Genomic DNA, 55,972 nt, shown 5'->3' with positions numbered 1-55,972 from the left:
CTCACCGATCTACTGAAGGCCGCAGACCTGCCACGGTCGACGTTTTTCTATCATCAAGCTCGCCTGGATGTGCCTGACAAGCATGCGATGCTCAAGGCAGAGATCCGACGGATCTTCGACCGGTACACGGGCCGTTACGGGCATCGCCGCATCAACGACGAGCTTCGCAAGCTCGGCTGGGTGGTATCGAAGAAGACCGTGTTGAAGCTTATGAACCAGCTCAAATTGCGCTGTCAGATCCGCCGCCGCAAGCGATACAACTCCTTCAAGGGTCAGGTCAGCAAGACCGCTCCGGACCTCCTCAAGCGCGACTTCACAGTGACGGGTCCGAACCAGAAATGGGTTACCGACGTGACCGAGTTCCGTGTCAGGGACCGGCGCGTCTACCTGTCCACGGTGATGGACCTGTTCGGTCGGGAGATCATCGGTCATACCGCTGGGATCTCCCCGAACCTGGACCTGACCAATAGCTCGCTGCGATCAGCGTTGACGCGGGTACGGCACGGCGATGCGCCGATCGTTCACTCGGACCAGGGATTCCAGTATCAGCACGATTCCTGGCAGCGACTACTCCGTGAGTCAGGAGCAAAGCAGTCCATGTCCCGCAAGGGCAACTGTCTGGACAACGCCGTGATGGAGAGCTTTTTCGGACACCTGAAGGACGAACTCTACTGCAACACTACGTTCTTCACCGTTGATGCACTTACCACCGCGATCGACGCCTATATCGACTGGTTCAACACCGAACGGGCTCACTCAACACTCAAGGGGCTCTTCGGACATCCGGTGGGGACTGTCAGGAAAACGGTGGATCTGGGACTGGCCTGACCGAAAGGAAGGGCTATGAGCCAGACCATCGAGATGATCGATCCTGTGACGGGAGAGATCATCGATCAGCAACAGATCGCCGAGCAGTTGCTCGCGCAGGCGAGGGAACAGGGCGTCAGCCTCGTCGGGCCGGGAGGCCTGCTCGGCGGGTTGACGAAGACGGTGCTCGAGACCGCGCTCGAAGCGGAAATGACTGAGCACCTCGGTTATGAGAAGCACGCGGTCACCACGGGCGAGAATGCCCGGAACGGGACACGGTCGAAGACGGTGCTGACCGAGATTGGCCCGGTCGAGATCGAGGTCCCCCGGGATCGCGACGGGTCATTCGAGCCGAAGATGGTCCGCAAGCGGCAGCGCCGCCTGGACGGAATCGACGAGATCGTTCTCTCCCTGACCGCACGCGGGCTGACCACGGGTGAAGTCGCCGCGCACTTCGACGACGTCTATGGTGCCAGCGTCAGCAAGGACACGATCTCAAAGATCACCGACAAGGTGATCGAGGAGATGACCGAGTGGCAGAACCGTCCGCTGGACCGGGTCTACCCGGTCGTGTTCATCGACGCGATCGTCGTGAAGGTCCGGGACGGGCAGGTGCGCAACAAGCCGTTCTACGTCGCTGTGGGCGTCACTACGGCCGGAGAACGCGACATCCTGGGCATCTGGGCCGGCGACGGCGGTGAGGGCGCGAAGTTCTGGCTCGGGGTGCTCACCGAGATCAAGAACCGCGGTGTCGAGGACGTCTGCATCGTCGTCTGCGACGGCCTGAAGGGGCTGCCGGAGTCGATCAACACGACGTGGGAGCTCGCGGTCGTGCAAACGTGCATCATCCACCTGATTCGCAACACGTTCAAGTTCGCGTCACGGAAGTACTGGGACCAGATCGCCCGCGACCTCAAGCCTGTCTACACGGCCCCGACCGAGGCCGCCGCGAGGGCGAGGTTCGAGGAGTTCGCGGAGAAGTGGTGCACGATGTATCCGGCGATCCGGCAGCTGTGGGAGAACGCGTGGAGCGAGTTCATCCCGTTCCTGGACTACGACGTCGAGATCCGCCGGATCATCTGCTCGACGAACGCGATCGAGTCCCTCAACGCGCGGTACCGGCGCGCGGTCAGAGCGCGCGGGCACTTCCCGAACGACGCGGCCGCACTGAAGTGCCTCTACCTCGTGACCCGGTCGCTTGACCCCACCGGCCGGGGTCGGGCACGCTGGGTGACGAGGTGGAAGCCCGCACTCAACGCCTTCGCGATCACCTTCGAAGGCCGAATCAACTGAAATGCGCCAGACCAGATCCACCGTTAATCTGACACACCCAATGGCGGTGCTGGCCACCAGCGCCGCAGCAGTGCTCGCCCTATCGGCTTGCAGTGGGGCTCCTAGCGGCGAGACGCCCACGGGCGACTCCGACCAGCAAGAGATCGTGGACATCACCGTCGGTGTGATGCCTGCGTCGGAAATCGCAGGCCTGCAGGTCGGCATCGATGAAGGCTTCTTCGAAGAAGAGGGCCTGAATGTGACCACACAGTTTGCGGCCGGAGGCAGCGCACTGGTGCCTGCCCTGATCGCAGGCGACGTTCAGTTCAGTTTCGCGAGCGCGGCACAGACCGTGCCGGCCCTGTCCGAGGGACTCCCGATCCGGGTCGTCGCTCCCGCCGCCACGAGCGGCGAGAACCAGTCCCTGATCGTTTCGGCGGATAGTCCGTTCACGTCGGTCGAGGATCTGGCGGGTAAGCGTATCGGGGTCGTCTTGGTGAACAGCCTCGCCGACTTTCTAACTCGCGGGACGTTCGAGGAGGCAGGCCTTGCGGCGACTGACTTTGAGCCGCTCGAGATCGCATACCCTGACGCCTTCGCTGCGCTGGAAGCGGGGCGTACTGACGCTGCCTTCATCAGTGAGCCCTTCCAGACCACGGCGGTCCAGGCAGGTGCCAGGATCATCGCCTACCCGTTCCTCGAGGTGAACGGCGGAGACCCGCTCGTGTCGACCGAGTGGATCACCACGAATCAATATGCGGAGAGCAACCCGGATGTCGTGGAGCGATTCGAGCGCGCCATCCTCAAGGCCAATGCGTATGCCTCGGAGAACGAGCAGGCCGCTCGCGATGCAGTGCGCACACTGCTCCCCGATGTCGACCCTGATGTGCTCGCCGATATGGTGCTCCCCACGTGGCCGACCGAGTTCGATCCCGACTCGTACGAGGTGATCATCGGGCTGCTGACAAACTATGGGACGCTCACGGATCCGCCCAGCATCGAGGACATCCTGCCTGCGGAGGGATGACTCCAGCGCCCGGGCTGCCTAGGGAGCCCGGGCGCGGAGGCTCCCCATCGGGAGCGGTCGTGACCCGGGCTGCCCTGGTCGGAATCGCGAGAGAAGCGAGCTGCTCAGTCAGACGACATCATCGACGATCGCTTGGCTCGCTTGCATGGTCAAAGGAGAACCACATGTCAGTTGCCGCAGTCAAGGACCGAGCGCCGGTCACCGGCAGTCGTCGGAAACCTCTCCTGCCGTTGCCAACGAATTTCCGGTCCCGCCTGATCTACGGGATCGTCGGCACGTTGCTCACGCTGGGCGCAGCCCAGCTGCTCGTCAGCACTCAGATCATCGATGAGCGCTTCGTACCGCTTCCGACGACGGCGTTGGCACGGCTCCTAGAACTCGCCTGGACACCGGTCTTCTGGGCGGGTGTGGGCGGAACGATGCAGGGCTGGGCGATGGGGCTGTTCCTCGCCATCGTGATCGCATTGCCCTTGGGGTTCCTCATCGGCACCAACGACTATCTCTTCGCCGCAACGCGACCCGTTGTGGAGTTCCTCCGTCCGATACCGTCCGTTGCTCTGATTCCGGTTGCCATACTGATGTTGGGAATCGGCATGGAATCGAAGGTCTTCCTTGTCACGTTGGCCTGTTTGTGGCCGCTTCTCATTCAAACGATCTATGGGCTTCGCGCAATCGATCCCACACTCACGGCGACCGCGCAGTCATTCCGCATTCCGCGTCGCCTTCAGCTTCGCTCCATCGTGCTGCCTGCGATACTGCCGTATCTCGCGACGGGGTTTCGGATCGCTGCCACGGTTGCGCTAATCGTGGCCGTGACCGCAGAACTGGTGATCGGCTCACCAGGTATCGGGGGAGACATCCTGCTCGCCCAATCCAGTGGCGCTGTCGTCACGCTGTACGCGTTGGTCTTCGCCGCGGGGCTTATCGGCGTCATCCTCAACGTCCTGCTCCAGATCGTCGAACGCCGCCTTCTCCGGTGGCACCCCACCTATCGAGAGGCTGCACCATGACCGCCATGGATGTTGCGACGACCGAGGCGCTGGCAGACAAGTCAAGAGCCATCCGTCGTCGGCGCTATCGACTGCTGTCCGTCGAGGTCGCATTCCCGGTACTCGTGGTCGTCGCAGTGGGTGTCTGGACGGCCTCCGCCGGTCTATATTTCATCCCGCCGCTCACAGGTGTTCTAGTCGCTTTCCAGGAGAACTGGCTCTTCGCGCGGATGGCGAGCGACGTCTTGCCGAGTCTTTCCAGGATGATGATCGGGTTCATCGGCGCTGTGGTCATCGGCGTGGTCGTGGGGTTCGTTCTCGGTCAGGCGCACCGCCTCCAGGCGATGTTCGCACCCGTGCTCGAGTTCCTGCGCGCGATCCCTGCGGTCGCGTTGATTCCCCTCGTCATCATCGTGCTGGGCCTCGACGACACCGCGAAGGTGATTCTGATCACCTTCATCTGCCTCTGGCCCGTGCTCCTCAATACCGAAGCTGCAATCAGAGGAATGGACCCCGGACTGCGCGAGACCGCCCGGGTGTACGGCATCCACTGGTTCCGCTACGAGTTGCAGGTCGCACTTCCCGCGGCAGCTCCGCAGATCTTTGCCGGAATGCGCACGAGTCTTTCGCTCGCGCTCATCATGGTCGTCGTGAGCGAGATGATGGCGGGAGGCAACGGGATCGGCGTCTTCGTTCTTCAGTCGCAGAGGTCGTTCGCGATCACGGACATGTGGTCGGGCATCGTGCTCATCGGGATCTTCGGGTACGTGTTCAACCTGCTGCTCATCGTCGTCGAGAACCGGGTGCTCGCGTGGCACCACGGCGCGAACACCGCCGTGGAGTGACACCGCGGTCGAGAGGACGCCCTCACACCTCGATGCCGCCGCACCACACACGCAGAACGCGACGCGCGGCAGCGATGTCGGTGAGCGGATCGCCGTCCACCAGCACGAGGTCGGCTCGCAATCCGGGGGTGATCGCCCCCCGATCGTCGAGTGAGAACGCGTGCGCGGCCGTCGAGGTGGCAGCGCGCAGCGCTTCGGCTGTTGACAGGCCGGCGTCCACGAGCAGAGCGAGTTCGTCGTGCATGCTCTCGCCGTATGGCGGCGATGCCCGTGTCAAGGACCCGATGTAGGCGTCTTCGTCGTGCATGCTCTCGCCGTATGGCGGCGATGCCCGTGTGAAGGACCCGATGTAGGCGTCGGTGCCGGCCAGGACCGGAACGCCCGCGGCATGCATCGCGCGCGTGCTCTCGTGGGCGGGTGCATAGCTCACACCGGGAACGCCCGCTGCGGTGAGATTCGCGGCGATGCCTTTCATCATCGTCAAGGTCGGGATGAACACCGTGCCCTGGGCGAGCATCGTCTCAGCCGTCGCATCGTCGAGCGCGCGGTCGAGTGGAGCATGGGTGATCATGTCGGCCCCCGCAGCGAGGCTCATACGCACAGCTTCGTACAGGGCTGCGTGCGCGATGACCTTGAGCCCCCGCGCGTGCGCAGCAGCCACGAGTGCATCGAGCACGTCCTGGGTGGGACCGGGCAGATCGGCGACGATCTTGATGTAATCCACCCCGTCTGCCACCTGCACCTCTACGAACCGCTCCGCCTTGTCGGGGGAATCGACCAGCGCGACGTCCGGATAGGTCGGAATGCGGCTGTGCGTGCTGCCCTGAGATGTCGCCGCCATGCCGGCGGTGCGGAAGTCAGCGACTCCCCTCAGTCCCCGCAACGACTGGAACTGTGATGCGGGCCATGTCGCCATGTCCAGGCCGGTGGTGACACCGTACGTGGCGAGCGTCTCGAGGGACTCGCGCCCCTTCAGGTGCATGTGACAGTCGATCAGGCCAGGAAGGAGCACCGTACCTTCCGCGTTGACGACAGCGGCACCGACGACGACCGCATCCGCTGATCCGTCACCGATGCGCCCGTCGGGCTGGACGACGACCGTCGTGGGGGCGCTCAGACTGTGTCCGTCGAAGACCCTGGTGTTCGTGATCGCGGTCGCAGAGACTGCGCCGAGCGTGGAATCCGTCATGAACTGCTCCGTTCGAGGAGATGTAGATACGAGACATTATTGTTCACTATCGCGGCCAACGTACCACGACTCGGCTCCCCGTAGGCAAGAATCGTTGGATGACGACGCGGCGACGAGGTGCCCTGCTGACGCGCGCGATCTATCGGGCGACGCTGGAGGAGCTCGCCGAGTCGAATCTCGACAAACTGGCGTTCGACAGGATCGCGGCGCGTGCCAGCGCCGGCAAGGCATCGCTGTACCGGGCGCTGGTCGACCACCGGTGAACTCGTGCTCGCGGCGCTCACCGATCCGGAGGCGGGTTTCGAGCCACCGACGGCTCCCACGACGGGGACGGTCGCGGGCGATCTGCGAGCGGTGCTCACGGCGTTCGCCGCAGCACTCGATGAACCGCGTGGGCGCGCGCTCGAGCCCATCATGACGCGAAGGCGCGACCACCCGGAGCTATTCTGGACCGTTCAGCAGCGCGTGATCGAGCCGCTGATGGATGTTATCCTCGGGGTACTGCGCGCAGGAGTGGAGCGGGGCGAGGTCGACCGCGACGCGCTCACGCCCCGGGTCGCGGCCGTCGGTCTGCAGCTGCTCGTGCTGGAACACATGGCCGGACGCACAGATCCCGGCAACATCGCCGCGATGGTCGACGAAATCCTCCTACCGCTGACCCGACCCCGCACATATCGATGACGGGTCGTTCGGCGAGCGCAGGCGGATCAGACGTCGAGGAGCAGCCGGCGTCCGGCGCAGCGCGAGACGCACACCATCATCGTCGCGTTCGACTCCCGCTCCTCGGCCGTGAGGAACGAGTCGCGATGCTCCGGCGTGCCTTCCAGCACGTCGGTCTCGCATGTGCCGCAGACCCCAGACCGACAGGATGAGAGCACGGGGATCCCATTGTCTTCCAGGATCTCGAGGATCGACTTGTGCGGGGGCACGGTCAATGTTAGGCCGCTCTGGGCGAGTTCTACCTCGAACACCTCGTTGTGCGCTGAACGATCCGAGTCGCGCGGGGTGAACCGCTCCAGCTGGAGGGATCCCGGCCACCAGACGCTGCACTTGTTCTCGACGGCATCCAGAAGCGGTCCTGGACCGCAGCAGTACACCAGCGCCCCTTCGACGGGCGCTCCGAGCAACGAATCCAGATCGATCCTGCCCAGCTCGTCTTCGGGCACGTACGTCACGTGATCGCCGTACCGCGCGAGGTCAGCGCGAAGCGCCATCGTCGACAGCGAACGGCCCCCGTACACGAGGTTCCACTTCGCGCCGGCTGCCGCGACCTGATCGATCATGGGCTTGAGCGGCGTGATGCCGATTCCTCCCGCGATGAAGAGGTACTGTTCAGCATCCTTCAGCGCGAAATGGTTGCGAGGACCGCGCACCTGGATCTGCGCTCCCAGCTCCAGGGAGTCATGGATGTACTGGGATCCGCCGCGCCCCCTCGGCGGCGGCTCGCGCAACACGGCGATCTGCCACACGTCCTGGTCCGCCGGGTCCCCGCACAGCGAATACTGGCGGGTGAGCGCCGGAGTCACGATGACGTCGATGTGCGCACCGGGCGTCCATGCCGGAAAGGGATTGCCGTCTGGGCGGCGCAACGTCAGGACGGCAACGGAGTCACCGTCCATATGCTTGCTTGCCACCACCACCGGAATAGTGGTCTCTTCGACAGACACGACGTTGGCCTCCTTGCGAACTGCGTCTTCAACGATCGCCATTACCTAGCGCTCCGATAGGTGCCGACGGCTCCCGGGCTACCGGCTGGAGTCGTCCAGGATCACATTCAGCTGCGGCGGGCCGTGGAACGGCCAGCCGATGGCTTCGGCCGGCTGCTCGGGATCGATCGCGATGTTCGGGAACGCGGAGAAGAGCTCTTCCAGGCCGACGCGGCCGATCTGCGGGGCGATGGCGCTGCCGAGGCAACTGTGTCGACCATTGCCGAATGCAAGGTGCGCGTGGCTGTCGCGATCGATGTCGTAGAGCTCGGGATGCTCGAACGTGTTGCTGTCATGATTCGCGGAGCCGTAGACGAGACGAATCGTGTCGCCCTTCTTGAGCGGAACTCCATGGACCACCATGTCGTGCTTGGCGCTGCGCGTCGGTCCGGCCCACAGCGGAGCAATCCAGCGGAGCCCTTCGGCGATGGCCTTGGGCACCAGGCTCTTGTCGGCGATCACACGCTTGAGTTGGTCCGGATTGGTCGTGAGACCGAGGAAAGTGTTGCCGAGGGCATGACCCGGCTCCTGCAGCCCGCCCAGCAGCACCACGAGCATCGAGGGGAGGATGTCGTCGATGGTCCACGGTGTGCCATCCGGCGCGTCCACCTTCACCCATCGGGCGATGACACTGTCGGGCTCTTCGGGGTCATCCTTGGACCGCAGCTCGAGATACTCGCGGATCTCGTCGCGGGTCTGGTTCGCGGCATCGAAGCCCGCAGGGTTCGCGAATGAACCGTCCTCGTTCGTCGCCGTGTTGATGGCGCCGGACTTGAGCGAGTGGAACCAATGACGAAGCGTTTCCGTAGGAACATCGAAGAACCCGTAGGAGTCCGCGACGCATCGCACGCCGATCGGCTCGAAGTAGTCCGCCATCAGTTCGGCGCGACCATTCTGGCCGCGCAGCTGCTCGATCAGCTCCTTCGCGGTCGGCCGCATGCGTGACTCGATCTGGCTCCGGATCGCGCGCGCACTCACCGGCGCACCCATCCGGTGGGGGGGGTCATGGGGTGAGTCCGCCGGCGGTGAGGAGCATGCGGAGGCGGTAGTTCTCGCGGTTGCGATAGCCGCGGGCGAGGCGGCGGTGGAGCTCGATGATCCCGTTGATCGCCTCGGTGCCGCCGTTGTTCGCGCGGCTCGTGGTGAAGTACGCCAGGAACGCTGAACGCCAGCGGCGGAGGGTGCGGCCGAGGCGGGCGATCTCGGGGATCGGGCAGGTGTGGAACGTGTCGACCACCCTCTCGGCGATCCGCCGCCCCTCGGTCAGGTCCTTCGCGTGGTAGGCAGAGCGCAGCTGCTGTGCGCACTGCCACGCGACGAACACCTCGTCGTGCGCAGGATCGGCCTCGATTGCCGCGGTCAGCCGGATCCGCTGCTTGTCGGTGAGGTTCTCGGCCCCGGCACGGAGGATGGTCTGAATCCCGTAGAGCGGGTCGCCCTTCCGACCGCGATGCCCGAGGGTGTCTTGCTGGACGCGGCGGCGGACCTCGTCGACGGCGGCGGTGCCGAGCTTGACGACATGGAACGCGTCCAGCACAGCGACCGCGTCTTCGAGCGTGCCATCGATCGCAGTCTTGTAGCCCGCGAACGGGTCCAGCGCCGCCACCTTCACGTTCTTTCGGAACGCTTCGCCCCGCTCGCTGAGCCAGGACGCGTATGCCTTCCCCGATCTGCCCGGCACGAGGTCGAGCAGCCTGGCCCGCGTCTTCCCGGTGCTGTCGCGGCTGAGGTCGACCATGCCGGTCAGTTCCTTCGGGCCCCGCTTGCGGTGGTCGACGTGATGCCAGATGTGCTCGTCGACGCCGAGCGTGGTCACGTTCTCGAACCGGGACTCGTCGGCTGCCAACCGCACCAGTTCAGGCTCAACAGCCCGCCACACCGTCTTCCACGATGTCCCGAGCTGACGACGTAGTCCTTCGATCGTGGCGTGCTCGCGGCGCAGCTGCCCGATCGCCCAGTCGACGGCTCGCCTTGTGAGCGACCCGCGCCGAGCGACCAGCGAGGGAAGCTGCTCCACGAACGTCTTCTTGGCACAGCCCACGTCGCCGCATCGCCAGACCCGTTGCCGCCAGACGATCCGCACCCGCGTCACGCCCGGCACGTCATGCAACACTCGACGGCGGCGCCCTCGACCGATCGCCACGACCCCGCACAACGGGCACCCGGTCGGCGCCGCCGGTGTCGAAACGGTGACGATCAGCAGCCCGTCGCGGCGGTCAACGTGCTCGACATGGACGCCGTCGAGACCGACCAGCAGATCGCAGCGGTAACACGGATCAGCGGCAGAGCGCGCGTCAGCGCACCCCGAAGTAGGGTGAAGCACGTCGAGGTCCTCGTGATGGATCAGCAGTTGGCGCTACTGATCCTCGGGGACCTCGACCCCTACCCGCCGACCATCACCCGGCGAGCCTCACCCCCACCGCATGTCCGAAGAGCCCCCAATTCCCTTGGTCACCCCGGTGTGAACCATGCACCCCGGGCGGGCCATCCCCGTATCGGTGCACACCGTGCGTAGCGAGCTTTCCCGGAATCTCCTTGTGTCCTGGCGTTAACACGGGTGTCGTAGCATCGCATTAGCACCGCGACCACTCCTGAGAGTTGCACCCGGGATGAGGTGAATGCATCGTGACGGCACCGGGGTATGAGTTCAGCGTCTGGGAGCGCTACGCCACCGAGTTCACACTGGCTTTCGGTGACAATCCGTCGCGCATCCGGGCGGTGCGGGTGGCCTACTTCGAGCACGAGTTCGATGTGGACTTGATTGCGCAGCTCAGCGGTTTTCCTGTTTGGAGAATCCGACAGGCGTTGTCCCAGGGACTTCCACAGGCGAGCTGAAGAATCGTCGACCAGAGTCCCAGAACTGCTCGCCCATCTACCATCCCCTTGCGGGCACTGCGCGGTGAGGGGACGTCAGCGTGCGACGGTTCGGCCCGGGCGCGATGTCTCCCCTTTCACGTCTGAGTGGCCATCGGTCTGATCGGGCCATGAGCAGGATCAGTTTCGCGCGTCGCCCCCGCCCTCTGGTTCCGCGCTGCGGGCGTCATCGTCGTGGCAGGCTTCTTCGCGTCGTTGGTTACCGGTGTCTGCTGCCCCGGCGCCCCCGCCAGCGGAACATCGACGTGCGGAACGTTCGAGCGCTTGACCGCCGGGATCGACAGATCACGTGGCTCTGGCTCGCACGGACGGTCATCGTAGGCGCCATCGCGGCGCTCGAGGTGGGCGTCTTCGGTCGAGTCACCCTTGGCCGACTTCCTTGCGGGCATGGCACTGTTCGGGAGCTCGAGCGGACGCAGGGAGGTCATGAAATTGCCTTTCGCGGATAGCGGAGGCGATGAACGCTGCGTTCACCTATGGTTGGGGTCGTGGTCGCATTGCGCCCATACGATGTGCGGCGAACCCGAAAGGTGATCACCGGCTACATGAACTCGCCCCTCAACGAGCCGCCGCTCGGCGGAACCATCGACCACATCCTCTCGATCCTGCCGTCGCTCGTACCGAGCGCGCAGCGCGTCGCCCGCATCTGCGCCGAGCGACCCCACGACGTGGTCGACATGTCGGGCGCCGACCTCGCCGAAGCCGCCAACACGTCGCCGGCCACCGTCAGCCGCACCGCCCAGGCGCTGGGGCTGCGCAGCTTTCAGCACCTGCGCATGCTGCTCGTGCGTGACCTCGCCGCCGACGCCACCGCCGCGCCCGACGCACCCGCCGGCACCGAGGGCTTTCTGCGGTGGCTGGCCGAGGGGCGGGTGGGATGCTGCAGACCGCGCTCGCCTCGATCGACCCGGTCGCGTTCGACGCCGCTGCCGACGCCATCGCCCGCGCGCCGCGCCTGCTGATCTCGGGCACCGGCGCCTCGCACGCCGCCGCCCAGGCGTCGGCCGTCGCGTTCGCCGTCAACGGCCGGCCCTGCGAAGCGCCCGCTGACGGCGTGGTCGCCCACCTCACCGCCCGCGTGCTCGCCCCCGGTGATGTGTGCCTCATCGTCAGCTCGAGTGGCGCCAACTCGGTGACCCTCGCGGTTGCGGACGCCGCCGTCGACGCCGGCGCCACCGTGATCGGGGTCACGAGCTTCGCCCGTACCCCGCTCACCACCCGCGCCGACCACCTGCTCGTCGCCGGTGCGCGCTTCCAGGCGTGGGATCAAGGCATTCTCGGCAGCGGGCTCGTACAGCTGCTCGTGCTCAACGCCCTGCAGATCGCCGTCGCCGACCGCATGAGCGACGCCGCCGACCGCGCGCGCCTCGCGGTGCGCGAAGAGGTGCTCGACATCGTCGCCGACGACGGCTCCGACGCCGAGGCATCCGACGTGCCAGACGTTAACGACCACGGCGATGGGCGTTGACACTCCGTTTGCAGGAAATTCACTTTCCTCGATTGCAATAGCTCTGCAAGCGGATTTCGCGGGAAGGCCCCGGTTCGTCAGGTCGCTTGCAGAAGGCGACTCATGGGAACGATCCAGCTCTCTGGTGTCGGTCGCTCCTTCAAGAGCACCGCCGCCGTCAGTGATATCGACCTGATCATCGAAGACGGCGGGTTCGTCGTCTTGCTCGGCCCCTCGGGCTGCGGCAAGACCACCCTGCTGCGCATGATCGCCGGCCTGCTCGAGCCCACGGCCGGCCGCATCCACCTCGACGGCGACGACATCACCGACCTCCCGTCGAAGAAGCGCGACCTCGCGATGGTCTTCCAGAGCTACGCGCTCTACCCGCACCTGAGCGTGCGCAAGAACCTCGCGTTCCCGCTCAAGACGCAGCGCCTCGGCGCCGCCGAGATCGCGACCCGCGTGCAGGAGGTCGCCGACAGCCTCGAGATCGGCCACCTGCTCGACCGCAAGCCCAAAGAGCTCTCGGGCGGGCAGCGCCAGCGCGTCGCCGTCGGCCGCGCCCTCGTGCGCAACCCCAAGGCGTTCCTGATGGACGAGCCGCTGTCGAACCTCGACGCGAAGCTGCGCACCCAGACCCGCCACGAGCTCACCGCCCTGCACCGGCGCCTCGGCGCCACGTTCGTCTACGTCACCCACGACCAGGTCGAAGCCATGACCATGGCGACGAAAATCGTGGTGCTCAACGCCGGCCGCATCGAGCAGTACGGCACCCCCGAGCAGGTGTACGACCGGCCCGAGTCGGTGTTCGTCGCCGGCTTCCTCGGCAGCCCGGCCATGAACCTCGTCGACGCCCGCATCGTCACGATCGACGGCAGCATCGCCGTCACCGCCGACGGCATCGCCGGCGGCCTGTGGCCGGGAGACGTGCCCGACCTCGATGTCGTGCTCGGCGTGCGGCCCGAGAAGCTCACGATCGCGTCTGCGCACGCGGCATCCGACACCCGGGGCGTGCGCATCGCCGGCCGCATCGACCTGGTCGAGAACCTCGGCGGTGAGCAGATCGTCACGTGCCTCGTCGCCGGGCGCGAGGTCTACGTGCGCACCTCGCGCGAGGTCATCGCCACCCCCGGCGACGACATCGTGCTCACCGCCGCGCCCGAGAACGTGCACCTGTTCGACCGGGCCTCGGGCCGCCGGCTCGAGTGGGTCGCCGATGCACCCGTGGCCGACCCGGCCGCGCACGAGCTCGTCACCGCCTGAGCCGCCTTCCCTCCCTTCGTTCTGCCCCTCACCCCTACCCAGGAGAAATCATGAACACCCGTGCCCGTCGCGCCGTCTTCGCCACCGCGGCGATCGTCGGCGCCGCCGCCCTCGCCGGATGCGCCGGCTCTGCCGCAGGCAGCGCGCCCGCGGCATCCGGCTCGCTCACCGAGCTGACCGACGACCAGCAGGTCGAGATCGTCTTCGAGTCGTACAACCTCGCGAACGTCGGCACCTGGTCGGATGCCATCAACCAGCTGCTGGACGAGTTCATGGACGAGAACCCGAACATTACCGTCGTCGGCCAGCCCAGCCCGTCGACCAGCACCGCCGCGAGCGTGCAGCAGCAGCTGCTCGCCGGGCAAGCGCCCGACATCGCGCAGCTGACCTTCAACGAGCTCGACTTCGCCGCCACCACCCTCGGCGCGCAGAACCTCAGCACCCTCGTGGGCGACGAGGGCCTCGCCGATCAGTTCGGGGGCGACTACCCCTACCACGAGCGCGCCGCCGTGCTCGCCGACTGGGACGACGCCACCTACGGCCTGCCCTACGTCTTCTCGACTCCCATCCTGTGGATCAACGAAGACCAGTTCACCGCCGCAGGCCTCGACCCCGAGACCGTCGATCTGTCGACGTGGGATGCTGTCGCCGACGCCGCCGCGCAGATCACCGAGTCCACCGGTGCCCCCTCGATGAGCGCGTCGTGCGTGATCACCGGCGGCAGCTGGTGCATGCAGGGCCTCTTCCTCTCGAACGGCGCCCAGGTGCTGAGCGATGACCGCACGACGATCGAGTTCGGCTCGGACGCCGCGATCGATACGGTCGCGACCTTCACCGAGATGTACGAGGACGGCGTGCTCACCAACGAGGACTTCACCAGCCAGTACGAGGCGTTCGCGCAGGGGAAGACCGCGATCCACGTCAACAGCTCGGCCGTGCAGGGCGCGTTCATGATGGGCGCCGAGGCCGGTGGCTGGACCCTCGACGCTCACACCCTGCCCGCGTTCGGAGACCAGGCGGTCGTGCCCACCAACTCGGGCTCGTTCCTCGCGATGTTCGCCACCGACCCCGCCAAGCAGGCCGCCGCGTGGGAGCTCATGCAGTTCATGACCAGCCCCCGCGCCTACGAGATCATCTCGACCCAGATCGGGTACCTACCGCTGCGCAGCAGCATGGCCGACGAGGGCGGACCGCTCTATGACTGGGTCGAAGCCAACCCGCTCGTGAAGCCCAACCTCGAGCAGCTCGACGCGCTCGAGCCGTGGGTGTCGTACCCCGGCGACAGCTACGCCCAGGTCGACCAGGTGCTCGCCACCGCCATCGAAGACGCGGTCTTCTACGGCGCCGACCCGGCCGCCACTATGACCGAGGCCGCCGAGCGCGCGCAGGGGCTGATCGAATGACCATCGACCTCGACCTGACGCCTTCGGCGACGGATGCCGCGGCCGCTTCGTCGCCGGATGCCGCGACCGCGGCGCCTCGTGAGCGTCGCCACGCCGTGGCCGGCCTCTACAACCTGCGCGACACCGGCGGCTACCGTGCAGCCGGCGGCACCAGCCGGTGGGGCAAGCTGCTGCGGTCAGATGCTCTGCACCGCATCGACGCGACCGGTCGCGACCGGCTGGCCGAGATCGGCGTCGCCCACATCATCGACCTGCGCGGCGGCGACGAGCGCGCCACAGCGCCGAGCGCGGTCGACGGGCTCGAGGTCACCGTGCACCACCTGCCCGTGTTCGACGACGCCGACCCGGCCGCGCAGGCCACCACGCACGTCGGACTCGTGCCCGTCTACGACCACATCGTCGACGAGCGCGGGGCGCAGCTGGTCGACGCGATCCGGGTGATCATCGCGGCTGACGACGACGACGCGGTGCTCGTGCACTGCACCGCCGGCAAAGACCGCACCGGTCTCGTCGTGGCCTTCGCGCTCGCCGCCGCCGGGGTCGACCGCGACGACGTCGTGGCCGACTACGCCGCCACCGCCGAGAACCTGCGCGGCGAGTGGTCAGACGCGATGACCGCCGTCTTCGAACAGCGCGGCATCGAACTGACCGCGGGAATGGTCGAACTCATCACCGAGAGCCCCGCCGAGGTGCTCGAGGCGCTGCTCGAGCGCATCGACCGCGAGCACGGGTCGATCAGCGCCTACCTCCTCGCCCACGGACTCACCCCCACCGAGCTCGAGCGTCTCACCGCCGTGATCATCGACCCCGCCGCCACCGCGGTCTGATCGGAAGGAACACACACCATGTCGCACATCGCGAGCCAGCATCCCGCTCCCGAGCACTTCATCCTGCATGTCTCTGACACCCACTTCGTGGGCGACGGCGACCTGCTGCACGAGCGCATCGACAGTGACAAGAACCTCGCAGAGCTGTTCGACGGCTTCACCAAGGCCAACGCCCGCCCCGAAGCGATCGTGTTCACCGGCGACCTCGCCGACACCGGCCGCCCCGACGCCTACGAGCGCCTGCGGGCCATCGTCGAGCCCGCCGCCGAGAAGCTCGGTGCCCAGGTGATCTGGGTGATGGGCAATCACGACGAGCGCGTCGCGTTCCGCCGCGGCCTGCTCGACGAGGAGGCCGACCAGTCCGAGCCCGTCGACCGCGTCTACGACGTCAACGGTCTGCGCATCATCGCGCTCGACTCGACGGTGCCCGGGCAGCACCACGGCGAGATCAGCGACGAGCAGTTGGCGTGGCTGCGCCGCGAGCTCGAAGTCCCCGCGCCCGACGGCACCCTCATCGCGCTGCACCACCCGCCCGTGCCGAGCCCGATCGGGCTCATCGCCCTGGTCGAGCTGCGCGACCAGGAGCGCCTCGCCGAGGTCATCCGGGGCACCGACGTGCGCGGCATCCTGGGCGGTCACCTGCACTACTCGACCACCAGCACGTTCGCGGGCGTGCCCGTGTCGGTCGCGTCGGCGACCTGCTACACGCAGGACCTCGCCGTCGCCTACCCCGGTGCCCGCGGCCAGGACGGCGGCCAGTCCTACAACCTCGTGCACGTCTACGGCGACCGGGTGCTGCACTCCGTCGTGCCGATCGGGCAGTTCCCGACCGTCTACGAGATGACTCCCGAGATGCTCGAGGCGTTCATGAACATGACCCCCGACGAGCAGCTCGCCGCCGTCAACGCGTCGGCGGGAGAGTAGTCAGCCCATGTTCGTCACCGTCTCCGCTCCCTCGGCCGCCGCTGCGCCGGCCGAGGGAGCGGGCGCGGCTCCGGCCGAGGCATCCGCGCCCGTCGTGCGCCGCTCGCGCTTTCGGCCCCAGAGCCTGCTGCCCTACCTGTATGTGCTGCCGGGCACCGCGTTCCTCATCCTCTGGACCTACAGTCCCCTCGCCCAGACGTTCGGCCTGTCGTTCTACGACTGGAACCTGCTGCCCACAAGCCCCAAGACGTTCGTCGGCGGGTCGAACTACGCCGAGGTGCTGGCGCTGCCCGAGCTGCACACCGCGCTGCTGAACACCGTCGTCTACATCGCCGCGTTCTTCGTCTTCTCGCTCGTGCTGCCGATCGCGATCGCCGTCATGTCACGGCAGGTGCGGGGGCGAATGCGCACCTTCTATCAGGCGCTGATCTTCGTGCCGTTCCTCATCACCCCCGTCGCCACCAGCGCCGTGTGGCGGTGGCTGTTCGCCGAGCAGGGGGCATTCGCCACCGTGCTCGCGCACTTCGGCGTCGACATGCCGAACGTCTTCCGCGACCCCGACCTCGCCATCTGGGCCGTCATCGTCATCGTCGGGTGGCAGATGCTGGGCTTCGGCGTGCTCGTGATCGCCGCCGGCTTCGCCGGCATCAGCCCCGAATACGGTCAAGCCGCCGCACTCGACGGTGCCGGCGCCGGCCGCATCTTCGGACGCATCACCTTGCCGCTGCTCTCACCGACCCTGGTCTTCCTGTCGCTCATGACGATCCTCCTCGCCGCGCAGTGGACCTACCCGATCATCGACCTGCTCACCCAGGGCGGGCCCACCAACTCAACCACGAACATCTACTACCTGCTGTACCAGTTCGGGTTCCAGAACTTCGACGTGGGCATCTCGTCGGCGGCCGGGGTGATCTTCTTCGTCGGGTTCGGCGTGATCGCACTCATCTTCCTCGAGCTGCAGGAGCGGCTCAGCTTCTACGACAACTAGGACCACCCATGTCATTCGTCACCGTCACCGGGCCGGCGCTCGCCGCCGACACCGTGCTGCACAAGGGCGCTCGCGTGCGGGCGGCTTCCGCTTCGGCGGAAGATGTCGCCGTGGCATCCCGCACCCGCCTCGGCACCATCGCCGGCCACGTCGTGCTGATCATGCTCGCGCTGTTCAGTGTCTTCCCCGTGTACTGGATGTTCGCCACCGCCTTCCGCGCCCCCGAGAACGCGCTCGACCAGACGCTGCTGCCCTGGCCGCTCAGCCTCGAGAACTTCGCCTACGTGTGGAACACCATCCCCATCGGCAACATGCTGTGGAACACCTTCGCGATGTCGATCATGCTCGCCGTGGCGCAGCTGCTCATCGCCGTGCTCGCCGCCTACGGGTTCGCCATGTGGGACTTCCGCGGGCGCAAGCTGCTCATGTTCCTCTTCATCGGGTCGTGGCTCGTGCCGTTCCAGGTCACGATGATCCCCAACTATGTGCTCGTGTCGCAGATGGGCCTGCTCGGCACCGTCGGGGGCGTCGTGATCCCCCAGCTCGCCGGAGCCTTCGCCGTGCTGCTCATGGTGCAGCACATGCGCGCCTTCCCCCGCGAGCTGATCGAAGCCGCACACCTCGACGGGCGCTCGAGCTGGGCCACGCTCTGGACCGTCGTCGTGCCCAACATGAAGCCGGCGCTCGCCGCGCTCGGGATCATGGCGTTCATCTCGGCGTGGAACGAATACCTCTGGCCGACGCTCATCATGCGCCAGGGCGATGCACTCATCCAGGTCGGCGTGCGCAGCTTCTTGAGCGCCGAGGCAAACAACTGGGGCGCGACGATGGCCGCCGCCGGGCTCGCCTGCGTGCCCGTGCTGCTCATCTACGTGTTCCTCCAGCGATACGTCGTCGACGCCTTCGTGCGATCAGGACTCAAGTGAGGCACCGTCCCTACGGCTGAACTGACCAAGCCACCCAAAGCAGCGACGTCTTGCACCGATCCCCTTGCGGGCGACGAACGCAAGCGGGAGGTCGCGGGCGATCTTCCGGGCGTCGTCAAGCGTGCCCCTACTCGTTGACTTCCCATGGCTGGCCGAAGCTGGCGCCGCGTACGACCGACCAAGCTTCTACCGCGCGCTCGCACGAGTCAATCGTCGCCCCACAGTCCCGTCACGTAGTAGTCCTCTGCGTCGGTGTAGATCGAATCGCCGACCCGCTCTTCAACGTTCGGGAGTCCGGCGAGCTCATCGGATGCGCCGTCGAGAACCAACTCATATACGGAGCACTGCAGAAGGACCGGGACTAGCGTCACCTCATGTACGGCGTACTCGTGCTCCGGAGCACCGTCGTCGTCGTATTCGACGTGCAGGCTTCCCTCGTCGCGCGCCCGGACGTGCGTTAGCCAGGGTCGTTGTCAAGGGGGGATGCAGACGACGGCTGTCAGCGCATTGTTGATCTGGAGGTACTGATGATCACCGCAGATCAACAAAGGCTGGTGTTCGAGCCGCTCGGCCAGGGCGCCTGGCGGCTGTGCGACGCCGGCATCGACGAAGCAAGCGCCGAGCGCTTGATCGCCTACGTGGAGCGCGCGGCGAGCGGCGGGTACGAGGCGATCTGGATGCGGCCGGGTCTGCGAGCCAGCCATCACGCGACGCGCGAAGACGTTCGACTGACTGCCATGGCGCAGCGGAGCGGGAAGGTCGCCTCGACGCGTTCGAAGCCGATCCCGATCCCGCATCTCACACCGCTGCAGTCCCCGCTAGCCCGAGGACTCCCCGGCGCCAACTGACGAGCCGCACCCATCGCAATGGCGCGGGCCTGCGACTGGGCTCGGGGTCGCGCTTCTGAGTTGAAGCCGCCGCCCACTGTTGTGGAGGCGCGGGCACTCGCATTGAACCGATCGCACGGCACCGCGTTAGACCAACACAGCTGTCCGGTTGGCTGTCGGCTCGGGCATCAGGTACATGCCCTCACCCCATGACCCCCACCGAATGTCCGAAGAGCCACTCAAGGGCCTGAGCCCGGTGCAATACCGGACCCAGGCCCTTGCCGCTTAGGACCTAAACTCTCAATTGGCCAGTCCAACTTCTGGGGACCAGTTCAAGGGGCGGGCGCTCAGAAGAAGCCGGAGGGGTCAGAGTTGCTGGCCGATGCCGATCAGCCAGTTCATCCACGCGACACCGGCCCCGGCCAGGACTGCGCCGCCGAGGGAGACCAGCACCCCGACGCGGCCCTTGGAAGCGGCGGCATAGTTGCCGGTGCTCGATGAGACCGCCCAGATGATCGCCGAGACGATCAGCATCAGTACCGCGATCACGAGGGCGAACATCAGCAACGCCCCGACGACCTCTCGTAGATCGCCGATGCCGGCCAGTCCGTCGAAGTCGGGAAACACGTTCATCACGCACCCGCTACTTCACCGTGACGTGGAGATGGTCGTAGTGCCCACCCGTCACGTTGTCGGGGTCGTGCATCCCGCCGCCGTTGTATGGACGCCAGCCCTCGGCGTCGCGCGAGAGCGACCAGATTTTGCCTTGCCAGATCAGGTACTCGACGCCGAGCGTTTCGGCGTGGGTCTGCATCCACTCGGTGACTTGCCCGCCGTAGTCGAGCTGCTCAGCCGTCGGGTACTGGCCGATCGCGTTGCCGAACGTCAGATCGCACGCACGCCCCAGGGGATGCTCCGATTGGGTGCCGGGCCGGGGTGAGTAGCAGCCCCAGCCGGTGTCGGGGAACTGGGCGATGGTCTGCTCGTACAGGTGCAGCATCCGGGCGGTGATCTGCCCGGTCGAAGCCGGGTCGTCGACCAGCCGGTTCGGGTCGTCGCCGTCGAACGGTGCCGGGTCACCGGCCAAGCTGGTCGTGTTCGTGCAGCCGTTCGGCGGCCCGACTGCGGCTTCGGGGAGGTCGGCGGCGTTGTGCTGGTTCAGCCATGCGGCAGGGTCGATGTACTCCCCGTTGGTGCCGCCGTCACGAACCTCGAAATGCAGATGAGGCCCCGTGCTCATGCCCGAGGAACCGACGTCGGCGATGTGCTGCCCGGCACGCACTCGATCGCCCACCGAGACGTGAATGCCGTGCTGCCAGCTGTGCGCGTACGCGGTCGCCACGGTGCGCCCGTCGATGCGGTGCTCGATCACGACCAGGCCGCCGTACCCGCCGGAGAACTCGGCAACGGTGACCGTGCCGGAGGCGGCGGCGAGGATCGGGGTGCCGTCTGGGGCGGCGAAGTCCGCGCCCGTGTGGAAGCTCTGTTCCCCGGTGATCGGGTGGATGCGCGGCCCGAACGGGTCAGTGGCGATCCAGGTGCCCTCCGGGAGCGGGAACACCACGAGTGATGACTCCGCGACCTCAGCGAGCACAACAACAGGCAGGGCCGCCGGTGCCGGGGTGACCGGGCCACCCGCTCCGGTGAGCGTGCCCAGGATGGTGAGCGCGACCGGCTCGTAGTTGTTGTACCTATCGGGGTAGGCCGAGACTTCGACGGCCTGAGCCGCCTCGCCCTTGCCCATCTGCTGCCAGCCGGGAATGTCGAGCAAGCCACGCGGACTCGGGTAGTTGGGGCCGTCCGGCCCGCCGTAGAACGCTCTCGCCTGATAATCGGAGCTCATGAGTTCGGCGACGCTGCCCCACCCGGACTGCGGGCGCATCTGGAACAACCCGAGCGAGTCGTGGTCTGAGCCGTCTCCGTCGTTCGGATAGTCGGCGCTCTCGGGGTACGCCGAGGTGTTCGACAGCATCCGCAGGCTGGATTCGGTCAGGGCTGCCATGAGCGCGATCTGGATGCCGTCGCGCCCCACCCCGTCGATGCCGGAACCGATCTCGATGATGGTGGCCGCGTGCGTGAGTTGCTGCCGGTTGAGCGTGATGGTCTCGCCGTTCGCGGTGGTCGCGGTGAGCGAGTCGGGAATGTTCCCCACGGTGATGCCGGTGCCGTCAATGGTGCATTCGGCGTTCGCGGCGGGGTTCATCAGCACGCCGATCGCCAGCAGGCCGACGAACGGGCCGAGCAGGAGCAGCAGGGTGAGGGCGATGACTGCTTTCTTCATCGTCATGGCCTCCGTCTCAGCGCAGCGGCTGGTCGAGCATCGACAGGCGCAGCAGGTAGCACGACGGCACCGCACCGGTATCCGGTGCGCTGGTCTCGCTCTGGCTGCCGGTCGGTGGGTCGTCGGGCGGGCAGGCGAGGAAGATCGTGAACGCCACCGGGTGCTCAGAAGTCACGGGTTCGTCGTTCCAGATGCCCGTGCGGTGCCGCGTGCCCTCGATCGTGATAGCGGTCGCCCCGACCGGGAGTTGGCCGGGCCGGGCCTGCTCGACCGCTTGCGCCCACTGCTCGGGCACATAAGCATCGGTGATCGTCAGGTGCTGGCTCGTGCTGTATTGCCCCAGCTCGACCCAGGCGTCACGGCTGGGCAGGTAGGAGGCGATGTCGGAGGCCAGCCCTGCCTGCTCGTTTCCGGTCGGGTCACCCACGTCCAGCAGCACGGCGGTGTAGTCCAGCGGCAGGAACCCGCTGGTGGTATCCCAGGTGAACAGCGCGTGCGCGGCCTGGCGTGCGAACTCTTCGGGGTCGGTCGACGGAGTGATGTAGGGCAGGCGCGGAGTCGGCTGATCGGGGTCGATGCGCATCGGGGTCGGTGGCCCGTCGGGTCTCGGGTCGGCGTCGTTCGGGCCGGTCACCAGACCGTAGACGCCGATCGCAGCCAGGACGAGGAACGCGACCCCGGCGCAGACAAGGGAGACCAATCGGCGGCGGGTGCGGGCGGGGTCATCGGGAGTCGTGTTCATGACCCCCAGGTGCGCCGCCCGCGCACCGGGAGCGGGCTAGAGAGCCCGGAGATGCCTGCGCGGGTTGCTCAGCGACTGCCGGGCGGCACGCAGCTCGTCGGCGAACGTGCTGGTGCCGTCAGCGGTCACCAAGAACGAGGTGATCTGCTCGTCGGTGAGATCGCTTGCCAGCACTGCGGCGTCGTAATGCGTCCACCAGTCGGCAAGCTCCGTCCAGGTGGCGACGAACGCGCGCACCGGCCACTGCGCGGGCTCGGTCTCACCCGTGGAAGTGGCTGGGGCGGGCTTCTTCTGCGACGACTGAACGCGAGCGACGGCCTCTCGTGCGAGTGCCTCCAGATCGGCGTCCTCGCTTGTGGCTTCGGCGACAGCGACGCGGACGCGCTCGAAACCGGGATGCACCGGCGCACCGGCGTCGATGCGTTCGAGTTCAGCAGCGGCGTCGCCGCGCACTGTGGCGGGCAGGTCGGGGTCGTCGGCGATCTGCCGCAGGTAGTTGATCTTCTCCAGCGTGGTGTGAGAAGCGCCACCGGGGATCATCGCAGCAGCCTGTTCTCGGGTGTCACCGCGTGATGCTGACGGTGCCGCAAAATTTGCGGCACCGTCCTTTCCGGGCTGATTGTCCGCGCTGAACCGTGTTGCTGCCTGCCTGCGTGAAGCGTCCTCGGCCATGAGGGTCTTCAGCTCGCGGTAGAGCGCAGCAGCCTCGACCGGGGTGAGGTCTTTGTGGAGCATGTTGTCGTCTTGCTCAGCCAGCAGGTGCCCGAGCCTGCCCGAGACGCCCGAGCGCACCCACACGCTCACCGTGCGCCAGCCGAGCAGCTTGATCGCGGCCAGCCGCCGAGCACCGCACACCAGCACCCCGTCGATGGTGACCGTCAACGGTTGCAGGAGTCCGTCGCGGGCGATGGACTCGGCCAGCGCGGTCAGATCGCCCAGGTCGGTGCGGTGGCGGTTGCCGACGATGATCGAGTCGACGGTGCGGTCGAGTTCGATGTGCCCGGTCTGCGCGCCCATCACCGCCTCCCGTGCTTCGGTGCTGCGAGCGAGATCATCAGCACGAGATCGTCGTCGCGCAGCAGCGCGCGCAGGCTCTCGCCGATAAGCAACCGGAGCAGGATGCCACGTCCGGCAGCGGTCGCGGCATAGGCTGGGTTGGGGTGGCCGAGCAGCGCTTTCAGCAGTGTTGTCCAGGCGGTGCTGTTCACGTCCAGTAGGGCGCGGGCGTGCTTGTCGCGGCGCAGCGCTTCATAGGCGCTCTGGCGGCTGCCCGCGCGGGCGAGCGCCTGGCAGATGTGCTCGACTCCGGCGCGGGCGATGTGCGGAGGCCAGCCCAGCAGCGTGAACAGCGCGATGGCATCCTCCACAGCCGAGCCTGCCGAGCAGCACGCCGTCGTACTCGCGGGTTCGTCGGCACCGGTCGGGTCGGGGTCGGTGACGTGGAATGCCGAGTGGTAGTCGGTCAGCGGGTTCTCCCGATCTGACAGCCTTTCCGCGTCGTGAAACGCGGAGATGTGCGGGCGTCGGGCTTGATGCACCGAACACAGCAGGCCCTGTCCGCGTTCCTCGGCGATGCAGGTGATGCGCACCGCATGGGTCACCACGCCCCACGGGTCGTTCGCGGTACGGGCGGCCTTGGTGCGCATCACATCGAACGCGGCTGATGCCGCCTCCCAGGGGTCGAGGCCGTGCTTGCGGGCCAGCGCCCCGTACTTGTCGGCGGCATAGGCCATCAGCTCAGCGGCGACCGGATCGGACTGCCACGCGCCGGGGCCGCCCTCGTGCAGTCGGTTCAGCAGGGCTCGCAGGCCCTCACTGCGGGTGAAGTCTTCCGGCGCTTGTTCGGGTGTGCGGGTCGTCATGGTGAGTACCTCCTGGCGACCAGGTGCACGCCAGCGCCCACCGTGTCGGCGGCGGTCGGGGGCTCGTGGGGGTGTCATCGCTACTCACCGCTTCACGACTTCCCGACCGCAGCCCTCGTCGGTGCGTGGTGGCGGGCACCATGCCCGAACGCCGACAGCGGCGGCAGCCGCTTGGCCCGGTCGCCGAGATTCCTCAGCCCGTCCACCAACGGTTCGCGGGCCTTGCGTGACATCTCGACCTCCATGTCGATGCCTCGCCCGGCCAATGACGCAGTGTTGCGGGCGATCAGATCGGTGGGCCGCACCCACTCGATACCGCGCGCCCGGTGTTCCTCGAGCTTCTGCTCAACCTCCGCCGCCGCAGCTGCATCGGTGATCTCGTCAGTCGGGGCGGTCTCGACCGTGGCGTCCTTGCGCTTAGTGACGTCGGCAGCGGCTACCGCCTCGGGCACCTGCCGCACTTCACTGCGGTCTTCCGGCACGTCCGGTTCGGGCGCATCCTCGAGGCGCGCGTCCTCGTACGCTCGTACCTGTTCTCGCGGGTCGATAGTCATGATGTTGTCTCCATTCCTGTTGTGGTTTCCGGTTCCTCGACCGGCGGGGTAAACCAACGGCCCACCGTCGAGGGATGCACTTGCAGCTCGTCGGCGATCGCCTTGTTCGACCAGCCGGCCTCCCGAAGCCGCGCGGCGCGCTCACGCCGACCAAGCACCAGCTCGGCCTCCGGCTCGGCGTCTGGTTCGGCTTCGGACTCGGGTGCTGCTGGTGCTGGGTCTGCTTCGGCTACGGCTGGTAGCTCGCGCGGTGCCTGAGCCGTGCTGCTCGGCGGCACGGTGGCCGAGCGCGTGAGGACGACGGTGAGGTGCGTGCTGGCAAGCAGCACCAGCGGCGGCACCGCTGCGACCGTCGCGGCGAGCATGGCGGGCACGCTGGCATCGGCAGCCACGATCGCGTGCAGCGCGTTCGCGGCCACCGACACGAGCGCCCCACAGATCAGCAGCGCCCACGGATACCAGGCACCGGGGCGACCATCGAGCGCGACGACCGCGATTGTCGAGACCACGATCAGCCCGTCGACCAGCAGCGGCCAGATCCACGCCTGCCCCGAAGCGATACCCGACCGGGCCGCGAGATCGGCCAGTGCCATGAACGAGAGCCAGAACGCCCCGATGCCGATCAAGACCGTGCCGGTAGCAGCAGTCATCACCGCCCAACCCCATCCAGGTCGTCGCGCGCTCATCACAGCCCCCGACCACTCGCCGAGGCAACAACCAGCGACTCGTCACGAGCGAAACCCGAAGCCGTCTGGCGCACCGGCGCGCGACGACGCGGCCCGTAGGTGCTGACGTGGCGATACGCCGAACCGACCGTCCGGGTGATCTCGCGCTCGCCCAGCCCAGACTGGATCGCGGCCAGGCCGAGCGCATCGAGTGCTTCGCGGGGCGAGTGACCGTGCTCAGCCATGCGGCACGCGGCCTTGAACAGCCCAAGGTTGCGTTCGCCCTCGGGCCTGCTCGCGACCTGCGAGGCAAGCCGGGCAACATCCAGCGGCCAGCCACCCGGCGGCGCGGGCGCGGGGGTGTACTTCGGGCGTGGGTCGAGGAAATCGCGCAGTCGCTGCGCATCCAGGAGCGAGACCGGGCCAGCGGCCACGCTCTCGACCCGATACGGCATCCGGCGACCATCGATCATGCGCAGCGAGGGAGGCACGATGATGTAGCCGCCGTCGCCCCGAAAGTCGACACCCGCCCGGCCTACCTGCCACGACCGCTGCTCATGCTCCGGGTCAGCGGGAAAGTACAGGTGCCTGCCGCCGGTCGGCGTCGTCACCACTGCCAACGGCTCGGACAGCAGCCCCGAACGGGCCGCACGTCCGAACGCGGCATATCCATCGACCTTGTGCACGTCGACGTCGACAACGACCACCCCCGAGGCCGCGCCGGTCGGAACGGCAAGGTTCGCGCCTGGCTGCCGTCGCCACCACGCCTCCACCTGCCCGGCATCAGTGGTTGCCTCGTGGAAACCACGCTCAGGAATCGGGCGTTTCCCGTCTGGCGCGCACGGGAAGACCGGCACATCGAGCCGGGCCAGCTCGCGCGCAACGAGAGGCAGCGGTACGCCCTCGCCGAGCCGGGAGAACACCGCAGCGACCGACGAAGCCCGGCGCGCGATCACGTCCTGCGCCGTGCGAGCGTCGCGTACCTCAGCCATCGCCAGACCTCCTTCCGCCGGAGGCCACCCCGTAGCGGGGCGACCGTACGACCGTGAGGTACGTCGGGAGGATCACGCAGACGAGACGGACAAGGAAACGAGACTCTGACCGTCAGGCTTCGTGAAGAACCCGACGAGTCTCTACCGGACTACCAGTCAATCCGCGCCAGAAACGACGGGAGGTCGACGGTCTCGAAGAAGCGGCACAGAGTAACCAGAACGGGCACATCGCTCAGACGGTCTGTGCGCGCATCTGGCGGTAGTGGCCGGGGGTGACGCCGACGTACTGGCGGAACAATCGGGTGGCATGGGAACGGGAGTGCCAGCCGACTCGCAGCATCGCAGCCGCGACCGTTAGATCGGTCTCGCGTAGATATTTTGCCAGGTGCTCGGCGCGGAGCATCGTCAGATACGCCAGCGGGGTCTTGCCGTAGGCCTCGACGAATACGCTGGACAACCGTGACGGCGACAGATGCACCTCGGCGGCGAGATCGTCCAGCGTCCACCGGCGTGCGGGGTTCTCGCGCAGCAGGGCAGCGGCCCGGCGTGCCTCGACCCGCAGCGGCGCGAACCGGCGATCACGCGGGAGCGTGGGCCGGATATGCGCACGCTGCGACGGCGAGATCCGCACCGGGGAAACGGTGATGTGTGGGGCGATGACGTAGGCAACCTGGAACCACAGCGCCTGTATCCGCAGGTAGTGCCGCACGAAGTCGCCGTCTACACTTAACGCGACCAACTCGTCCAGCCAAGGCATGAGCATCCCGGCGCGATCCTCGCCCAGCCGGAGAATCTGCGCGGGCTCGGAATAGATGGCGTCCGCGAAACCCTGCGCGTCGAGCCGATCGCAGACGAACCCGGCGTACTGCCACCGCACCTGGTCAAGCACATAGTCGGTATCGAGATAGACCGTGGTCACGGTGATGTGGCCCTCCGGCTCGCTTCCGCACAGGACGTTCGCTCCGAGCAGCACCACATCACCGGACTTGATCGGTTGCTGTCCGAACTCACTGAACAAGAAGGCAGAACCGTCGCGGACGACGATAACCCTCACGCAGTCGTAGGCGACTGGACCAATCGGACGACGGATGGTGCGCGTCCGAGCAATCAAGGCGTCGTAACATGTCATGTCGGCCCACAGCGCTCTCGTGATGCCGGCAAAGGAAGACCAGGCCGACCGCTATCGGTGGCTCTTGCTTTTCCGCGTGGTCGCGATGATGACCCATCTCACGGCGTTGCAGCAGCGACTCACGGACACGCTGATCTCGCTGGTGTCGAGTGTGGATCGCATCGCGCGTCCAATCATGCTCATGACGTTCCTCTCATGACTTCACGAGTCTGGCTATGGCGTCGGACGCTTCCTTGAGCTTTACTTCGGCCTCAGTGCCGTCGTGCTGGATAGCTCCGGCGACGCAGTGTCTGAGGTGGTCATCGAGCAGTCCGAGAGCGACGTTCTCCAGCGCGGAAGTGATCGCACTGATCTGGGTGAGGATGTCGATGCAGTAGGTGTCCTCCTCGATCATCCGGTGGATGCCACGGGCCTGACCCTCGATGCGTCTGAGCCGTGCGAGATAGCGTTCCTTCTCCGTGATGTAGCCGTGAGTCACCGGTGCGGTGGCGATGCTCGGGGTGTCCATATCGATGGCCTCCTAACGGGCGCGGTTCGGCCGACGCATGGTCATGCGGCACGGTCGAGGATTCTGGCAGTGCTGGCTTGCGGGGTGAGGTCGAGCCTGCGCAGCAACTGGGCGTTGAGGGCGACGACCACGGTGGAGACGGACATGAGGATCGCGCCGATGCTCATCGGCAGCACGAACCCGATGGGTGCGAGGACGCCCGCGGCCAGCGGGACGGAGACGAGGTTGTAGCCGGCCGCCCACCACAGGTTCTGCTTCATCTTCCGGAACGTCGCCCGTGAGAGCTCGATTACCGAGAGCACCGATCGCGGATCGGAGGAGGCGAGAATGACGCCCGCCGATCCGATCGCCACGTCCGTGCCCGCTCCGATCGCGATGCCGACGTCGGCCTGGGCCAGCGCCGGGGCGTCGTTCACGCCGTCGCCGACCATGGCGACCTTGCGGCCCTCGTCCTGGAGTTCGGCGACCTTGGCGGCCTTGTCCTCCGGTCGCACGCCCGCGAAGACCCGGTCGATGCCGAGATCCTTCGCGACGGTGTCGGCGACGGCCTGGGCGTCGCCGGTAATCATCACGACCTGCACCCCGGCTGCATGGAGCGCGTCGACGGCTTCGCGGGACTCGGGCCGGATCTCGTCGGCCAGCCGCAGGGCGCCGATGACCTCGCCATCGGCGAGCACATGCAGGATAATCGCACCTTCCTCGCGCCAGGTGTCGGCGACGGGGAGCTCGTCCGCCTCGTGCTGGTCGAGCAGGTACGGTCCGCCGACCTCGATGACGCTTTCATCGACGGTGGCCTTGACACCGACTGCCGGGGAGGACGAGAAGTCCGTGGCCGCGGGCACGTCGAGTTTCCGGGTGCGGGCCGCGCCGACGATGGCCCGGGCGAGCGGGTGCTCGCTGTCGGCCTCCGCGGCGGCGGCCAGCGCCAACACTTCGTCCTCGGTTCGGGTGCCGGAGGGATCGATGGCGGTCACCGTCGGCTCGCCCTTAGTGAGGGTGCCGGTCTTGTCGAACAGCACCGCGTCCACGGTGCGCATGGACTCCAGCGCGAGACGGTCTTTGATGAGCACTCCGCCGCGGGCGGCGCGTTCGGTCGCGATGGAAACCACCAGCGGGATCGCCAGGCCGAGCGCGTGCGGGCAGGCGATGACCAGCACGGTGATCGTGCGGACCACGGCGGCGTCGGGCAGGCCGACGAGCGACCAGATGACGGCGGTGATTGCCGCCGCGCCCAGGGCGAACCAGAACAGCCACGCGGCCGCGGTGTCGGCGATCCGCTGCGCGCGGGAGGAAGACGCCTGTGCGTCGGAGACGAGCTTCTGGATACCGGCGAGCGCGGTGTCGTCGCCGGTCGCGGTGACCTCGACCCGCAGTCCGGAGTCGGTGGCCACGGTGCCGGCGACCACCTGATCCCCGGTCTCCCGGCGCACCGTCTTGGACTCGCCGGTGACCATCGACTCGTCCATCGAGGCCGACCCGTCGACGATCTTTCCATCGGCGGGCACCGAGGATCCCGGACGGACTATCACCACGTCGCCGACAGCCAGATCAGCAGGAGCGACCTTCACGATATCGTCGCCGTCGATTCTCTCGGCTTCGTCGGGCAGCAGCGCGGCGAGGGAGTCCAGCGCGGAGGTGGTTTGGGCGAGCGATCGCATCTCGATCCAGTGGCCGAGCAACATGATCACCACCAGCAGCGCCAGCTCCCACCAGAAGTTCAGTTCGTGGTGCAGGATGCCGAGGCTCGCACCCCAGGACGCGAGGAACGCGACAGTGATCGCCAACGCGATGAGCAGCATCATCCCCGGTTTGCGGGAGCGGATCTCGCTCAGCCCGCCCGTCAGGAAGGGCCAGCCGCCCCAGAAGTAGACGACCGTGCCCAGCACAGGCGACACCCAAGACACCCATGCAGCTTCGGGCAGGTGATAACCGATGAGGTGGGCGAACATGTCGTTGAAGCCCACAACCGGGACGGCGAGAACGAGCATGATCCAGAACAGGCGCCGGAACTGTCCGACGTGATCTCCGTGTCCGGCATGCCCGTGACCATGTCCGCCGTGACCCTCGTGGTGGGCGTGAGCGTCATGGCCGTCGTGGTGGCGGCCGGAAGCCTCGCCGTGACCCTGGTGATGGTCGTGCGAGTGGTGACCGGCGTGGGTGTTCGGCTCGTCGTGGTGCGCGTGCTGAACGTCCACGTGCTCAGGGTGGGCGTGCGATCGTGTCGAGGGATCGTTGCTCATGGTCTCGTCTCCTTTGTTCGTTACCCCAGCCCAGAGGCGAGACCGGGGCGAAGGTTCCGCGCTCCCGTGCAGGTCCGGTCGTCGGGAGCGCGGAACCAGATGCCGTCAGGCGGCGTTCGCGTAGCGGTCGGGATCAGCGTCGAACAGGGGTCCGCAGGCGGCGCAGCAGAACCAGTACCGCTGGCCCTGGTAGTCGCGGTAGAGACCGGCTTCCTCCGCCTGCGCCTTGACGACGGGGGTGCCGGCCATCACCTTGCATTCGGTCATCTCATCGGCCGGAGTCTGAGCGATGGCCTCCGCACTGGGTGTGTGTCCGCAGCAGCTCCCACCGCTCGAGGACGTGTCGGTCAGGTTCAGGTTCTCGTGTGCAGTCATCGTGCTTCCTTTCGTGTTGTGTCAATGACGGGTGGGTCAGGCGTTCACCGGTTCGCGAGCCGGTGTCGGTCCGGCGGGTGCCGGAGCGCTGGTGTCGTCCGCGCGGGCCTTGAAGGTCCGCAGCCGCAGGCTGTTGGACACGACGAACACGGACGACAGGGCCATGGCCGCGCCGGCGAGCATGGGGTTGAGCAGCCCGAAGGCGGCGAGCGGGATCGCGGCGGTGTTGTAGGCGAAGGCCCAGAATAGGTTCGTCTTGATCGTTCGCAGTGTGTGCCGGGCGAGCCGGATCGCGTCGGCGGCGGCCCGCAGGTCGCCGCGCACCAGGGTGATGTCGGCGGCCTCGATCGCGACATCGGTGCCGGTGCCCATCGCCAGGCCCAGGTCGGCTTGGGCGAGCGCAGGGGCGTCGTTGACGCCATCGCCGACCATCGCGACGACCTTGCCTTCTGCTTGCAGCCGGGCGACGACATCGACCTTGTCCTTGGGTAGCACCTCGGCGATCACCTGCTCGATGCCGACCTCGGCGGCGACCTGCTCGGCCACGGCCTGGTTGTCGCCGGTGAGCAGCACCGGGGTCAGACCGAGTTCGGTGAACTGGGCGATGGCCTGCTTGCTGGTGGGCTTGATCTGGTCGGAGACCACTAGCACGCCACGGGCGGCACCGTCCCAGCCGATCGCGATCGCGGTCTTGCCCTCGGCTTCCGCGGCCTGCTTCGCGGCACGGAGGTCTCTATCGAGGTGGATCGACCAGTCCGCCAGCAGGGACTCACGGCCGGCGACGACGGCATGACCGGCGACGACGCCCTGGACGCCCTTGCCTTCGATGTTCTCGAAGGATTCCGGGGCGGGCAGCTCGCCCACCTCGCTGGTCGCTCCGGTGGCGATGGCCTGGGCGATGGGGTGCTCGGAGTAGTCCTCCAGGCCGCCAGCGATGCGCAGCAGCTCGGCCCGGTCCACGCCGTCGGCGGTGATGACGTCGGTGAGGGTCATCTTGCCGGTGGTGACGGTGCCGGTCTTGTCGAGGACGATCGTGTCGACCTTCTTGGTGGACTCCAGTACCTCAGGCCCCTTGATGAGGACACCCATCTGCGCGCCCCGTCCGGTGCCGACCAGCAGCGCCGTCGGGGTCGCGAGACCGAGGGCGCAGGGGCAGGCGATGATGAGCACGGCGACGGCGGCGGTGAAGCCCGCGCTGAGCGGGAACCCGGCCCCGATCCATGCGCCCAGGGCGCCGACCGCCACGGCGATGGCGATGGGCACGAACACTCCGGAGACCTTGTCGGCCAGGCGTTGAATCTCGGCCTTGCCCGACTGGGCATCCTCGACGAGCTTCGCCATCTGCGCCAGCTGCGTATCCGAGCCGACGCGGGTGGCCTGGACGACGAGCCGACCGCCGGCATTCACCGTCGCGCCGGTCACGGCGTCGCCTTCGCTGACCTCGACGGGCACGGATTCGCCGGTGAGCATCGAGGCGTCGATCGCGGAGTTGCCCGAGGTGATGACCCCGTCGGTGGCGATCTTCTCGCCGGGCCTCACCACGAACTCATCACCCACGGTCAGCTCATCGATGGAGACCCGCTGCTCCTGACCATTGCGGAGAACCGAGACTTCTTTCGCGCCGAGTTCGAGCAGGGCGCGCAGGGCGGCGCCGGCGCGTCGCTTGGAGCGCTTCTCGAAGTAGCGACCGAGCAGGATGAAGGTGATCACCCCGGCGGCGACTTCGAGATAGATGTGCCCGAGCCCGTCGGAACGGGAGATGGTGAACTCGAAGGGGTGCACCACGCCCCGGTCCCCGGCGGTGCCGAAGAACAGGGCGACCAGCGACCAGATCATCGCCGCGGTCGTGCCCACGGAGATGAGGGTGTCCATCGTCGCGGCGCCGTGCCTGAGGTTCATCCAGGCGGCCTTGTGGAACGGCCAGCCCGCCCACACCACGACCGGGGCGGCGAGTGCCAGAGAAGCGAAGCCCCAGTAGTCGAACTGCAGCGCGGGGATCATCGCCATCGCGATGACCGGCACCGCCAGCACCGCGGAGCCGATGAGCCGCTGCCGCAGCGACCGTAGCTCGGCGTCCTCACGGGACTCGCCTCCCTCACCATCCTTGGGTGTTTCGCCCTTGGGGGTGGGGAGCTCGGCGGTGTAGCCGGTCTTCTCCACCTCGGCGACGAGCAGCTGCGGATCGTAGCCCTCGGGTGCGGTGACGCTGGCCTTCTCAGTCGCGTAGTTCACGCTCGCGGTCACTCCGTCGAGCTTGTTGAGCTTCTTCTCGATCCGGTTCGCGCACGACGCGCACGTCATGCCACCGATCTGCAGCTCGATCCCGGCAGCGCGGGCACCGGCCGCGGTGGCGCTGTCAGTGCTCATGGTCTCCTCCTTCCTCATGCCCGCCGGCGCCCTCGTGGCTGCCGCCGTCCGGCGATGCCTCGCCGGTGGTGTCCACCACGAGCGGGGCGGTATGCACCTGCCCGTCGATCTGGAAGTCGAGGAACAGCAGGTACCGGCCCGGCGTGGGCGCGGTGGCCTCGAACACGATCTCCGGCCCGGAGGTCTCACCCGCTTCGGGGGCGTCGCCGTGCGGGTGGACGTGCAGATAGGCCAGGTCCCCGTCGCGCAGCGCGACGAGGTGCCCGAACGCTCCCAGATAGGGCTCGAGCGCGGTGACCGGCTCACCGTCCTGAGTGATCGTCATCGTCAACTCCGACCCGGAACCGGCGACCAGATCGCCGGACACGGCGACGGTGTATCCGTCGACCGTGGTCTCGGTCACCGGTCCGTCGGCGGGAGCGGGCGCGTAGTCCCCGGCGACCTGCACCGAGGTCGACAGCGTCATGCCCGAGCCGGTCTCGGTAGGCACGAAGTCGGCGAACACCCGGTAGGAGCCGGCGGCCTCCCACTCCCACGGGATCGACCAGGCACCCTGGTTGTCGCGTTCGGGGTGGACGTGGCGGAAGTGCTGCCCGTCGGAGCGCACCACGATCAGGTGCAGCTCCTTCTCATGCTCCAGCTCGAAGTCGGTGACCGGGTGCCCGTCGGGCCCGGTGACCGTCAGCGACAGCTCACCGTCCTCGCCGGTCGCGGTCGGGGCGGTGACGCCGGTGAGCTGGTAGCCGTCCTGCGCCAGCCCCAGGCCCAGCGACGCCGCATCGGCGCCGGAAGTGTGGCCTGCGTGGGGGTCGTCGCCGGTCATGTCGTGTCCTTCCGTGTGGTTGTTGTCGGTGGTCTCTTCTGCCCAGGCCTGCACAGTGGAGTCGGGGACGATCGCGTTCGCCGTGAAAGCGGCCACGGCGAACACGGCCACGAGAACCAGCCCGTACAGGCCCAGCCGTGCAGGGGCTTTCATCTCAGCTCCTGACGGCGGTGTAGCCGGCCTCATCGACCGCCGCGATCACCGTGGCGTCCTCGATCGGCTGCTCGGCGGTCACGGCCAGGCGCCCGGTCTGAGCGCTGACCTCGATCCCGGTGACGCCGGGGATCTCGGAGACCTCGCTGCGGATCGCGGTCTCGCAGTGCCCGCAGCTCATCCCGGTCACCTGGAACTCAGTGGTGGTCGTGCTCATGATCAAATCTCCTTCACTCGTGTCTGACTTCTGTAACCATATACCCCAGGGGGGTATTCCCTAGTTGGTAGGTGCTTCTTCGGTTTTCTGCTGCGCTTGCCCGGTGGGGCGGATGTGGCGCAGGCGGGTGGCGGCGATGATCGCGGCCACCGCGGCGATGACCGCGGAGACGATCGCTGCCATGTTCAGGCCGCCGGAGAAGGCCGCCTGTGCGGCGGCGATCAGCTGTTCGCCCAGCGCGTCGGGCAACTCCGCGGCGGTGGCGAGGGCGCCGTCGATACTGTCCGAGGCGGCGGCCGCGGCCTCCGGGGTGAGCCCGTCGGGCAGGGAGCCGTCGATTCGATTGCGGTAGGTGGCGAGGCCGACGCTACCGATGACGGCGACGCCGAGCGAGATGCCCAGATCGTTCGCCGTGGTCGCCAGCCCCGAGGCGCCGCCGGTCTTCTCCGGCGGCACCGAGCTGACGACAAGGTCGGTCGTCAGCGCCATCGAGGGCGCGACGCCGGGGTAGGTGATGACGAAGCTCGCGATCACCAGCGCCAGCCCCGTGCCTGCGTCGAGCTGGGTGAACAGGATGTAGCCGACCACCTGCGTGAGCAGGCCGATCGCGATCACGTTCCCCGGCCGGAACCTCCGTGCGAGCACCGGCGAGAGGGTCGAGACGACGATCAGCACCGCGGCGGCGGGCAGGATCGACAGCCCGGCCTGGAGCGGCGAGAGCCCCTGCACCTGCTGGAGGTACTGGGTGAACAGCGAGTACACGCCGCCCAGTGCTGCCGCCGACAGCAGGAACACCGCGAGCGCCCCGGAGACGGTGCGGTTGGTGAACAGGCGCACGTCCAGCAGCGGCTGCGTGGCGCGCAGCTGCCGGAGCACGAACCACAGCCCGATCAGCGCGCCCGCGGCCAGCAGGCCGATCGACGGCCAGGCGGGCTCCTGGGCGGCGAAGCGCTTGATGCCGTAGATGATCGCGAGCAGCCCACCGACCAGCAACAGCGCGCTGAACAAGTCGATCCGCGCAGACGGGTCGCGGTGCTCGGGCACCAGCAGCGGTGCGCCGATCGCGACCAGCGCCATGATCGGCACCGCCACCAGGAACGTCGCCTGCCACCCGAACCCTTCCAGGAGTAGGCCGGACAGGAGTGGGCCGAGGGCGACGCCGGCGGAGATGCCGCCCGCCCAGACGCCGATGGCGACGCCGCGCTGCTTCGCGTCGGCGAAGAGCACGAAGATCAGGCCGATCGTCGCGGGCACCATCATCGCCGCAGCCAGTCCGAGGACGGCGCGCCAGACGATCATCAGCTCGGGGATCGTCGTCAGGGCGGCCGCGACGGAGACCGCGGCGAACAGGATCGCACCGATGACCATCAGCAGCCGCTTGCCGATCCGGTCGCCGAGTACGCCCATCGCGACGAGGAAGCCGGCCATGACGAAGCCGTAGATGTCGAGGATCCACAGCAGTTGCGTGCTCGTCGGGTTCAGGTCCGCAGCGAGGTTCGGGGCGGCCAGGAACAGGATGGTCAGCATCATGAACAGCAGAGTCGAGGGAATCACCAGGATCGCCAGACCCCACCACTGCTTTGCCCCTGCCCTGGGGGCAGGTGTGCTCGTATCGCTCATGTTGCGCCCCCTGTGATCGTGCGTGTCGTGTTCATCGCCGTGTCTCCTCTCCTTCGTCCCGCCGCCGGATCGGGCGACGACACCGTAACTCGGTCATCGGTGTACAGGTTGCAACAGCTACACTATCTCATACATTCCAGTACGACTTGAGAGGTGGAGCATGCCGACGAAGAAGGCCCAGCCTGCCGGCGGCGCTCGGCGCGGCCCGGCGACAGCGACCCGCGCGGCCAACCAGCGCGCCGACGCGCAGCGCAACCGGGCGAAGATTCTGGCCGCGACAGTGACCGCGATCCGCAAAAGCCCCGACGCTTCCGTCGCAGACATCGCTGCCGAGGCTGGAGTGGGCCGGGTGACGCTCTACGGGCACTTCCAGACTCGCGCCGAGCTCATCGAGGCAGCACTGGTGGACAGTCTGGAACGTGCCGAGGACGTGCTGAGTCAGATACCCCTTGATGGCGACCCGCGTGCGGCCTTCCAGCGCTTGGTTGCATCCAGCTGGATGTTCGTCGACCAGTCTCGCGCCCTGCTCGCTACAGCGCAGAAGGAACTCTCCGCCGCCCGCATTCGCGAACTGCACGAGAAGGCCGAGGCGCGCATGCGCGGGCTGCTGCTGCGCGGACAGCGCGAAGGCGCCTTCCGCGCCGACCTGCCGGTGTCCTGGCTGCTGACTACCACGCACGTCGTTCTCAACGGCGCGGCCGAGGAGGTGCGCACGGGCCGGATCGACCCCGATGATGCGCCATGGTTCATCGACGCGATCCTGCTGCCCGCGTTCGCGCCCACCGCGACCACTCAGGGCGACGGATGAGCGCCGCGAGGGTCGGGATCATCGGCGCCGGGGCCGCTGGAACCAGCGCCGCCAGACTCCTGCACACCCAAGCCCCGGAGATCGAAGTTGAGCTCTTCGCCCGCACTGGCGAGAAGCCCGCCAATCGCACCCTGGTCACCAAAGGCGTCATGTCGGGGCTGCTTGAACCCGACCAAGCGACGCTCCCAGACACCGGTGCGTCACTTGTTTCGGACACCGTGCGCGGCCTCGATCCCCGCACGCGCGAGCTACGTCTCGACTCCGGCGCCACCCGTATGTTCGACGCGCTCATCATCGCCAGCGGCAGCAGACCTCGCCTGCTCGACGAGGACATCCTCGGCCGTGACGAAGCTCTCCACTCGGGGCGCCTGACCACCCTGCACTCGATGGCCGACGGTGCTCGCGTCCGCGACCGACTCGCGAGCAGACCCGCATCCCGTGTCCTGCTCCTCGGCGGCGGTATCCTCGCCTCCGAGGCCGCGTCTTTGCTCACCGACGCCGGCCACGACGTGGCCCTGATCGCGCGTTCGCTCGTCCCCGGCGCGAACGCGATCGGTGCGCACGCCGCCAGGCGCGTCCTCGATCTGCACCACCCCCAGCACGCCGCCTACCTCGGGGTCAATCCGCGCGCGATCCGCACCCACCCCGACCGCATCTCCATCACGCTCGACCGTAGCGGCACCAAGGTCGACGGCGACCTGGCGATCGTCGCCCACGGCACCCTGCCCGCAGCCCCGGCTCCCTGGACCGGACCTGACGGCATCCCGGTCGATAGCCGGCTGCGCTCGATGCACGCGCCGCGCCAACGGATCTACGCCGCGGGCGGCGTCGCCGTGCACCACTATCCCGGCCACAGCTCGTACCGGATCGATCACTGGGACGACTCGGTCGCCCAGGGAGCCCATGCGGCCAAGACTCTGTTGCACGACCTCGGCCTGGACGACGATCCCGGCATCTACCTGCCGTCTTCGCCGTTCTCCGCACGCGTCCACGGACACACCCTGGTCGGAGCGGGGTATCCCGCTTTGGGGTCCAGTACGCAAATCGTCTCCGCCGACCCCTTGCTCACGGCGCACTACCTCGGAGATACCCTCGTCGCTCTCACAGGGATTGACGCCACCGGCCTCGTCCGCGACTGGATACCTCGGCTGCACCGGCGAGCACCGACTCGCCCCTGATCGACAAGCCGGATCGCGGGCGCCTCGGCAAGCACGACGCGCCGGTGGCGGGCGGAAGCATTCGTTCCGCCCGCCACCTGCGCGCTTATGCGGTGCGCACACAGGCGCACTGGGACGCCGCGAGGGTGCCTTCGGCGGCTTCGGTCTCCTCACGGAGCACCAGGTCACCGACCGCGCCTTCTCCGGTGGCATCGGCGGCCTCGATAGTCTCGGTTTCCTTCTCGCGGGGCCAGAGCATCTGCGCTGTGACGGCACCGCCGATGGCGAGAGCGGCAAGGATCGACCAGGCGAGAGTGAAGCCGGACGCTGTGCCTACCCATCCCGCGATCGGGTAGGTGACGAGCCAGGCCAAGTGAGACAGTGAGAATTGTGCCGCGAAGGCCGCCGGGAGCTCGCGCTTCGCGACCGAACCTCGGATGACGCGTCCGGTGGGCGTGACGATCAAGGCCATGCCGCCGCCGATGACCACCCAGATCGGTGCCGTGATCATCCAGGAAGCCGCCTGGATGGCGGTCATCGCGACGGCCGCCAGCACGCCAGCAAGCAGAACTGCGGCACCGGTCATCATCACGACCCGCTCGGCGATCCGATCGAGCACGCGTGGCAGGAACAAAGCGACCAGCAGTGTGCCGCCGCCGGAGGCTGCAAGCATCCAGGCGACGTCGGCCTGCGTGCCGCCCAGTTGATCTCGGACATAGTTGACCGTATTGACCACCACGATCGATCCGGCTGCGGCGACCACCACGTTCAGGGCCATGACGCCGCGCAGACGAGGAGTCGCGAAGAAGACCTTCACGCCCGAGGTGACCCGGTTCCACGCATCCGCGTGCCCGCTTGGTGCCGCATTGGGGATGCGAGTCGAGAGCACCAGGACGGCGGAGAGCACGAAACCTACCGACGTGCCGACGAACAACCAGTTGAACGTCATGAACGTCAGAGCGACCGCCGCGAGCACCGGGCTGAGCAGGCTCTCCATCGTGTAGGCCACCTGCGACGCGGACAGCGCCCGCGTGTAGTCGGACTCCTCGACCACGATATCGGGGATGACCGCCTGGAACGTCGGCGTGAACGCAGCAGAAGCCGCCTGCAGTACCCCGATGAGAACGTAGATCTGCCAGATCTCCGTGACGAACGGCAGAGCGAGCACCACGGCCGCGCGCGCCACGTCGAGCAGGGTCAGGAACATCCGCCTCGGGAGCCGGTCGGCATAGGCCGCAGCCAACGGAGCGATCAAGACGTACATGATCATCTTGATAGTCAGCGCCGTCGCAAGCACCGCCCCCGCGCTCGGACCGGCGAGCTCGTAAGCGAGCAGACCGAGGGCGACGGTCGCCAACCCCGTCCCGAACAGGGCGATGATCTGCGCACTGAACAGGTGACGGAAGTCGCGGATCGCGAACAAACGCATAGGGCTCTCCTGACCTTCGTGGAAACTCTCCACCATCAACCTAATACCCCCTAGGGGTATTCCCGTCAGTCTGGGCACGGCCGAGTGGGAAGCTGCTCGGCCGGACGCGGAGCCAGTCGACCTCGGCCGCGCCGATCGCTCCCGCCGTCGGCAGATGCACATCGGGGGCCGGTAAACTGCGGTGTATGGCGGTGACGGCGGCAGCGCAACCCGGGAGGGGTCTTCAGGGCTTCCTCCGGCGTGTGATGCTCGGAGGGTTGCTGGTGGCAGCGATCGTCCTCGGGCTGCTGGCCATGCATACGCTGAACCTGCACGGCACCCCGGCCGCCCACGCGCCCGCCACAATCTCGGTCGCCGCCAGCGACGCCGTGGGCGCCCATCACAGCGCGGCGGGCGCCCATGAGTCCGGTGGCACGGCCAGTGACCTCGGTGGTACGTGTGCGGACTGCGGGGGTAGTGACCATCTGGGCATGGCGATGGCATGTGTGCTCGCACTGCTGCTCGTCCTTCTCATCCTGGCGCCGCCTCAACTTCTGCCGGGATGGATGCACACCGCGCCCCGGCCGCTCCTCGTGGCGCGGTTCATCGACCAGCTCCGATCTCGGGCGCCGTCGCTGCACGTTCTCTGCATCAGTCGCACGTGATGGATCGGTGAACCAGGCGCACATCAGCGTCGACGGTTCCCCTCTCCCATTCACGCGGTGCCCTCTCGGGGTGCCGCGCCACTGAAGCGACTGTTGATATTGGAGAACACTCATGAAGTTTCGTACCGCGGCGACCGCCGCACTCGCCCTCACTGCTGCCCTGGTCCTGGCCGGCTGCTCGGCCGGAAGCGACAACGAGGGCTCGATGCCGGGCATGGACCACGGCTCGTCCGAACTGACAGCCGACGCCAACGACGCGGACGTGATGTTCGCCTCGATGATGATCGTCCACCACGAACAGGCCATCGAGATGAGCGACATCGTCCTCGCCAAGGAGGATGTCAACCCCGAGGTGATCGAACTGGCCGAAGCGATCAAGGCCGCCCAGGGGCCCGAGATCGAACAGCTCCAGGGGTGGCTGGACGACTGGGGCGTCGATTCCGAGGAGCAGCAGATGGACGGCATGGACCACGGCGACGGCATGATGACCGAGGACGACCTGGCCGCCCTCGAATCGGCCGACGGACCCGAAGCATCGCGCCTGTTCCTGGAACAGATGATCGCCCATCACGAGGGAGCGGTCGAGATGGCCCAGACGCAAGTCGATGACGGCAGCAACCCCGACGCCATCGAGCTCGCGCAGACCATCATCGACGCGCAGACCACCGAGATCCAGCAGATGCAGGACCTCCTGGCCACCCTCTGATCGACCATCAGGGTCGGTGCCGCGGCGAGAGCGCCCGGCACCGACCCTTCCGACACTCTTGAAGGATCGCACCATGCCCCACCCCGCCGCGCCTCACCGGCGAAAACTGATCGTCGCCGCCGCCGCGACGCTCGCCGCCGCCCTCGTCCTCACCGGATGCGCCACTGCACCCTCGCACGAACCCGCGTCGCCCTCGGCCAACAGTCAGGCCGTCGACACCGGCTTCCTGGCGGACCACGACCTTGACGGCCTGGACGCCGCACAGGTCATCGAACGGCTCGACACGATGCCCGTCGCCGACCGACCCACTGATCTGATCGCATCCGTGCAGCCGGATGCGCTCGTGCTCACCGACGACCAGAAGCGCGAGACACGTCTGCCGATGCCCGAAGACGAGGTGTACATCTCGGTCGCCCCCTACCGGGAACAGACCCACGACTGCTACTTCCACAGCCTCACCACCTGCCTCGGCGAACTCGCCAACACAGCAGTCCAGGTCACCCTCACCGGCGAAGACGGAGACGTGCTCCTCGACGAGGTTCGGCAAACCTACGACAACGGGTTCGTTGGCATCTGGGTGCCCCGCGGCATCAAGGCAACGCTCACGATCGAACATGAGGGTCGGACGGGCACCGTGACCATTTCAACGATGAACGAGGATGATGCGACCTGCATCACCACGCTGCAGCTGACCTGACAGCTCGACGGCCCGAATGTCCGGAGACACCCAGTCCTTCGTAATGTTTCAGAAGGTGAACGTCCCCCACGGAGCCGTAGTTAGAGGCTAGAGCGCAGTGGGCATTCTCGGAGCTGCACCGACAGTAGAACGCTGCCAACGTCGCTGCGATGTGGTCCCTACGCGGTGGTCCCTCTCATAGAGACTGACACCCACCACTGAGTGCTGCGTCGCTGCCCGTTCCGGCTCTGCCGTTATGACAACTCGATCGAGACCGCTGTTCCCAGACCGCTGCTTCTCCACACGGTTGGCACTGAGAGTGCGAGCCGCGCGCTGCGCGCGCACCTGACCCCCGAGATCGCCCCTGGAGTGGCGGTCTTGGGGAGGGGCCGTCGTGGTGATGACCATCCGGGTCATGTCGTCCGGCAAGGGGTACGAGTACCTGCTGAAGTCGGTCGTCGTCGGCGACGGCGACCGCGAGATGAGCAGCCCGCTGACCCGGTACTACACCGAGTCCGGCTGCCCGCCCGGAGCCTGGGTCGGCACCGGCCTGATGAGCCTCAACGACGGGCGCACCCCAGCGTTGGCCGAGGGCGACATAGTGACCGAGGAACACCTGGCCCGGCTGCTCGGTGACGGCATCCACCCGGTCACCGGGGAGAAGCTCGGCAAGACGTTCCCCTCGTTGCAACCTCCACGCGAGCGGATTGCAGCGCGCGTTGCACGCCTCGACCCCGACTTGCGTGGCGAGGCCCGGGCAGAGGCGGTGCAGCGTATCCGTGAGGAAGAGGTTGCGAAGAAGCCTCGCACCGCCGTTGCAGGGTTCGATCTGACGTTCTCGCCGCCCAAGTCGGTCAGCGTGATCTGGGGCGTGGCCGACGCGGGCACGCAAGCGCTGATTGCGCAGGCGCATCACGCGGCGATGCGCGACACGATCGCGTTGCTGGAAGATCGCGTCGCTGCAACTCGCGTCGGCGCGGGCGGTATCGCGCAGATGCCGATCGTCGGCGTGATCGCCACGGCATTTGACCATTACGACTCCCGAGCAGCGGACCCGCAACTGCATACGCACGTCGTGGTGTCGAACAAGGTTCAGGGCGAGGACGGTCGCTGGCGCACCCTCGACTCGCGCCGTCTGCACCGGGCGACGGTCGCGCTTTCGGCGTCGTACAACGCGTTTCTCACCGATCACACCACGAGACTGCTCGGCGTGATGTGGGTGCCCGTCGACCGGGGCAAAGACCGCAACACCGGCTGGGAGATCGAGAGCGTACCGGCCGCGCTGATCGCGGAGTTCTCCCGCCGCACCACCGGGGGCAGCGACGACGGGGAGGGTATCGAGCAGGTCAAGAACCGGCTGATTGAGCAGTACGTTGCCGAACACGGCAGGCAACCCTCGGCGACGACGATTGCGAAGCTGCGGCAGCAGGCGACCTTGGAGACGCGGCCTGAGAAGGAACTGCACTCGCTGGCTGAGCTGACCGCCGATTGGCGGGTGCGGGCCGAGGTTGTTCTCGGCGAGGACGCACCGACTTGGGCGCAGCATCTACTCGACCGGGGTGCGTCCGAGGCGCGGCTGCGTGCGGACGATCTCGGGTTGGAGCAGATCGAGGATCTTGCCTCCGTGGTGTTGATGGAGGTCGCGAACCGGCGCGCAACCTGGGGGCGTTGGAACTTACACGCTGAGACGATGCGGCAGATCATGGGAGTCCGGTTCGTCACCACCGGCGACCGCATCCGGGCGCTCGATCAGATCGTCGCGCACGCCGAAGCCGAATCGCTGCGGCTCACCCCGCATTACGACCGTGCCGTACCAGCTCACTACGTTGAGGGTGAGGGCAACAGGTTCCAGCCGGTCGATCAGATCGCCTACTCCAGCCAAGACATCCTCGACGCCGAACGGCGGCTCCTCACGCACAGCCAAGATGACGGTGGCCCGGCGCTGACCGCGCGGCTCGTCGCGCGGCACACTTCCCGCAAGATCGGGGGCGTGCGACTCGATCCCGACCAGGCCGTCGCTATCACCCGCATTGCCCGCTCCGGGCTGATGCTCGATCTGCTGGTCGGCCCGGCGGGTTCCGGCAAGACCACCGCGCTTCGTGCCCTGCACCGGGCATGGACAGCCGCGCACGGGCGTGACTCGGTGATCGGTCTTGCACCGTCGGCGGCTGCCGCCGAAGTGCTCGGTGACTCGCTCGGTGTGCGGGCGGAGAACACCGCGAAGTTCCTCTACGAACAGCACCACGGGCGCTGGAACCTCGAAGCCGGGCAGCTCGTGCTCGTGGACGAATCCTCCTTGGCGGGAACGCTTGCGCTCGATCGCATCACCGAGCACGCCGCCGAGGTCGGAGCCAAGGTCGTCCTCATCGGCGACTGGGCGCAACTCTCGGCGGTCGAGACAGGCGGAGCGTTTGGAATGCTCGTCCGCCACCGGCAAGGAGCACCCGAACTCACCGATGTCCGCCGTTTCGCCAACGAGTGGGAGAAGGCTGCGAGCCTTGGACTGCGGCACGGCAATGCTGACGCACTCGATGAGTACCAGGAGCGGGACAGGCTGCTCGACGGTGACGCCGAAGCGATGCTCGACAGCATCTATGAGGCATGGCGTACTGATCGCGGCGCCGGTCTGCGCTCGCTGATGATCGCGGGCACCGGCGAGATGGTCGCCCAGCTCAACGAGCGCGCCCGCGCCGACCTCATCGAGACTGGGCAGGTCGAGGCCGACGGTGTGCGTCTGCACGACGGCACCACCGCAGGCGTCGGCGATCTCGTCGTCACCAGGCTCAACGATCGCCGCCTGTCCACAGGCAAGGCGTGGGTCAAGAACGGCGACCGCTGGCAAGTCACCCGCCGCTACGACGACGGCTCGCTCGCCGTGCGTCGATTGGGGCGCGGCGACCAGCCATACGGTAAAGCTCTCGTGTTGCCCGCGAAGTACGTCCGCGAGGAAATCGAACTCGGCTACGCCTCCACTGTTCACCGTGCTCAGGGAGCCAGCGTCGATACCGCGCACGCGCTGGTCGATTCCGAAACGTCGTCACGGGAGTTGTTCTACGTGGCGATGACGCGCGGCAAGCACCGCAACCACGCCTATGTGATCGTGCCCGACCCGCACGAGGTCGAGTCACATCTCGACCAGCCCGAGCCGCTGACCCTGACAGACCGGCTCGCCAAGGTACTCGCCCGAACCGACGCCGACCTTTCCGCCACCGAAACCCTGACCCTCGAGGTCGACCGCCACGCCTCGCTGTCCACTCTGCTGGCCGAGTACGACGTGCTCGCCCGCGAAGCACAGACCGACCGCTGGGCCGCGCTGCTCGACGTGGCTCCGTTCCCCGAGAACGTGGCTGAAGACGTGTTCACCAGCCCTTACTACGAACGACTCGAAGTAGCACTCGCCAGACACGAAGCGGCAGGGCATCTTGCAGCCTCGGCGCTCACCGCGCTCGCGGCGAGACTCACGCCTGGCGTCGGTCAAGCCGACCCCGCAGCGCAGCTGGCCAACATGCTCGACCAGGCGACCCAGCAACTCCGGCCCGGCAAGCGAATCGGGGCGCGAGTCGCTGGACTCATTCCTACACCGGCCGAGCCGGTTGCAGACGACATGCAGACCGCGCTCGCTCAGCGGCAGGAACTCATCGAAACCGCCGCGCGCCAACTCCTACAGGACGCCGAGGATGCGGGAGCCGCATGGGTGGCTCGGCTCGGGCAACCGAGTACACGACCCGAAGGGCGAGAGCGGTGGGAGGCACACGCCGCCACAGTCGCGCTATACCGTTACCGCTACGGCATCACCGGCCCGGCACCGCTGGGTGACCCGAATGCCGTGCGTGGCCCTGACCATGCGGCCGAGTACAGAGGAGGCCGGTTCGCATTGCGGCACATCAAGGCGAGTGTTCGACACGATGACGACAGGGGATCCCAGGCGACCGACCGCAGTGCACCACGGCGTCGACTCTGACTATCGGCCTCATCAGGCTCGCAACGACACGCCACGCGCAGAACCCCTTGGTGACGATGTTGTGGCAGGTGGAACCAGCTCTGCCGGGCGTGGCACTCCGGAACCGACAACGCGGGAGGGTGCCAGAGGATACCCTATGAAGCATGGGTACCGCGTACGACTTCCTCAGCTCTCATCTGAAGACGATGGCTGCGCCGTACCTGTTTATCGGCTCGGGGATTTCAAGACGCTACGCTGATCTGCCCGATTGGGAAGGTCTCCTTAGGCACTTTGCTGCATTTACTAGCCATCCGTATGAATACTACCGTGGCCTCGCTTCAGGTGATCTTCCCACGACCGCCTCACTGCTAGCCAACGAGTTTTACTCTGTGTGGTGGTCTGATAAGCGATTCTCAGATTCGAGAGACAGGTATGGCGCTGAGGTTACTGATCCCTCATCAGCCTTAAAGATCGAAGTAGCCAGGTATTTCGAAGAAGCGATTGAAGGATTCAAGCCGACGGCCGAGTATGCTTCCGAGTTCGCGCTCCTGCAGGGCGCAAATGTCGAAGGAGTGATAACGACCAATTTCGACAGGCTGATGTCCGTTGCTTACCCGGACTACACCGTCTTCACGGGCCAAGATGAGTTGCTGTTTGCCGACCCACAAGGTATCGCAGAGATCTACATGATTCATGGATCGTCGCAACAGCCGCGCTCACTCGTTCTGACGGGGGAGGACTACGACGACTTCCAAGAGCGAGATGCGTACCTTGCCGCCAAGCTGATGACCTTTTTCGTCGAGCACCCGATCGTTTTCCTTGGTTACAGTCTGAGTGACAACAACGTACTGGAGATACTTCGTTCGCTGGTGAAGGCGATGCGCGGCACCAACGCGAGCAAGCTCAAGGAGCGTCTTCTTTTCGTCAACTGGGACTCGGACGCTTCCCCAGAGGTGCGTTCTCGAACCGTGCAGATCGAAGGAGGCCAAATCGAGGCCTTTGAGATCGTCGTCCCTGACTTCATCGATGTCTTTCGAGCGCTAGGAATCAAGGAGAGGGCTCTTCCTGCTCGTGTTCTACGCCAGCTCAAGAATCAGATCTACGAGTTGGTAAAGAGTAACGATCCTGATGGTCGACTCGTGCAGGTTTCCGACATTGAGTCGGCCTCGGACCAACTTGACGTGGTGTTCGGTGTTGGCGCCAAGATGACAGTCAAAGGGATCATTGGCTTGTCTCGCTGGGACCTCGTTGATGATGTGCTCGGTTCGCCAGACCGTGGGCTTCCTAGTGACCAGGTGATCACTGAGGCGTTCGGCAGTTCCTTCGCCAGTAACTGGTACGTGCCTTACTGGAAGCATCTCAGGCAAGGCGGGTTCCTCGATGAGGCGGGGAATCTGTTGCCGCAAGTTGAGGTCCCATCCAAGATTCACTCCTATATCTCCCGTGAGAGCAAGAACCTCGGAAACCGCTCTCTCCCTGCCGGTGTGACCTTTCAAGACGTGCTCGACCGTCGAGGAGAGGACTGGATTCTTGGCCATCCTTGGTCGTTGCTGGACGAGACCCGCGACGGTGAGGGCTTGCGAGAGTACCTGAACAACAACCGAAGCTATCGTCAGCAGTCCTACTACCTCACGCAGTACGCCAAGTTGGCCGTGACCCTCGACTGGCTGATGTATGGACCCCCGAACGAGGCCAAATCATGAGCATGGTGGAAAGTCAAGCGGCAGCAGCCTCGGCACTGCTTTCGGCACCCGTCCTCCGCTCAGCGATGCGAGACGGCCCCGCGTCGAAGTTGGCGAATCGCACCATTTCAAGTCTTGTTGAGAGTGGTCTAGCCCTTGGCGCATCTACTGTTCGAACACTGATCTGGCGTTGTGACCGATGGCTCTCGCGCCACTACCGTAACGATCTTGTCTACCGTAGAGCCGTCCTCGGTCAGATGATCCCTTGGAGCGACGGCGTCCTCCTGCCGGAGTTCAGGGTCGGTCGCTCCATTGTCGACTTCTTGGCCGTGACAGACACGTTGCACGCCGTTGAGATCAAGAGCGATCTCGACAACACTTCCCGGCTCGATAGTCAACTGCACGATTACAGAAAAATTGCACCCTTAGTGTCTGTTATGGCATCAAAGCGCGTAGTGGAACGAGTGCTCGCAATCCCAGAGTTCCAGACTATTGGTCTTCACTGGCTTGATGTGGACGGTCGCGTGGAGATTGTCCGCGATGCGAAGTTTAGAAGTGAACTTCTTGATTCAGAGGTCTTGATGCGGTCACTTCGTCGTGCAGAGTATCTCAGAGTTCTGTCTACTCTTGGCGTTACTGTTCCCGACCTCCCGAACACGCGGGTGTTCTCATATGCATTATCAGCCTCCCGAAATCTGGACCCGCTTGTTTTCCACAACGCGGTCGCCGAGCAGCTGAGAGAGCGAAAGCCCCGGGCTGGCCGGTCACTGATAGCTCGATTGCCCGAGCCGGTGCGGCCCGCCGTCTTAAAGCTCGATCCGACGAGACAGCAGATATCCAGTCTTCAAGATTGGATGAACCAGGAGGTTGCAAATGTACATGCCTAGGCTTAGGGCACGGCAGCATGAGGTCTTTGCTGTTCGAAACTGCGCCTCAAGTTTTGCTGCATCTTCGCGTGTCGTACCGATTCTTGAACCGGTGGCCTCGCCAAACGACCTCTTCACCCGCAGACTGAGAGCGATAGCCGACGAGGGGGCCAGTTGTGACCTCGTCCTCAACCCTTCGGTTGGTGATTTACGTTCGAAGGGTAGCTGGAGAGCACTGGGCGACTACTACCTTGAGAACGATCTTCTCAAACACCACGGACTTGCCATCCTCTCCAATGCTGACGCTGATCACGCGGCGATGTCGCGTTGGATCAATGAAGCCAGGGGCGCAGGTCACCAGTTCACGCTCGATATCGTTCACGAGCTGGATCTCTCCGTGACTCTGCAAGGGGCGACGTATCACGGAGTTCGATGGAACATTGCCGAGGATCGGACGGTCCCGGCGTCATATGGGCTGCCCCTCGGAGGCCTTCCTGTGGTCTGGGCGAACGACCCGTTTCCTTCTCTGCCGCGCAATCGAGAGTACGTCGGCCGTGAAGAGGGGATTTTCAGCACTCGCGTCGCCGGCTACAAGAGTGCAGGCTACCTCGGGGTCAGCGACTTCCTCACGCTTGGAAGGGGATATCAACCAGGCGGTGGGCCAGCCTATGCGGTAGTTATCCACTTCACTTATGAATCAGGTGATGTCGTCCGCCTGAAGCACTTCTGCTCTGACAGCAACGAGACTCAGGATGACCCAGCCGGGAAGTTCTTCGAGGCCCTTGAGAAGCTCATAGACTTCGTTGACGAAAGGTCGCTCCCGACAAACCTAGGAATCGACGGTTTTCGCGACCTGTATCAGCGTCAGCACTTTCCTGGACTTGGAAAAGTGAAGGAGCTGTCGATCATGAACCACATGCTGGTAATGCAGGACGCGATTATCTAGATTTCGTGTCGAGACGAGACGTAACTTCAGTCGTCAGACTGTGATTCGCTTGCTCGCTTAACGATGCCCTTGGCGACCGGCTTCAGTGGTCTCCAGTCAATGCCGCTGCCTCGCCAATAGCGGTCATATTCCGCTTCGATCTCAGACTTTAGCTCGTCCAATTGGGCGTAACTCACTTGCTCAGACTTAGACAGGCCTGGACCCTTCATCTGTTCTCTGTACGCATCAAGCTTCTCCTGAATTCGGCGCAAGGCTATACCAGCAGCGCTGCTGAAACCCCTTATCTGGCCGCTATCATGATGATCGCTCAATACCTGTCGAGCAGACTCTTGTGCAGCATCCCGCAGGAACTCACCTCCCTTTTGAAAGTGACTGCTCACTACACTCCTTCCTCGATTCTGCTAGCCCGCCGAGGTTGCCAAAGTAGGTCAATCTGCCTTCGTAGCGTCGATTCCGGGTCAAGCCCCAGTAAGTGGTGTAGCTCGGGTTCCTTCGATTTGTTGATGGTTAGGCGCTGAGTTCGAGGACGATGTCGGTGTTCACCTCGCTTCCTGCGTCGGTGAGAAGGGTGAGGCGGCTCTTGGCGAGTATGTCGAGGCCGAGGTAGCGGCGGCCTTCTGCCCATTCGTCGGTCTGCTCGGCGAGGACGGCGCCGACGAGGCGGGTGATCGCGTCACGGTTGGGGAAGATGCCGACGCTGTCGGTGCGGCGGCGGATCTCTCGGTTGAGGCGCTCGTTCGGGTTGTTGGACCAGATCTGTTGCCAGAGACCTTCGGGGAATCCGGTGAACGCGAGGATGTCCGCCCTCGCGGCGTCGAGATGGTCGTGCGCGTCGGGGAGCTTGTCCTCGACGTAGTCCAGGAGCCGGTCGAATTGTGCGTTCACGGATGCCGCGTCGGGCTGGTCGTAGACGGAGTGCAGCATCGCCTTGACGGCCGGCCACATGCTCTTCGGCGTCACGGACATCAGGTTGGCGGCGTAGTGGGTGCGGCAGCGTTGCCAGACAGCGCCGGGCAGATTCGCCGCGATCGCTTCCACGAGGCCCTGATGCGCGTCGCTGGTGACCAGGCGAACCCCGGACAGGCCGCGGGCGACGAGGTCAGCGAAGAACGAGTTCCAGGCCGCGCCGGTCTCGCTAGTCGCGACCCGCAGGCCGAGGACCTCGCGGCGTCCGTCGGCGTTCACGCCCGTCGCGATCAGCACCACGGCGTTGATGACGCGGCCGCCTTCGCGGACCTTCATGGTGAGAGCGTCGGCGGCGACGAACGTGAACGGCCCGGCATCGCCGAGCGGCCGGTGGCGGAACTGGTCGACGTGCTCGTCGAGCTCCGCCGCCATCCGCGAGACCTGGGACTTGGAAAGCGAGTGGATCCCAAGTGTCTTGACGAGCTTGTCCATCCGGCGGGTCGAGACGCCGGCGAGGTAGCAGTCCGCGATCACCGTGATCAACGCGGTCTCGGCCCGTTTGCGGCGCTCGAGCAGCCACTCCGGGAAATACGTGCCCTGCCGCAACTTCGGGACCGCGACGTCGATGGTGCCGACACGGGTGTCCAGGTCACGGTGCCGGTAGCCGTTACGTTGCGCGAGCCGGTCTGGGGAGACCTGACCCCATTCCGCGCCGACGACGGCGTCCGCGTCGGCGGACAGCAACGCGTTGATCATTGTCTGCAGCAGCTGCCGCATCAGATCCGGTGATGAATCGGCGAGGGCTTCACCAAGCATGCGGGCAGGGTCGACAATATGAGGAGCGGTCATCGTGATGATGCCTTTCGAGTGGGATGTGAGAGTTTCCTCGAAGGATCACACGGTGGCCGCGCTTTACGTCGTGAACGACGAGCTGGCCACCGTGGGCTACACCACTCTAGGGGGCACTACTCGATTCCGCTGGCGAACGCTGTCGAGGTTCAAAACGGAGTCTCGGTGCTCGTTGACCACGGACTGCTTGGCGTTGGTGGCAACGCGCCTTCGGGTAGCGGTAGGTTTGCGACGACGTAGAGGTTCAGGATGTCGTCGCGATCCATGAACATGATCTGGCTGCGCTTGTGGGCGTCGAGAGCGTTGCCGAGCCAGTTGCGGGCCGCTTTGGTGATCTCGCCACCCGCGACGATGAAGGCGTGATCGACCAGGACGCGACGGTTGGTCTCGGGGTCAAAGATCTCGTGTGCCAGCATCATGAGCGCCTGGTTGTGGATCTCAGCCATGTTGGCGTTACCCGTCTTGGTTACCCCCGAAGCGTCGAGCTTGCCCTTCTTCGCCTGTATGCCGAAGTAGAGAATGTGCTGCGTGGGCAAGGTGTAGCGCATCCAAATGTCCTTGCCGTACTCCAGGGCCTTGTCCTTGTGCCCGGCGGCGGTGATGCGGTGGTAGCCAAGTTGCCTGAACATCGGGAGTAGTACCTCCTCGATGAGGTCATCCTCGCTGCACTGGTCGAGGTACGCCGTCAGGAGCTGCCGCCGCTCCAGCTCAGCCTTGCTGAAGGGGCGGTGGGGGTTGGCGGCAAGGATGGTCACGGTCTGGGTGCCGACATGACGGAGGTAGCAGTGGTTGTCCTCGCCATAGAACGCCTCGAAACCTTCGCGGCCAAGTACCTCATTGAGTTGCGCGAGCGCCCGAGGACGGTCGGACCCTTCGTTGAGCCGATCGGCCGGGCTCATCAGCTGGTCGATGAGGCGGCAGAAGATCTCTGGTGGGCGGTTGGGTCCGTCGTGCGGTTCGGCCAGCATCTGTTCCAACACATCTGCCACCCAGCGGTGGCGAGTTGAACCATCATGCTGGTACTCCGTCTCCAGCTCTTGGAAGAACTCGCTGATGTACATGCTGGACCGGTACGGGAAGTACTTGGCTTCGTCCTCATTTTCAGCGTCGTCACGGCCCGTGTTGCCCACGATGAGGTCAGCAAGAGCTTCGAGGTTGCGGCGCTTGAATTTCACGGTGCCATTATCGCAAGTGAAGTCGACAAGCTTCCGGACTCAGCAATGCTCGTGTGCCGCAGCTCGTGCACGGCGCGCTCCGGGTGTGCTGCACGAGGGGACGTCAGGGCAAGTCTCTCGTGTGCGTCCAGACGGTCATCCGATGCACGTCGAACCGCTGACAGATCGAGACCACGCTCTCGCCGTTCGCGCGTGCAGTTCGGATAGCGTCCACTTGCCTCTCGGACAGGGGTGTTCTAGCTCGTCTCCTAGGGTTCGCGACGACTCCCGGCTCGTCGTCAGTGGCACCGTCTGGCTCGTGAACGATACGGAGTTTCGCCTGATTCCACGCGGAACCCAGCCGCTCGAACCGCTGCCAGGTGTTCGGTTTGAGTCCACCCGCGTCCACAGGAACAGAACGCAAGAGCCTCGCCCCGCATCTCGCAGGGCGAGGTTCTTTCGTTGAAGCGCTGGGCCGGTCCGACCGCTGCGATGAGACCGCACGGCAGCGGCGAGGCGTTCGATCCGGTGCCCCTAGGCTGAGGTCATGGACGCGACGCCCAGCGAATCCGGCTCGACCCTGCACACGCATGCCGTCGACAGCCAGCGCCGCGCCGCAGCCCTCGGCGAGGGGGATCGCGTGCTGTCGCGCACGCAGAAGGTGTATGTGGCGCTCAGGGACGACATCGTCCGCACCCGGCTCGCCCCGGGCGAGGTCGTCATCGAACCGGAGCTTGCCGCGCGCTTCGGGGTGTCGAAGACGCCCGTGCGCGAGGCCCTGCAGATCCTCGTCGTCGAGGGGCTCGTCGTCGCCCTTCCCCGGCGCGGATACGTCGTCCGCCCGCTGGGCATCAACGAGGTGCGCGAGGTGCTCGATCTGCGCCTGATCATCGAACCGCCGATGGCGGCGGGTGCGACGCGCTACGGCAACGAGGCTTTCGTCGAGGAGCTCAGCTCGATCCTGGACGCGCAGCGCAGCGGCTCAGGCACGGCGGAGCTGACCGATGCGGCGCGCGCTTTCCACGAGTGCATCCTCGGCGCGGCGCGCAACGCTCGGGCCAAGACGCTCATGAGCGGCCTGTTCGATGAGACGACACGGAGTCATCACCTGATCCCGGCGATCGATGCGCGCATCCACTCGGACGTCGAGAACAACGGACACCAGCAGGTGCTCGAGGCGATCCGCACAGGCGATCCGCGCGCCGCCGAGGAGGCCATGCGCGGCCACCTCGTGGAGCTGAGGGAGTTCGTCCTCCAGGCATTCCTCGAAGCCTGACCCGCGCTCGTCGCGAATGAGCGCCCCATTGGTCGCGTCAGATATATCTGAGGCATATCGCTATTGTGCCCAAGATATTTGGTGGCTATGGTGGTGCCGACACTGCGGTCGGCTCTTCGACCGGCCCGGGGCTGCCGAGAGGAACCAGGACTTTTGCGACGCCGCATCCGCACCTTCACCGAACTGCTGAGCTTCGCTCCGCCGGCGCTTCCCACCGAGGCGACGCGCGTGGCGGAGGCACGTAGCCTCGGCGACCTCCGCCGGCTCGCGAAGCGTCGCGTGCCCGGATTCGTCTTCGACTACGTCGAGGGTGCCGCGGTGACCGAGCAAGCCGCCCGAGACAACGAGTCGGCCTTCGCCCGCCGGAGGTTCGTGCCCTCCGTCACGGAGAGCGCAGCCGGAGCGTCGCTCACCACCCGCCTGCTGGGACGCGAGCATGCGATGCCGATCGGCATCGCCCCCATCGGCCTCACCGCCCTCATGCGCGCGGCCGGCGAGACCGACGGGGTCCGCGCGGCTGCGAACCGCGATGTGCCGTTCGTGCTCTCCACGATGGGCACGCGGAGCATCGAGGACGTCGCCGACGCGGCGCCCGCTGCGCGCCGATGGTTCCAGCTCTACCTGCGGCGGGATCGTGCCGCGTCGCTCGCCCTCATCGAGCGGGCTGCTGCGGCGGGTTTCGACACCCTCGTGCTGACCGTCGACACCCGGGTGCCCGGGCAGCGCTACCGCGACGACCGCAACAGACTCTCGATGCCGCCGCGTCTGACGCTGCGCACCGCCGTGCAGTCGGCGCTGCATCCCGCGTGGTCGCTCGATCTGCTGGCACACGATGCACCGGCCATGGCGAACTTCGGGCCCCGATCCGGAAGCGTCACCGACGTGGTCAGCAGCATGTTCGATCCCGCGCTGTCCTTGGACGACGTGCGCTGGCTGCGGGGGAACTGGAACGGGCCGATCGTCGTGAAGGGCGTGCTGTCCGCCATCGACGCCGAGCGCTTCATCGACGCCGGAGCGGACGCCATCTGGGTCTCCAACCACGGCGGTCGCCAACTCGACCGTGCGATCGCGCCCATCGAGGTCGTCGGTGCGGTGCGCGCCGCCGTCGGCGACGACGTCCCGATCCTCCTCGACTCCGGCATCCGCAGCGGCCTCGACGTCGTGGCCGCGATCGCGTGCGGAGCCGACTTCGTCTTCCTCGGCCGGGGGTACATGTACGGCCTCATGGCAGGCGGACGGATCGGGGTGGAGCGCGCGCTCGACCTCATGGCGAACGAGACCCTGTCGACGATGCAGCTTCTCGGCGTGCGCACGACCGCCGAACTGCGCGGCCGCGGGAGCGCCGTCCTCGCGCCGACCGGATAACCACGACCACGCCAGCACTTTTCAATGACGAAAGGACACCCCATGGCCAATGAACAGCAGCGCACCATGACCCCGCAGGCGAGGCGGGCGATCGCCGCAGCCTATTTCGGCACGCTCATCGAGTGGTACGACTACGCGCTCTACGGCGCCGCCGCCGGCCTCGTGATCGGCCCGCTCTTCTTCCCGGACGTCATCCCCGCCTCCGCCTCGATGCTCGCCTTCGCGACCTTCGCCGTCGGGTTCGTGGTGCGGCCGCTCGGCGGCCTCATCATCTCCCACCTCGGCGACCGGGTCGGCCGGAAGCCCGCGATGATCCTGACCATCGTGCTCATGGGGATCGCGACCGTGGGCATCGGGCTCCTCCCGACTGCCGAGGCGATCGGGGTGGCGGCGCCGATCCTGCTGATCCTGTTCCGCTTCATCCAGGGCTTCGGCGCCGGTGCGGAACTCGCCGGTGCGCTCACGCTCGTCGCCGAGTACGCGCCAGAGCGCCGCCGAGGGAGGGTCATCGGACTGGTCACCTCAGGCGCCCCTGGTGGAGCGTTCCTCGCGACTCTGGCCTTCACCTTCGCCTCGATGCTGCCCGGCGACGTGCTCCTCGGCGGGGCCTGGCGCATTCCGTTCCTGGTCTCCGCCGTCCTGTTCGTCCTGGCGCTCTGGATCCGTCGTCGCCTCGAGGAGACGCCCGAGTACCGGGACGCGGTGACGAACGCGGAGCAGTCCGCGACGAAGGTGCCCTTGGCGGAGCTGTTCCGCCGCAGCCCCCGCGAGCTCGTCATCGGCTTCTTCAGCGTCTGCGGGCACAACGTGACCAACTACGTGCTGAGCGCCTTCGCGCTGAGCTACCTCACGCTGACGGTCGGGATGCCCCGGGTCGAGGCGCTGATCGCGGTCCTGGTGTCCTCACTGCTCACCGCCTTCGCTCCTGTCCTCGGCGGCGTCGCGGTCGATCGCTTCGGGGCCAAGCGCGTGGTGATGTTCGGCTCGGTCGCCGGGATCGTCCTCACGTACCCGGTCTTCCTCTCCCTGCAGTCCGGCGACCCGGTGCTGGCTGCTCTCGGGATGACGGCGCTCGGCGTCATCGCCGTGGGTGCGACCGCGGCGTCCACCGGGACCTTCCTCACGAACCTCTTCCCGACCCGGTACCGCTTCACCGGCGTCGCGACGGCCCGGGAGCTCAACGGCGCCCTGGTCGCCGGCCCGACTCCGCTCATCGCCACCGCGCTCGTCGCGGCCGCCGGGGGAGGGCTCTGGCTCGTGGTGCTGTTCGTCATCGCCGCCTGCCTCGTGTCGCTCCTGGCCGTCGTCGCGACGCCGAAGCGCATCGGCGACCTGCAGCCCGAGGAGGCGTCCGGTCCGTCGGTGATCGCATCGGCCGAGAGGGTGTCGGACGGAGCGGGAGGAGGCGACACGCCCGGGAATCGGCGGTGATTTGCCCGATGCCTGGAACCCACGTAAGTTATTACCTGTTCGCCCCAAACGGTTGAGCGGAGGTCCTCGGACCGGCTCCCGTCAAGCAGCTAACACCTCCCGAATCCCACACACTCACTGAGTGAACAGGATGAAGGATGCTGATCCGTTCCCACGGTCAGGCCGAAGAAACTCGGACTTGACAACGGAAACGAGATCGGTAAGATAGAGAAGTTGCCCTGCGGGCCTGGTCGTGATGGCTGGGTCGTGGGAGCATCCGATCCTTGAGAACTCAACAGCGTGCACTTGTCAAATG

The 55,972-nt window shown here is 66.4% G+C and carries 55 protein-coding genes (1 of these 55 cut by a window edge); 30 read left to right on the top strand and 25 right to left on the bottom strand.

Annotation, left to right across the window (positions count from 1 at the left end):
* The 5 genes from AB0P08_RS16905 to AB0P08_RS16885 all read left to right on the top strand — a co-directional run.
* On the top strand, window positions 1–828 hold the 3' portion of the coding sequence (locus AB0P08_RS16905) for an IS3 family transposase (RefSeq protein ID WP_280570276.1). 72 nt of this gene lie to the left of the window's left edge; 828 of the gene's 900 nt are visible here — the last part of the coding sequence; its start codon lies beyond the left edge, outside the window; its stop codon occupies window positions 826–828.
* A 33-nt stretch (window positions 829–861) separates the two neighbouring features.
* Entirely contained in the window at window positions 862–2,100 is a 1,239-nt protein-coding gene (locus AB0P08_RS16900) for an IS256 family transposase (protein WP_399552340.1), read from the top strand.
* 145 nt (window positions 2,101–2,245) lie between these two features.
* Window positions 2,246–3,106, top strand: a complete 861-nt coding sequence (locus AB0P08_RS16895; protein ID WP_127481857.1) for an ABC transporter substrate-binding protein — start codon at window positions 2,246–2,248, stop codon at window positions 3,104–3,106.
* Window positions 3,107–3,270: 164 nt separating this feature from the next.
* A complete protein-coding gene (locus AB0P08_RS16890) occupies window positions 3,271–4,116 on the top strand; it encodes an ABC transporter permease (RefSeq protein ID WP_018023059.1) in 846 nt (281 codons plus the stop codon).
* On the top strand, window positions 4,113–4,940 hold the full coding sequence (locus AB0P08_RS16885) for an ABC transporter permease (RefSeq protein WP_018023058.1): 828 nt from the start codon (window positions 4,113–4,115) through the stop codon (window positions 4,938–4,940). Before AB0P08_RS16890 ends, AB0P08_RS16885 begins: the two co-directional genes overlap by 4 nt.
* 22 nt (window positions 4,941–4,962) lie before the next feature.
* On the opposite strand, the gene AB0P08_RS16880 is transcribed toward AB0P08_RS16885, so the two are convergent.
* A complete protein-coding gene (locus AB0P08_RS16880; protein ID WP_018023057.1) occupies window positions 4,963–6,129 on the bottom strand; it encodes an amidohydrolase family protein in 1,167 nt (388 codons plus the stop codon).
* A gap of 98 nt (window positions 6,130–6,227) precedes the next feature.
* Between AB0P08_RS16880 and AB0P08_RS16875 the strand changes: the two genes are divergently transcribed.
* Together AB0P08_RS16875 and AB0P08_RS16870 are read left to right on the top strand one after the other, a co-directional pair.
* Window positions 6,228–6,392, top strand: coding sequence for a TetR family transcriptional regulator (locus AB0P08_RS16875; RefSeq protein WP_206398191.1), 165 nt, complete (start codon window positions 6,228–6,230; stop codon window positions 6,390–6,392).
* 4 nt (window positions 6,393–6,396) lie between these two features.
* Window positions 6,397–6,810: a TetR-like C-terminal domain-containing protein gene (locus tag AB0P08_RS16870; protein ID WP_206398192.1), complete on the top strand. Its 414-nt coding sequence runs from the start codon at window positions 6,397–6,399 to the stop codon at window positions 6,808–6,810.
* Window positions 6,811–6,836: 26 nt separating this feature from the next.
* On the opposite strand, the gene AB0P08_RS16865 is transcribed toward AB0P08_RS16870, so the two are convergent.
* The 3 genes from AB0P08_RS16865 to AB0P08_RS16855 are packed head-to-tail and all read right to left on the bottom strand — an operon-like array spanning window position 6,837 to window position 10,158.
* Window positions 6,837–7,838 (bottom strand): PDR/VanB family oxidoreductase, encoded by a 1,002-nt coding sequence (locus AB0P08_RS16865; protein ID WP_140955741.1) that lies wholly within the window; start codon window positions 7,836–7,838, stop codon window positions 6,837–6,839.
* A 36-nt stretch (window positions 7,839–7,874) separates the two neighbouring features.
* Entirely contained in the window at window positions 7,875–8,813 is a 939-nt protein-coding gene (locus AB0P08_RS16860) for a cytochrome P450 (protein WP_181365679.1), read from the bottom strand.
* A 25-nt stretch (window positions 8,814–8,838) separates the two neighbouring features.
* Entirely contained in the window at window positions 8,839–10,158 is a 1,320-nt protein-coding gene (locus AB0P08_RS16855) for an ISL3 family transposase (protein ID WP_522722888.1), read from the bottom strand.
* 302 nt (window positions 10,159–10,460) lie between these two features.
* Here AB0P08_RS16855 and AB0P08_RS16850 point away from each other — a divergent pair, with 302 nt between their 5' ends.
* The gene (locus AB0P08_RS16850) at window positions 10,461–10,670 is read left to right on the top strand and encodes a hypothetical protein (RefSeq protein WP_045245741.1); all 210 of its coding nucleotides are present in this window, start codon (window positions 10,461–10,463) and stop codon (window positions 10,668–10,670) included.
* A 116-nt stretch (window positions 10,671–10,786) separates the two neighbouring features.
* On the opposite strand, the gene AB0P08_RS16845 is transcribed toward AB0P08_RS16850, so the two are convergent.
* Window positions 10,787–11,137: a hypothetical protein gene (locus AB0P08_RS16845; protein ID WP_005052795.1), complete on the bottom strand. Its 351-nt coding sequence runs from the start codon at window positions 11,135–11,137 to the stop codon at window positions 10,787–10,789.
* Window positions 11,138–11,197: 60 nt separating this feature from the next.
* Here AB0P08_RS16845 and AB0P08_RS16840 point away from each other — a divergent pair, with 60 nt between their 5' ends.
* From AB0P08_RS16840 to AB0P08_RS16800, 9 genes are all read left to right on the top strand, one after another.
* Window positions 11,198–11,671, top strand: a complete 474-nt coding sequence (locus AB0P08_RS16840; RefSeq protein WP_164743636.1) for a MurR/RpiR family transcriptional regulator — start codon at window positions 11,198–11,200, stop codon at window positions 11,669–11,671.
* The gene (locus AB0P08_RS16835) at window positions 11,587–12,177 is read left to right on the top strand and encodes an SIS domain-containing protein (protein WP_280571741.1); all 591 of its coding nucleotides are present in this window, start codon (window positions 11,587–11,589) and stop codon (window positions 12,175–12,177) included. The genes AB0P08_RS16840 and AB0P08_RS16835 overlap by 85 nt, the downstream gene beginning before the upstream one ends.
* Window positions 12,178–12,279: 102 nt before the next feature.
* Entirely contained in the window at window positions 12,280–13,419 is a 1,140-nt protein-coding gene (locus AB0P08_RS16830) for an ABC transporter ATP-binding protein (protein WP_062637296.1), read from the top strand.
* A 50-nt stretch (window positions 13,420–13,469) separates the two neighbouring features.
* On the top strand, window positions 13,470–14,822 hold the full coding sequence (locus tag AB0P08_RS16825) for an extracellular solute-binding protein (RefSeq protein ID WP_280567048.1): 1,353 nt from the start codon (window positions 13,470–13,472) through the stop codon (window positions 14,820–14,822).
* A complete protein-coding gene (locus tag AB0P08_RS16820; RefSeq protein ID WP_005052798.1) occupies window positions 14,819–15,649 on the top strand; it encodes a tyrosine-protein phosphatase in 831 nt (276 codons plus the stop codon). The genes AB0P08_RS16825 and AB0P08_RS16820 overlap by 4 nt, the downstream gene beginning before the upstream one ends.
* Before the next feature lie 18 nt (window positions 15,650–15,667).
* Complete coding sequence (locus tag AB0P08_RS16815) at window positions 15,668–16,573, top strand: phosphodiesterase (RefSeq protein WP_005052799.1); 906 nt, start codon at window positions 15,668–15,670, stop codon at window positions 16,571–16,573.
* Between the two features lie 7 nt (window positions 16,574–16,580).
* Window positions 16,581–17,561 (top strand): carbohydrate ABC transporter permease, encoded by a 981-nt coding sequence (locus AB0P08_RS16810; RefSeq protein WP_062637302.1) that lies wholly within the window; start codon window positions 16,581–16,583, stop codon window positions 17,559–17,561.
* A gap of 8 nt (window positions 17,562–17,569) precedes the next feature.
* The gene (locus tag AB0P08_RS16805) at window positions 17,570–18,487 is read left to right on the top strand and encodes a carbohydrate ABC transporter permease (protein WP_280567041.1); all 918 of its coding nucleotides are present in this window, start codon (window positions 17,570–17,572) and stop codon (window positions 18,485–18,487) included.
* A gap of 527 nt (window positions 18,488–19,014) precedes the next feature.
* A complete protein-coding gene (locus AB0P08_RS16800; protein ID WP_090586853.1) occupies window positions 19,015–19,335 on the top strand; it encodes a hypothetical protein in 321 nt (106 codons plus the stop codon).
* Window positions 19,336–19,680: 345 nt separating this feature from the next.
* Here the strand turns inward: AB0P08_RS16800 and AB0P08_RS16795 are convergent, their stop codons facing one another.
* The 9 genes from AB0P08_RS16795 to AB0P08_RS16755 form a co-directional block, all read right to left on the bottom strand.
* Window positions 19,681–19,947: a DUF6112 family protein gene (locus AB0P08_RS16795; RefSeq protein WP_183622372.1), complete on the bottom strand. Its 267-nt coding sequence runs from the start codon at window positions 19,945–19,947 to the stop codon at window positions 19,681–19,683.
* Window positions 19,948–19,957: 10 nt separating this feature from the next.
* Window positions 19,958–21,595: a M23 family metallopeptidase gene (locus AB0P08_RS16790; protein ID WP_280567059.1), complete on the bottom strand. Its 1,638-nt coding sequence runs from the start codon at window positions 21,593–21,595 to the stop codon at window positions 19,958–19,960.
* A 16-nt stretch (window positions 21,596–21,611) separates the two neighbouring features.
* Window positions 21,612–22,337: a hypothetical protein gene (locus AB0P08_RS16785; protein WP_280567036.1), complete on the bottom strand. Its 726-nt coding sequence runs from the start codon at window positions 22,335–22,337 to the stop codon at window positions 21,612–21,614.
* Window positions 22,338–22,373: 36 nt separating this feature from the next.
* On the bottom strand, window positions 22,374–23,354 hold the full coding sequence (locus AB0P08_RS16780) for a ParB N-terminal domain-containing protein (RefSeq protein WP_363590603.1): 981 nt from the start codon (window positions 23,352–23,354) through the stop codon (window positions 22,374–22,376).
* Window positions 23,354–24,199, bottom strand: a complete 846-nt coding sequence (locus AB0P08_RS16775) for a hypothetical protein (RefSeq protein ID WP_017883425.1) — start codon at window positions 24,197–24,199, stop codon at window positions 23,354–23,356. The genes AB0P08_RS16780 and AB0P08_RS16775 overlap by 1 nt, the downstream gene beginning before the upstream one ends.
* 92 nt (window positions 24,200–24,291) lie before the next feature.
* Window positions 24,292–24,753: a hypothetical protein gene (locus tag AB0P08_RS16770; protein ID WP_259983131.1), complete on the bottom strand. Its 462-nt coding sequence runs from the start codon at window positions 24,751–24,753 to the stop codon at window positions 24,292–24,294.
* Window positions 24,750–25,403, bottom strand: a complete 654-nt coding sequence (locus AB0P08_RS16765; RefSeq protein WP_017883423.1) for a DUF2637 domain-containing protein — start codon at window positions 25,401–25,403, stop codon at window positions 24,750–24,752. Before AB0P08_RS16765 ends, AB0P08_RS16770 begins: the two co-directional genes overlap by 4 nt.
* Before the next feature lie 35 nt (window positions 25,404–25,438).
* Window positions 25,439–26,410 (bottom strand): bifunctional DNA primase/polymerase, encoded by a 972-nt coding sequence (locus tag AB0P08_RS16760; protein WP_017883422.1) that lies wholly within the window; start codon window positions 26,408–26,410, stop codon window positions 25,439–25,441.
* Between the two features lie 232 nt (window positions 26,411–26,642).
* Window positions 26,643–27,539, bottom strand: a complete 897-nt coding sequence (locus AB0P08_RS16755) for a helix-turn-helix transcriptional regulator (protein ID WP_017883421.1) — start codon at window positions 27,537–27,539, stop codon at window positions 26,643–26,645.
* Here AB0P08_RS16755 and AB0P08_RS16750 point away from each other — a divergent pair.
* A complete protein-coding gene (locus AB0P08_RS16750; RefSeq protein ID WP_175986189.1) occupies window positions 27,538–27,738 on the top strand; it encodes a hypothetical protein in 201 nt (66 codons plus the stop codon). The two genes, AB0P08_RS16755 and AB0P08_RS16750, sit on opposite strands and share 2 nt — an antisense overlap.
* Here AB0P08_RS16750 and AB0P08_RS16745 read toward each other — a convergent pair.
* The 7 genes from AB0P08_RS16745 to AB0P08_RS16715 all read right to left on the bottom strand — a co-directional run bounded on the left by AB0P08_RS16745 (window position 27,733) and on the right by AB0P08_RS16715 (window position 35,842).
* Entirely contained in the window at window positions 27,733–28,047 is a 315-nt protein-coding gene (locus AB0P08_RS16745; RefSeq protein ID WP_017883419.1) for a metal-sensitive transcriptional regulator, read from the bottom strand. The genes AB0P08_RS16750 and AB0P08_RS16745 overlap by 6 nt on opposite strands.
* Window positions 28,048–28,088: 41 nt before the next feature.
* Window positions 28,089–30,287, bottom strand: coding sequence for a heavy metal translocating P-type ATPase (locus tag AB0P08_RS16740; RefSeq protein ID WP_227750944.1), 2,199 nt, complete (start codon window positions 30,285–30,287; stop codon window positions 28,089–28,091).
* A gap of 105 nt (window positions 30,288–30,392) precedes the next feature.
* The gene (locus tag AB0P08_RS16735; protein ID WP_031289811.1) at window positions 30,393–30,662 is read right to left on the bottom strand and encodes a YHS domain-containing protein; all 270 of its coding nucleotides are present in this window, start codon (window positions 30,660–30,662) and stop codon (window positions 30,393–30,395) included.
* Window positions 30,663–30,698: 36 nt separating this feature from the next.
* Complete coding sequence (locus tag AB0P08_RS16730) at window positions 30,699–33,029, bottom strand: heavy metal translocating P-type ATPase (protein WP_259983139.1); 2,331 nt, start codon at window positions 33,027–33,029, stop codon at window positions 30,699–30,701.
* Window positions 33,019–34,005 (bottom strand): DUF8832 domain-containing protein, encoded by a 987-nt coding sequence (locus tag AB0P08_RS16725; RefSeq protein WP_017883415.1) that lies wholly within the window; start codon window positions 34,003–34,005, stop codon window positions 33,019–33,021. Before AB0P08_RS16725 ends, AB0P08_RS16730 begins: the two co-directional genes overlap by 11 nt.
* A 1-nt stretch (window position 34,006) precedes the next feature.
* Window positions 34,007–34,222: a heavy-metal-associated domain-containing protein gene (locus tag AB0P08_RS16720; protein ID WP_031289808.1), complete on the bottom strand. Its 216-nt coding sequence runs from the start codon at window positions 34,220–34,222 to the stop codon at window positions 34,007–34,009.
* A gap of 60 nt (window positions 34,223–34,282) precedes the next feature.
* Window positions 34,283–35,842 (bottom strand): MFS transporter, encoded by a 1,560-nt coding sequence (locus tag AB0P08_RS16715; protein ID WP_259983142.1) that lies wholly within the window; start codon window positions 35,840–35,842, stop codon window positions 34,283–34,285.
* A 160-nt stretch (window positions 35,843–36,002) separates the two neighbouring features.
* On the opposite strand from AB0P08_RS16715, the gene AB0P08_RS16710 reads away from it, so the two are divergent.
* Window positions 36,003–36,650, top strand: a complete 648-nt coding sequence (locus AB0P08_RS16710; protein WP_017885407.1) for a TetR/AcrR family transcriptional regulator — start codon at window positions 36,003–36,005, stop codon at window positions 36,648–36,650.
* Window positions 36,647–37,828, top strand: coding sequence for an FAD-dependent oxidoreductase (locus AB0P08_RS16705; protein ID WP_175986193.1), 1,182 nt, complete (start codon window positions 36,647–36,649; stop codon window positions 37,826–37,828). The genes AB0P08_RS16710 and AB0P08_RS16705 overlap by 4 nt, the downstream gene beginning before the upstream one ends.
* Window positions 37,829–37,913: 85 nt before the next feature.
* On the opposite strand, the gene AB0P08_RS16700 is transcribed toward AB0P08_RS16705, so the two are convergent.
* Window positions 37,914–39,236, bottom strand: a complete 1,323-nt coding sequence (locus AB0P08_RS16700; protein ID WP_363590602.1) for an MFS transporter — start codon at window positions 39,234–39,236, stop codon at window positions 37,914–37,916.
* A 263-nt stretch (window positions 39,237–39,499) separates the two neighbouring features.
* On the opposite strand from AB0P08_RS16700, the gene AB0P08_RS16695 reads away from it, so the two are divergent.
* The 7 genes from AB0P08_RS16695 to AB0P08_RS16665 all read left to right on the top strand — a co-directional run bounded on the left by AB0P08_RS16695 (window position 39,500) and on the right by AB0P08_RS16665 (window position 48,696).
* A complete protein-coding gene (locus tag AB0P08_RS16695; RefSeq protein ID WP_250646129.1) occupies window positions 39,500–39,880 on the top strand; it encodes a DUF6153 family protein in 381 nt (126 codons plus the stop codon).
* A 112-nt stretch (window positions 39,881–39,992) separates the two neighbouring features.
* Window positions 39,993–40,586, top strand: coding sequence for a DUF305 domain-containing protein (locus AB0P08_RS16690; RefSeq protein WP_017885403.1), 594 nt, complete (start codon window positions 39,993–39,995; stop codon window positions 40,584–40,586).
* Between the two features lie 73 nt (window positions 40,587–40,659).
* Window positions 40,660–41,283, top strand: a complete 624-nt coding sequence (locus AB0P08_RS16685) for a CueP family metal-binding protein (RefSeq protein WP_363590601.1) — start codon at window positions 40,660–40,662, stop codon at window positions 41,281–41,283.
* A gap of 379 nt (window positions 41,284–41,662) precedes the next feature.
* Window positions 41,663–45,223, top strand: a complete 3,561-nt coding sequence (gene mobF / locus AB0P08_RS16680; protein ID WP_363590607.1) for a MobF family relaxase — start codon at window positions 41,663–41,665, stop codon at window positions 45,221–45,223.
* Window positions 45,224–45,366: 143 nt separating this feature from the next.
* Complete coding sequence (locus tag AB0P08_RS16675; RefSeq protein WP_259983752.1) at window positions 45,367–46,905, top strand: SIR2 family protein; 1,539 nt, start codon at window positions 45,367–45,369, stop codon at window positions 46,903–46,905.
* The gene (locus tag AB0P08_RS16670; protein WP_259983754.1) at window positions 46,902–47,771 is read left to right on the top strand and encodes a sce7726 family protein; all 870 of its coding nucleotides are present in this window, start codon (window positions 46,902–46,904) and stop codon (window positions 47,769–47,771) included. Before AB0P08_RS16675 ends, AB0P08_RS16670 begins: the two co-directional genes overlap by 4 nt.
* Window positions 47,758–48,696 (top strand): sce7725 family protein, encoded by a 939-nt coding sequence (locus tag AB0P08_RS16665; RefSeq protein ID WP_259983756.1) that lies wholly within the window; start codon window positions 47,758–47,760, stop codon window positions 48,694–48,696. The genes AB0P08_RS16670 and AB0P08_RS16665 overlap by 14 nt, the downstream gene beginning before the upstream one ends.
* 26 nt (window positions 48,697–48,722) lie before the next feature.
* On the opposite strand, the gene AB0P08_RS16660 is transcribed toward AB0P08_RS16665, so the two are convergent.
* The 3 genes from AB0P08_RS16660 to AB0P08_RS16650 all read right to left on the bottom strand — a co-directional run bounded on the left by AB0P08_RS16660 (window position 48,723) and on the right by AB0P08_RS16650 (window position 51,626).
* Entirely contained in the window at window positions 48,723–49,076 is a 354-nt protein-coding gene (locus AB0P08_RS16660; protein WP_259983757.1) for a hypothetical protein, read from the bottom strand.
* A gap of 127 nt (window positions 49,077–49,203) precedes the next feature.
* Window positions 49,204–50,451: an IS256 family transposase gene (locus tag AB0P08_RS16655; protein WP_363590600.1), complete on the bottom strand. Its 1,248-nt coding sequence runs from the start codon at window positions 50,449–50,451 to the stop codon at window positions 49,204–49,206.
* Between the two features lie 149 nt (window positions 50,452–50,600).
* Window positions 50,601–51,626 (bottom strand): PDDEXK family nuclease, encoded by a 1,026-nt coding sequence (locus AB0P08_RS16650; protein ID WP_259983759.1) that lies wholly within the window; start codon window positions 51,624–51,626, stop codon window positions 50,601–50,603.
* Window positions 51,627–52,152: 526 nt separating this feature from the next.
* On the opposite strand from AB0P08_RS16650, the gene AB0P08_RS16645 reads away from it, so the two are divergent.
* The 3 genes from AB0P08_RS16645 to AB0P08_RS16635 all read left to right on the top strand — a co-directional run bounded on the left by AB0P08_RS16645 (window position 52,153) and on the right by AB0P08_RS16635 (window position 55,677).
* On the top strand, window positions 52,153–52,881 hold the full coding sequence (locus tag AB0P08_RS16645) for a GntR family transcriptional regulator (RefSeq protein WP_363590599.1): 729 nt from the start codon (window positions 52,153–52,155) through the stop codon (window positions 52,879–52,881).
* Between the two features lie 153 nt (window positions 52,882–53,034).
* Window positions 53,035–54,246 carry an alpha-hydroxy acid oxidase gene (locus AB0P08_RS16640; RefSeq protein WP_363590598.1) on the top strand — a complete coding sequence of 404 codons (1,212 nt, stop codon included), beginning with the start codon at window positions 53,035–53,037 and terminating at the stop codon, window positions 54,244–54,246.
* A 42-nt stretch (window positions 54,247–54,288) separates the two neighbouring features.
* Window positions 54,289–55,677 (top strand): MFS transporter, encoded by a 1,389-nt coding sequence (locus AB0P08_RS16635; protein WP_363590597.1) that lies wholly within the window; start codon window positions 54,289–54,291, stop codon window positions 55,675–55,677.
* Window positions 55,678–55,972 lie beyond the last annotated feature (295 nt).

It is taken from the genome of Microbacterium meiriae (genome assembly GCF_040686935.1).
In the GTDB taxonomy this organism is placed as follows: Bacteria; Actinomycetota; Actinomycetes; order Actinomycetales; family Microbacteriaceae; genus Microbacterium; species Microbacterium meiriae.
The sequence above is the reverse complement of the archived record's forward strand: the minus strand, read 5'-3'. Positions and strand labels throughout refer to the sequence as shown.

What these genes read in the sequence shown, in the direction of transcription:
- AB0P08_RS16655 (WP_363590600.1), bottom strand. Translation starts at nt 50,451, where the DNA reads ATGACCGCTCCTCATATTGTCGACCCTGCCCGCATGCTTGGTGAAGCC.
- AB0P08_RS16835 (WP_280571741.1), top strand. Translation starts at nt 11,587, where the DNA reads ATGCTGCAGACCGCGCTCGCCTCGATCGACCCGGTCGCGTTCGACGCC.
- AB0P08_RS16845 (WP_005052795.1), bottom strand. Translation starts at nt 11,137, where the DNA reads ATGACCTCCCTGCGTCCGCTCGAGCTCCCGAACAGTGCCATGCCCGCA.
- AB0P08_RS16690 (WP_017885403.1), top strand. Translation starts at nt 39,993, where the DNA reads ATGAAGTTTCGTACCGCGGCGACCGCCGCACTCGCCCTCACTGCTGCC.
- AB0P08_RS16820 (WP_005052798.1), top strand. Translation starts at nt 14,819, where the DNA reads ATGACCATCGACCTCGACCTGACGCCTTCGGCGACGGATGCCGCGGCC.
- AB0P08_RS16710 (WP_017885407.1), top strand. Translation starts at nt 36,003, where the DNA reads ATGCCGACGAAGAAGGCCCAGCCTGCCGGCGGCGCTCGGCGCGGCCCG.
- AB0P08_RS16760 (WP_017883422.1), bottom strand. Translation starts at nt 26,410, where the DNA reads ATGGCTGAGGTACGCGACGCTCGCACGGCGCAGGACGTGATCGCGCGC.
- AB0P08_RS16815 (WP_005052799.1), top strand. Translation starts at nt 15,668, where the DNA reads ATGTCGCACATCGCGAGCCAGCATCCCGCTCCCGAGCACTTCATCCTG.
- AB0P08_RS16715 (WP_259983142.1), bottom strand. Translation starts at nt 35,842, where the DNA reads ATGAGCGATACGAGCACACCTGCCCCCAGGGCAGGGGCAAAGCAGTGG.
- AB0P08_RS16705 (WP_175986193.1), top strand. Translation starts at nt 36,647, where the DNA reads ATGAGCGCCGCGAGGGTCGGGATCATCGGCGCCGGGGCCGCTGGAACC.
- AB0P08_RS16880 (WP_018023057.1), bottom strand. Translation starts at nt 6,129, where the DNA reads ATGACGGATTCCACGCTCGGCGCAGTCTCTGCGACCGCGATCACGAAC.
- AB0P08_RS16805 (WP_280567041.1), top strand. Translation starts at nt 17,570, where the DNA reads ATGTCATTCGTCACCGTCACCGGGCCGGCGCTCGCCGCCGACACCGTG.
- AB0P08_RS16865 (WP_140955741.1), bottom strand. Translation starts at nt 7,838, where the DNA reads ATGGCGATCGTTGAAGACGCAGTTCGCAAGGAGGCCAACGTCGTGTCT.
- AB0P08_RS16675 (WP_259983752.1), top strand. Translation starts at nt 45,367, where the DNA reads ATGGGTACCGCGTACGACTTCCTCAGCTCTCATCTGAAGACGATGGCT.
- AB0P08_RS16890 (WP_018023059.1), top strand. Translation starts at nt 3,271, where the DNA reads ATGTCAGTTGCCGCAGTCAAGGACCGAGCGCCGGTCACCGGCAGTCGT.
- AB0P08_RS16670 (WP_259983754.1), top strand. Translation starts at nt 46,902, where the DNA reads ATGAGCATGGTGGAAAGTCAAGCGGCAGCAGCCTCGGCACTGCTTTCG.
- AB0P08_RS16685 (WP_363590601.1), top strand. Translation starts at nt 40,660, where the DNA reads ATGCCCCACCCCGCCGCGCCTCACCGGCGAAAACTGATCGTCGCCGCC.
- AB0P08_RS16765 (WP_017883423.1), bottom strand. Translation starts at nt 25,403, where the DNA reads ATGACTGCTGCTACCGGCACGGTCTTGATCGGCATCGGGGCGTTCTGG.
- AB0P08_RS16780 (WP_363590603.1), bottom strand. Translation starts at nt 23,354, where the DNA reads ATGGGCGCGCAGACCGGGCACATCGAACTCGACCGCACCGTCGACTCG.
- AB0P08_RS16775 (WP_017883425.1), bottom strand. Translation starts at nt 24,199, where the DNA reads ATGACGACCCGCACACCCGAACAAGCGCCGGAAGACTTCACCCGCAGT.
- AB0P08_RS16875 (WP_206398191.1), top strand. Translation starts at nt 6,228, where the DNA reads ATGACGACGCGGCGACGAGGTGCCCTGCTGACGCGCGCGATCTATCGG.
- AB0P08_RS16900 (WP_399552340.1), top strand. Translation starts at nt 862, where the DNA reads ATGATCGATCCTGTGACGGGAGAGATCATCGATCAGCAACAGATCGCC.
- AB0P08_RS16645 (WP_363590599.1), top strand. Translation starts at nt 52,153, where the DNA reads ATGGACGCGACGCCCAGCGAATCCGGCTCGACCCTGCACACGCATGCC.
- AB0P08_RS16755 (WP_017883421.1), bottom strand. Translation starts at nt 27,539, where the DNA reads ATGACATGTTACGACGCCTTGATTGCTCGGACGCGCACCATCCGTCGT.
- AB0P08_RS16665 (WP_259983756.1), top strand. Translation starts at nt 47,758, where the DNA reads ATGTACATGCCTAGGCTTAGGGCACGGCAGCATGAGGTCTTTGCTGTT.
- AB0P08_RS16635 (WP_363590597.1), top strand. Translation starts at nt 54,289, where the DNA reads ATGGCCAATGAACAGCAGCGCACCATGACCCCGCAGGCGAGGCGGGCG.
- AB0P08_RS16770 (WP_259983131.1), bottom strand. Translation starts at nt 24,753, where the DNA reads ATGACTATCGACCCGCGAGAACAGGTACGAGCGTACGAGGACGCGCGC.
- AB0P08_RS16825 (WP_280567048.1), top strand. Translation starts at nt 13,470, where the DNA reads ATGAACACCCGTGCCCGTCGCGCCGTCTTCGCCACCGCGGCGATCGTC.
- AB0P08_RS16790 (WP_280567059.1), bottom strand. Translation starts at nt 21,595, where the DNA reads ATGAAGAAAGCAGTCATCGCCCTCACCCTGCTGCTCCTGCTCGGCCCG.
- AB0P08_RS16735 (WP_031289811.1), bottom strand. Translation starts at nt 30,662, where the DNA reads ATGACTGCACACGAGAACCTGAACCTGACCGACACGTCCTCGAGCGGT.
- AB0P08_RS16740 (WP_227750944.1), bottom strand. Translation starts at nt 30,287, where the DNA reads ATGAGCAACGATCCCTCGACACGATCGCACGCCCACCCTGAGCACGTG.
- AB0P08_RS16800 (WP_090586853.1), top strand. Translation starts at nt 19,015, where the DNA reads ATGATCACCGCAGATCAACAAAGGCTGGTGTTCGAGCCGCTCGGCCAG.
- AB0P08_RS16720 (WP_031289808.1), bottom strand. Translation starts at nt 34,222, where the DNA reads ATGAGCACGACCACCACTGAGTTCCAGGTGACCGGGATGAGCTGCGGG.
- AB0P08_RS16725 (WP_017883415.1), bottom strand. Translation starts at nt 34,005, where the DNA reads ATGAAAGCCCCTGCACGGCTGGGCCTGTACGGGCTGGTTCTCGTGGCC.
- AB0P08_RS16750 (WP_175986189.1), top strand. Translation starts at nt 27,538, where the DNA reads ATGTCGGCCCACAGCGCTCTCGTGATGCCGGCAAAGGAAGACCAGGCC.
- AB0P08_RS16785 (WP_280567036.1), bottom strand. Translation starts at nt 22,337, where the DNA reads ATGAACACGACTCCCGATGACCCCGCCCGCACCCGCCGCCGATTGGTC.
- mobF (WP_363590607.1), top strand. Translation starts at nt 41,663, where the DNA reads ATGACCATCCGGGTCATGTCGTCCGGCAAGGGGTACGAGTACCTGCTG.
- AB0P08_RS16830 (WP_062637296.1), top strand. Translation starts at nt 12,280, where the DNA reads ATGGGAACGATCCAGCTCTCTGGTGTCGGTCGCTCCTTCAAGAGCACC.
- AB0P08_RS16730 (WP_259983139.1), bottom strand. Translation starts at nt 33,029, where the DNA reads ATGAGCACTGACAGCGCCACCGCGGCCGGTGCCCGCGCTGCCGGGATC.
- AB0P08_RS16745 (WP_017883419.1), bottom strand. Translation starts at nt 28,047, where the DNA reads ATGGACACCCCGAGCATCGCCACCGCACCGGTGACTCACGGCTACATC.
- AB0P08_RS16810 (WP_062637302.1), top strand. Translation starts at nt 16,581, where the DNA reads ATGTTCGTCACCGTCTCCGCTCCCTCGGCCGCCGCTGCGCCGGCCGAG.
- AB0P08_RS16700 (WP_363590602.1), bottom strand. Translation starts at nt 39,236, where the DNA reads ATGCGTTTGTTCGCGATCCGCGACTTCCGTCACCTGTTCAGTGCGCAG.
- AB0P08_RS16795 (WP_183622372.1), bottom strand. Translation starts at nt 19,947, where the DNA reads ATGAACGTGTTTCCCGACTTCGACGGACTGGCCGGCATCGGCGATCTA.
- AB0P08_RS16885 (WP_018023058.1), top strand. Translation starts at nt 4,113, where the DNA reads ATGACCGCCATGGATGTTGCGACGACCGAGGCGCTGGCAGACAAGTCA.